The sequence below is a fragment of the Acidovorax sacchari genome (genome assembly GCF_042847045.1).
Lineage (GTDB): Bacteria > Pseudomonadota > Gammaproteobacteria > Burkholderiales > Burkholderiaceae_C > Paracidovorax > Paracidovorax sacchari.
The window spans coordinates 4480272-4536360 of the sequence record NZ_AP035783.1; the positions used below are offsets into that span (position 1 = coordinate 4480272).

Consider the following 56089-nt stretch of genomic DNA (forward strand, 5'->3'; position numbering starts at 1 on the left):
GCGGTTCAGAGCACGTAATGGTCCACCAACAGCGCGGCGAACAGCACGCTCAAGTGGATCAGGGAGAAGCGGAAGGTCTTGCGCGCGAGCGCGTCCGAGTAATTGCGCCAGAGACGGAACGCATAGGCACAGAAACCGGTGCAGAGCACCACGGCCGCGGCCAGGTAGATCCAGGAACTCATGCCGTACACGAAGGGCATCAGGCAGCCGGCGAACAGGATGAAGGTGTAGAGCAGCACCTGCAGGCGGGTGAACTCGTTGCCGTGGGTGACGGGCAGCATGGGCAGGCCGGACTTGCGGTAGTCCTCCACGCGATAGAGCGCGAGCGCCCAGAAATGCGGCGGCGTCCAGAGGAAGATGATGAGGAAGAGGATCAGCGGCTCCGGCCCCACGTCGCCCGTCATGGACGCCCAGCCGAGCACCGGCGGCATGGCGCCGGAGGCTCCGCCGATCACGATGTTCTGCGGCGTGCGCGGCTTGAGCACGACGGTGTAGATGATCGCGTAGCCCACGAAGGTGGCGAAGGTGAGCCACATGGTGAGCGCATTCACCCAGAAGAACAGCACGAGCGAGCCGGCCAGGCACAGCAGGGCCGAGAAGGTGAGCGTCTGGGCGTTGGAGAGTTCGCCCTTGGCCGTGGGGCGCCAGGCGGTGCGCTTCATCCTGGCATCGATGTGCTGCTCCACGAGGCAGTTGAAGGCGGCCGCCGCCCCGGCGACCAGCCAGATCCCGAAGCAGGCGATGGCCATGTGCAGCCACTGCGCCCCACTCGGCAGGCCGGGCACCGCGAGCACCATGCCGATGAATGCGCAGAAAACGATGAGCTGGACCACGCGCGGCTTGGTCAGCGCGTAGAACTGCGAGAAGCGGGACGGCACCGCGGAGGATGCGGTGGAAGCGGAAGCGGCACTCATGGCGAAGAAATTCTCGGGGCACCCGCGGCGGTTTCAACCGCGCGGGGGGTGGACATTTTGTCCCTGGCACCCACGGCCCGGCTGGCGGCCAGGGTCCAGGTGAGCGCGACGACGAGGGCGGCTGCGCCGCCGGTGTGGAGCACGGCGGCGACCAGCGGCCAGTCGAGCACGACGTTGGACAGGCCGGTGGCGAACTGCATCAGCGCCAGCCCCGCCAGCCAGCGGGCCTGGGGCCGCAGCGCCGGCACGGCGCGCAGGCGCCAGGCCAGCAGGGCGAGCGCGGCCAGCACGGCATAGGCCGCCAGCCGGTGTGCATAGTGGATGGCGGTGAGGCCGGCGAAGCTGATGTGGCTGCCGTCCTGCAGCAGGCCGAGGGGCCGCCAGATCTGGAAGCCCTCGGCGAAGGCCATGTCGGGCCACCAGCTGCCCTGGCAGGTGGGGAAGCTGGAGCAGGCGAGGACGGCGTAGTTGGTGCTCACCCAGCCGCCCAGCAGGATCTGCAGGCCCACCAGCACCGCCGTCAGCACGAGCAGCGCGCGCAGGCCCGGCGCCAGGGGGGCCGGCGCGATGCCGCGCGAGGCCTGGGTCTGCCGCACGGCCTGCACGCACAGCAGGGCCAGCAGCACGATGCCGCCGACGAGGTGCAGGGTGACGATGGCGGGAAAAAGCTTCATGGTCACCGTCCAGGCACCGAACGCCCCCTGCAGGCAGACCCACACGAGCGTGGCCGTCGGCCACCAGGGATGCACGGCCATGCGCTCATGCGCGGCATCCGGGCCGGCCCGGCGGTGGCGGCGCCATTGCCACCATGCGCCCACCGTGAGCGCGATGATGAGCACGCCCACGGCGGAGGCGAGGTAGCGGTGGACCATCTCCACCCAGGCCTTGCGGTGCGTGACCGGGCCCGTGGGCATGGCTTCCTGCGCGGCGGAGATTTCCGCGCGGGCACCCACCGGGCTCGCATTGCCGTAGCAGCCGGGCCAGTCGGGACAGCCCAGGCCGGAATCGGTGAGCCGGGTGAAGGCGCCGAACAGCACCAGGTCGAAGGTGAGGAACAGCGTGAGGATCGCCAGCGCCTGCCAGCGCCGCACGGGCGAGCCATGGCGGTTGCGCCACGCCACCCAGGCCAGCGGGCCGAGGGCGATCGCGAGGCCGAGCAGCATCAACTCGGCGAGCGGCGCGAAATCGTAGAGCGGCTGGGCGGCGTTCATTGCACGGCACCTCCGGCGGGTATCACCCCGCGCACACCCGGACGGGCCCGGCTCATGGCTGTGCCTCCGGGCGGCCCGGCTGGTCCCACGACGACGAGGCCCGCATGAGCCGTTCCAGGTCGCGCTTGGCCCGGGCGGCTCCCGCGGCGTCCATGCGCGCGGGAAAGCGCATCATCCAGTGTCCCATCGGATCCACGACGAAGAGATGGTCGGACAGCGCATGGCCCGGCGCCGGGGCCAGCCAGCCCGCGAGCGCCTGGGCGTCCACGCGGCGCACCACGGCATCGCGCAGGCCGGGGGCGATCTCGGCCGGGGCCGGCACCGCATCGGTCACGAGCCAGACCCAGTCCATGCGTTCCTTGTCCTTGCCGAGGCTCTCGCGCAGCTGGCGCTGCAGGTAGAGGTGGTTGCGGCACAGGTCGTCGCATGCGCCGGATGCCACGCTGACCAGCAGCCACTGCCCTTTCAGCGCCCCGAGCGGGCCGGACGCCGCGCCGTCGATGCCGCGGGTGGCCAGGGCATCGGGCAGCGGGCGTTGCGGATCGATGAGTTCGCCGTAGCTGCGGCGGGCCTCCGGGCGCACCACGTAATAGGCGGTGTAGGAGGCGATGACGGGGGCGGCGCAGACCAGCAGCACGCCCAGCATCTTCCAGCGGCCCTGCCGCGCGCGCGTTTCCAGCGCCGCCACGGCATCCGCCGTGGCCGGCAGGCCATGCACGCTCAGGCCCAGCGGATGGGAGGAACCCGGTCCGTCAGGCAGGGGGGGCCGGCTGGCGGCCTGGGCGAATGAAGCGTCGGACGATTTGGAACCAGACATAGAGGATTGCCACGAGGGCGCAGAGCCCGAACCACTGGAAGGCGTAGCCATGGTGCCTGGCGACCCCGGCATCGACCGCCGGCCAGTCGCGCTGCAGCGGACCTTCGGGCCCGCCCGTCTCGATCAGCGTGAGGGGGGCGAGCCGCTGCAGCCCCGTCTCGGCGCGGTAGGCCGCCAGGTCGAGATTCTGCCGGATGCGGGAAGACCCCTCGCCGCCTGCGGCGGAAGCCGGTCCGCCGGGTTCGTAGAGTCGCGAAGGCGCCGCCGCGATGCGGCCGCGCACTTCGACATCCTCCACAGGCGCGGGCACCTCGGGCAGGCGCGTGCGGTCCTGGAAGTCGCGCGGCACCCACCCACGCTGCACCAGCACCACGGCCCCCCCGGCTCCCGGCGAGGTGAGCTGCAGCGGCGTGAGAACGAAGAACCCGGGGCGGCCCTGCATCTGCCGGTTGTCGAGGAAGACCGTGTCCTGCGGCAACCAGCGCCCCTGGAGCACCGCCGTGCGGTGCACGAGGGGGTTGCCGCCGGGCATGCCGGAAGCGCCGTCCTCGGCGGGGGCCTGGGCGCCGCCCGCCCCTGGGCCGGAAACGGGCGGCAGCGACGCCAGGGCCGTGGCGGGCACGGGCGGCATCGCCTGCCGCGCATCGACCATGGCCTGCCAGGCCTGCTTCTCCGCGGCGCGCGCGAGCTGCCACCGGCCGAGCGCCGCGGTGGCGGCCATGGTGGCGACGGTGGCGGCGGTGATGCACCAGAAGCGCCAGTCCGGGCGAAGACCCCTGGCGCCATCGGTGCGCTTGCGGATAATGGGCTGCATGAAATACGTCGTGGTGCTGGCCTTCCTGGCCATTCTGGCGAGCCTCGCGTCGGCGCTTTTCTTCATGATGCGCACGGGGCGGGACGACGCCCGCCGCGGCAGGCACATGGCCCGGGCGCTCGCGGTACGGGTGGGGCTGTCCATTCTGCTCTTCCTGTGCCTGCTCGCGGCATGGAAGCTGGGCTACATCCAGCCCACGGGCCTGCCTGTCGGGCGCTGAGAGCAGCTGGCACGCCCCTTCTGGCGTCGTTGCTGCATCTTGTCGTACCACGTGTACTGCCTGCGATGCAGTGCCTTGCCAGAACCGCTTCGCTGGGTCGTGTCAGCCGCTCCAAAGCCCCCTTCCCCCCTGCCCCGGATGCAAAAAAAGCGCCCGGAGGCGCTTTCCTGCCGGGACGGGCGCCGGCTCAGAGCCAGTAGACCAGCACGTACAGGCCCAGCCACACCACGTCCACGAAGTGCCAGTACCAGGCGGCCCCCTCGAAGCCGAAGTGGCGCTCGGCGGTGAAATGCCCCTTCTGCAGCCGCAGGGTGATGAACAGCAGCATCAGCATGCCCACGAAGACGTGGAAGCCGTGGAAGCCCGTCAGCATGAAGAACGTGGAGCCGAAGACGCCGGAGCTGAGCTTGAGGTTCAGCTCGGTGTAGAGATGGAAGTACTCGTAGCCCTGCACGCACAGGAACACGAAGCCGAGGACCACGGTCACCCACATGAAGCCGATGGCGCGCGCGCGGTGGCTTTCGCGCAGGGCATGGTGGGCAATGGTGAGGGTAACGCCCGAGGTCAGCAGCAGCGCGGTGTTGATGGTGGGCAGCCAGAAGGGGCCCACGGTCTGGAAGGGCTCGACGATGCCGGCGGGCGAGGCCGTGGCACCTGCGGCCATGCTGGGCCACACGGCCTTGAAGTCGGGCCAGAGCAGCGCGTTGTCGAGGCTGCCCAGCGCCGGCACGGAATGCGAGCGTGCCCACCACAGGGCGGTGAAGAAGGCACCGAAGAACATCACTTCGGAGAAGATGAACCAGCTCATGCTCCAGCGGTACGAGAGGTCGATCTTGCGGCTGTAGAGGCCGCCCTCGCTCTCGCGGGCCGCGTCGCGGAACCACTGGTAGAGCACGAAGAGCCACCAGGCGAGGCCGAAGAACAGCGAATACTTGCCCCAGTCGTGGCCGTTGACCCACTGGCCGGCGCCGAGGATCACGAAGAAAAGGCCCGCGGCGGCCATGGCCGGATGGCGCGACTCGGCGGGAACATAGTAGTACGGCGTGGTGCCCTGGGGGGTGGATGCACTCATGGCAGGCTCCTGTCTCTTTCCTTCTTGTCGTCTTTCGTCTTCTCGGGATCGGACCGGGCGGCTACACCACCCAGTTCACGAGGGCGATGAGGCCGGCTACCAGCAGCACGATGGCCACGAGGCCCACCGCGATGATGTGCAGCGGGTTGATGCGCTCGGTATCCTGCTGGTACTCGGCGCCCTTGCGGATGCCCAGCAGCGACCATGCCACGGCACGCACCGTGCGCCACAGCGATCCGGGGCGCGCGGTCGGCGCGGCGTGGCGGGGTTCATGGCGCGATCCCGTCATGAGCCGGCCTCCGGGCGGGCCTGCGGCGCCGCGGACACGGTGGCGGGAGCCGGCGGCGTCTTGCCGCCGACCTCGAAGAACGTATAGGACAGCGTGATCGTGGTCACATCCTTCGGCAGGCGCGGATCCACCACGAAGGCCACCGGCCATTCGCGCTTCTCGCCGGGCTCGAGCGTGTACTGGTTGAAGCAGAAGCATTCGAGCTTGTTGAAGTGCGCCGCCGCCTGCCGGGGCGCATAGCTCGGGATCGCCTGGGCCGCCATGCGGCGGTTCTGCACGTTCTGGAATTCGTACATCACGGTGGTGAGCTCGCCCGGATGCACCTGGATCGAGGAGCGGGCGGGCTTGAAGTCCCAGGGGCCGCGCGCATTGGCATCGAACTCGACGGTGATCGTGCGGCTGGTGTCCACCTGCGTGTTCGCGGGCAGCTTCACGTCGCGGCCCGCCACGCCGTTGCCCGGCACTTGGCGCTCCGACAGCGAGAGGATGTTGATGCCCGTGACTTCGCAGATGTGCTTGTAGATGGGGATGAGCACGTAGCCGAACGCGAACATGCCGGCCGAGATCACGGCCAGCTTGCCCACCATCTTGAAGTTCTCGCGGCGGCGGCTCATGGTGATGCTTTCAGTGCAACCACGTCATCTTGACCATGAAACCCACGAAGAAGGCCACGGCGATGGAGGCCAGGATGAGGGCCATGCGCAGGTTGGCTTTCTTATGCTCGGGTGTCGCCATGTCGTGCGCTCCTTCCTGGCCTGTGCCGTCAGCCGATCACGCGGGTGGCGGATGCGTCGAGCCTGGGCGGGGTCTCGTAAGTATGGAAAGGTGCCGGGGACGGCACTTCCCACTCCAGCCCCTCGGCAGCCTCCCACGGGCGCTGGGGTGCAGGCTCGCCCTTGCCGCGCATGGCGGGCAGCACGACGGCGAGGAAGAAGTACACCTGCATCAGCCCGAAGCCGAAGGCGCCGATGGAGGCCACCATGTTGAAGTCGGCGAACTGCATGGGGTAGTCGGCATAGCGGCGCGGCATGCCGGCCAGGCCCAGGAAGTGCATCGGGAAGAAGGTGATGTTGAAGGTGATGAGCGAGCCCCAGAAGTGGATCTGGCCGCGGCGCTCCGAATACATCACGCCCGTCCACTTCGGGGCCCAGTAATAGTAGGCCGCGAACATGGAGAACAGCGAGCCGGCCACCAGCACGTAGTGGAAGTGGGCGACCACGTAGTAGGTGTCCTGCAGCTGGATGTCGATGGGCGCCATCGACAGGATGAGGCCGGTGAAGCCGCCCATGGTGAACACGAAGATGAAGCCCACGGCGAACAGCATGGGCGTCTCGAAGGTCATGGAGCCGCGCCACATGGTGGCGATCCAGTTGAAGATCTTCACGGCCGTGGGCACGGAGATCAGCATGGTGGCGTACATGAAGAACAGCTGGCCCGTGACCGGCATGCCCGTGGTGAACATGTGGTGCGCCCACACGATGAACGACAGGATGGCGATGGACGAGGTGGCATACACCATGGAGGCGTAGCCGAAGAGCTTCTTGCGGCTGAAGGCCGGCACGATCTGGCTGATGATGCCGAAGGCCGGCAGGATCATGATGTACACCTCGGGGTGGCCGAAGAACCAGAAGATGTGCTGGTACATCACCGGGTCGCCGCCGCCTGCCGGGTTGAAGAAACTGGTGCCGAAGTGGCGGTCGGTCAGCGTCATGGTGATGGCGCCGGCCAGCACGGGCATCACGGCGATCAGCAGGTAGGCGGTGATGAGCCAGGTCCAGCAGAACATGGGCATCTTCATGAGCGTCATGCCCGGCGCGCGCATGTTCAGGATGGTCACGATGATGTTGATCGAGCCCATGATGGACGAAGCGCCCAGGATGTGCATGGCGAAGATGCCGGCATCCATCGAGGGGCCCATCTGCAGCGTGAGCGGCGCGTAGAGCGTCCAGCCCGCGGCAGGCGCGCCGCCGGGCATGAAGAACGAGCTGACCAGCATGAGCGCGGCAGGGATCATCAGCCAGAAGCTGAAGTTGTTCATGCGCGCGAAGGCCATGTCGGATGCGCCGATCTGCAGCGGGATCATCCAGTTCGCGAAGCCCACGAAGGCCGGCATGATGGCCCCGAACACCATGATGAGGCCGTGCATGGTGGTGAGCTGGTTGAAGAGCTCGGGGTTCACGATCTGCAGTCCGGGCTGGAAGAGCTCGGCGCGAATCAGCAGCGCCAGGATGCCGCCGATCATCAGCATCGTGAACGAGAACAGCAGGTACAGCGTGCCGATGTCCTTGTGGTTGGTGGCGAACACCCAGCGGCGCCAGCCGGTCGGGCCGTGGTGGGCATGGTCGTGGTCGTGGCTGCCGTGGTCGTGGCCGGCGGCATGCCCGGTGGGGTCGAGAACTGCGCTCATGTCGGGTTCCTCAATGCTTTAGCTGTCTCACTTGCCACGCTGGGCCACGATTTCCGCGGGCTGGACGATCTGGCCGGTCTTGTTGGACCAGGCGTTCTTCGTGTAGCTGACCACGGCCGCGAGGTCGGTGTCGCTCAGCTGCGCCCAGGAGGGCATGGCGCCGCCGGCCGCGCCCTTGAGCACGATGTGGATCTGCCTGGTGTGGTCCTCGTCCTTCACGATGGCCGAGCCGTCGAGCGGCTTGATGGGGCCGGCGCCCTTGCCGTTGGGCTGGTGGCAGGCGGCGCAGTTGGCGGCATAGACCTTCTCGCCGCGGGCCACGATGTCGGTCAGCGTCCAGACCTTGTTGGGATCATCGGCCTTGGCGGCGGCCTTCTTCTTCTCGGCGGCGACCCACTGGGTGTAGTCGGCAGCGGAGAGCACCTTCACGTGGATGGGCATGTAGGCGTGCTCCTTGCCGCAGAGCTCGGCGCACTGCCCGTAGTAGTCGCCGACCTTGTCGGCGCGGAACCAGGTGTCGCGCACGAAGCCGGGGATGGCGTCCTGCTTGATGCCGAAGGCCGGCACCATGAACGAATGGATGACGTCGTTGGCGGTGGTGATCACGCGCACCTTCTTGCCCACGGGCACGACCAGGGGGTTGTCCACCTTGAGCAGGTAGTCCGGCGGCGCATCGGCGACCTTGCCGCTGTCGGAGAGCCGGCGGTGGCTGCTGTCGAGCGTGGAGACATAGGCCAGGCCCTGGCCCTCGCCGTTGATGTAGTCGTAGCCCCACTTCCACTGGTAGCCGGTGACCTTCACCGTGAGGTCTGCGTTGGTGGTGTCCTTCTGGGCGACCAGCACCTTCGTGGCCGGCAGCGCCATGAGGATCACGATGATGAAGGGAACGATGGTCCAGATGACCTCGACCGTGACGGACTCGTGGAAGTTGGCCGGCTTGGCGCCCTGCGACTTGCGGTGCTTCCAGATGGAATAGAACATCACCGAGAACACGCCCACGAAGATCAGCGTGCAGATGACGAGCATCATCCAGTGCAGGAAATGCTGCTCCTCGGCGATGCGCGTGACGGGAGGCGCAAGATTGAGCTGGCGCACGGCCGGGCCGCCGGGGAGGTCCTGCACCGCGTGCGCAGCGCCCCCCACCCATGCTCCGCACAGCAGCAGCAACGAAGGCAGCGGGTTGGAAATGCTTTTCTTCATAGTTCTCACTTCTCAGCCTCAATTAACCCTTTCCCCCAGGGCGCACCCGCGTGGGTCGGGTGGCGCCAGGGGGCATGCGGATTCCGACAGCCGGGGCGCGGCGGCCCCCGGCCGCGGTGCCCCGGGTTCCGCACGAACCCGGCGTGATCGAACGCGCGGAGCCGGCAGCGCCGCGCAGGTGTCTCTCTCCTGTTCCTGCATGCACCGGCCCGCTGCCCCGCAGGGCGGCCAGCCGTGCATGGCGCAGCATGCCGTCCCCGTGTCGCGATTGCAATAGCGCAGGCGCCATCCGCGGCCCGGCCCAGTACAAACCATGAGAAGGAAGGAGGCGGCCGTGCGACAGGTCGGCGGGGCCATGGCGCGCGAAGGCGCCACGCACTGGGGCAGGCGCGCGGCGCGGGGTGCTCAGGCCCGTGCATGCTGCGCACAGGCCGGCCAGCCCCATAGCCCGCAAATTGTAGCTTGCGGTGGATTCAGGTCACGGGCCGTATCCGACCGGGAAAACCCGCCGCGCGCCGCGGCGCAGGGACGGCGGTGGCCTCAGGGCCCGGGCGTGCGCCCCTGGCGCAGCATGGCGCGCATGTCCTGCAGGGACACCGCACTGCTTTCGCTCACCTTGAGCCGGGGCGTCGGCTTGAAGGCGTGGCCGTAGATGATCTCGAAGGTGAGCGCGAGCTGCCCCCCGTGGTCGGGGCTGGCGAGGCGTTCGGCCAGCGCCTGCTCGAGCCGGTCGCGCCAGGCGCGGCCCCGCAGCGCGGGAAAGCGCGCGGGATGGAAGTTGCGGCCGAGTTCGCGCAGTTCCTGCAGCACCCGTGCGGGCGTGGCGAAGGTCAGGGTGATGCGCTCCATGTCCATCACCGGCTCCGCGAAGCCCTGCTGGACCAGCATGTCGCCCCAGTCGTGCATGTCGGTCATGGCGTGCCCCGCGGGCGGCCATCCCAGGGCCGCGTGGAGCGCGTGCAGCTCGCGCACGGTGTCGGGCCCCAGGCAGGAGAACATCAGGTAGCCGTCCACGGCCAGAGCACGGTGCCAGCGGGCGATCAGCGACTGCGGATCGGCCGAGAGGTGCAGCGCCATGTTGGCCCAGAGCATCTGCACGCCGCCATCGGGCGGCAGGCCGAACCGCGGCGCGCCGGATGACCAGCGCCCCGGACTCCACCAGGGCCGCGCGAGCGCCTCGCGTGCCGCCGGCTGGTGCTGCGGCGCGGTCTCGGCGATCCACGCCACCGCCCCGGGGTAGCGGCGGGCCACCAGCCCGTGCCCCTGCAGGCCGCCGCGCACCGGGTCCCAGTCGGCCCAGGCCGCTGGCGCCTGCCGGATCCACTGCAGCCGGTCTTCCATGCGGCGTGCGACCTCCTCGTGCAGCCACGGGGAGGCAGCGGGCGCGGCGGCATGCCAGCGCGCGGCGGCGGCCGGGTCGATGGTGGGGGGAAGCTGGCGGTCGGGGGGCGCGGACATCGGGGCGGAGGGCGGAAAGCGGGTCGGGCAGTATATTGATGCCATGTGGAAGCAGTGGTTCTCGGGGATATCGGACGGACTCGCCGCCGCCGTCCGCGCGGTGCCCAGCCAGTGCGCGGTCTGCCATGCCTGGCCGGCGCGCCGCGTGTGCGATGCCTGCGCCGAACGCTTCGCCCAGCCCCGCTCCCGGTGCGCGACCTGCGCCCTGCCCGTGCCTGAGGGCGTGCGCCGCTGCGGGGACTGCCTGCGCGATCCCCCGCCCCTGTCGGCCTGCGTCGCCGCAGTGGACTATGGCTATCCGTGGTCGGACGCCCTGGCCGGGTTCAAATTCCACTCGGACCCTGGCTGGGCCGCCAGCCTGGCCCTGCTGGTGCGCGCGGCGCCCTGGGCCGAACCGCTGCTCGATGCGGCGGACGCAGTGCTGCCGGTCCCGCTCGCGCCGGAGCGCCTGCGCGAGCGCGGCTTCAACCAGTCGGCGCTGCTGGCGGCGGCGCTGTCGCCGGAGCGCTGCGACGCGCGCACCCTGGTGCGCCTGCGCGCCGCGCCGGCCCAGAGCAGCCTCTCGCGCGCCGGCCGGCTGCGCAACCTGGACGGCGTATTCGCCGTGGCGCCGGACCGCGCCGCCCGGGTGCAGGGCCAACGCATCGTGCTGGTGGACGACGTGATGACCACCGGTGCGACGCTGCATGCCGCCGCCCGCGTGCTGCTGCAGGCCGGTGCCACCCGGGTGGACGCCGTGGTGCTGGCGCGCACGGCCTGAAGAGCGGGAAGGGAGGGCCCATGGCCGAGCCGGGCAGGCTGCGCCACTCGATACATTTTTTTGCAATCTGCCGTCCACCACGCCGGGGTGCCCGCACGCGGCGGCACACAATAGGTCCATGTTCCACATCGTCCTCGTCGAACCCGAAATTCCGCCCAATACCGGCAACGTGATCCGGCTGGCCGCGAATACGGGCTGCACCCTGCACCTGGTGGAACCGCTGGGCTTCTCCATGGAAGACAAGCTCATGAAGCGCGCGGGCCTGGACTACCACGAATACGCGGAAGTCCGGCAACACGCAGGCTGGACGGCTTTCCTGCGCGACGCCCAGCCCAGCCCCGAGCGCGTGTTCGCCATGACCACGCACGGCGTGCATACGGTCTATGAGAGCCTGTTCCTGCCGGGCGACTGGTTCGTGTTCGGCGCGGAAAGCCGCGGATTGCCGCCCGAACTGCGGGACGCCTTCCCCCCCGCCCAGCGCCTGCGCCTGCCGATGCTCCCGGGCCAGCGCAGCCTCAACCTGTCGAATGCCGTCGCCGTGACGGTGTACGAGGCATGGCGGCAGAACGGGTTCGCACTGCCCGAACCGGCCTGAAGGGCCGCTCTTCGCCGCCCTACCCCTGCGCTCCCGGGGCCTGCATGGCCTCCTCGATGGAGCGGCGCGTGCGCTGGCTCAGGAAATCCAGGAAGGCCCGGGTGCGCGCGGGCATGAACTTGCGGCTCGGCAGTGCCGCATACAGCGTGAAGTGCCCCGTGGTCCAGGATTCCAGCACGCGCACGAGGCGGCCGCTGCGCAGATAGGGCGCCGTCAGGTCGAGTGGCTGCGAGCTGATGCCCGCACCGTCCAGCGTGGCGCGCAGCAGCGTGTCGATGTGGTTGGACACGCACACGGGCTGCACCGCGACCTCCACCACGCGCCCTTCGTCACCGCCTTCGAGCAGGCGCATCACGCCCGGCCGGGTCTCGGAGCGCCGGCGCAGCAGGCACTGGTGGTGCTTCAGGTCTTCGGGAACCTGCGGAACGCCGTGCGTGCGCAGGTATTCGGGCGAGGCGCAGACGATGCCGTCGAGCGAGACGATGGGCCGGGCGATGACGTTGGCATTGAAGCGCTCGTCGGCACCGAGCAGGGTGATGTCGTAATCGCCGATAGGCGGATCGAGGGAGGCATCGGCGTGGATCTCCAGCGTGACGCGCGGATGGGCCTGGCGAAAGCCGGCGACCAGCGGGGCAAGGATGTGCACGGCCAGCGCCGGGGGCGCCAGCAGGCGCAGCACGCCAGCGATCTCGGAGGTGTGCGCCTGGGCGACGGCGAAAGCCTCGTCCACGTCCGCCAGGATGCTGCGCACCCGCAGCAGGTAGGCCTCCCCGGCTTCGGTGAGCGAGACCCTGCGGGTGGTGCGCTGCAGCAGCCGCGTGCCGATGTGGTCCTCGAGGTCGGCCACCAGCCGGGTGACGGCCGCGGGAGAAAGATCCAGGGCCCGGGCGGCGGCGGCGAAGCCGCCCTCGTCCGCCACGGCCTGGAAGACGCGCATGGTAAGCAATCTATCCATGTTCGCAATGAAGGTGATCCATGAAATCAGATTATTTCAATTTCATGAATTAATCATTGCCGCCGATGCTGTTTTTCCCGGGGTTAACCCTGCGTACAGTCGGTTCCATCGATGAGCGACCCGTCGGGCTCACCGAGGCAGGACAAGACCGGCGCCGCGCCCTCGCGCAGCAAGCCGGCCTTGCCCGGACATTTCCCGACGCATGGAAAGACAAAGGAACACATCATGAACCGCAAGCCTCTCGCCATTGCCGCAGCCCTGCTCGCACTGACCGCCGTCTCCGCCCAGGCCGACAACCGCATCCAGGGCGACTGGAACAACTACCCGGCCGTGAACGACACCGCCCCCAGCACCCTGACGCGCGAAGCCGTGATCGCCGACCTGGTGGCTGCACGCCAGAACGGCACCATGCCGCGCAGCGGCGAATGGAGCGACGTCCCCGCTCCGCTGGCCGTGTCCAATGGCAACACCCAGGTGGTGACCCGCGACCAGGTGCGTGCAGAAGCCATCGCGGCAGCCCGCTCGCACGAGATCGTCAGCGGCGACCATTGAGACCGCGCCGCAGCGCCCTGCGCCCCGGCGACGGGACGTGCGAGCGCCGCACGCAGAACACAAGCCCGCCCATGGCTTCAGCCCGGCGGGCTTTTTCACGCCTGCACGGCGCCCGTGCGAGGCGAGCCGGCAGCCAGGCGATCAGGGTTTCGCGCCGTAGTTGCGGGTGAGGGATTCGGCCACGCACACGGGTTTGTCGGCACCCTCGCGCTCGATCGTGGCCTGCCAGGTCATCTGCACGCCGTCCGGCGGCGCGGGCTCGCAGGCCTGCAGCGTGAGCCGCGCCCGCAACCGGCTGCCCACGGGCACGGGCGACATGAAGCGCACGCGGTTGAGGCCGTAGTTGACGCCCATGCGCGCGCCCTCGATGTCGAAGGCGGCCTCGAAGAAGCGCGGCAGCAGCGACAGCGTCAGGAAGCCGTGGGCGATGGGGCCGCCGAAAGGCCCCTGCGCGGCACGCTCCGGATCGACGTGGATCCACTGGTGGTCGCCCGTGGCCTCGGCGAACCGGTTCACCTGCTCCTGCGTGACGGTGATCCATTCGGTGACGGCCACCTCGCTGCCGACGCAGGCCGCCAGCTCGGAATACGACTGAAAGGTCTTCTTCATGCCCTGCACTGTAGTGCGCGGGCCGCGCCGGGGCGTGTCGGCCCGGCGACAGCGCGTCAGCCGCCGGAGAGCCAGTCGCAGATGGGCTTCCACTGCTCCAGGTCGCGAGCGACCCGGCCGGGCGAGACGTCGAAGAGCGACAGCCCCTGCGCCGCGAGGTGGATGTAGTTCTGGGTATCGCGGAGCATGCCCAGGACGGGCAGCCCCAGTCCCTCCACGAACTCCTGCAGCTTGTCGGCGGCGATCGTGCGCGCGTCCACGCGCATGCCGACGATGCCGATCTGCGTGGACGCTGCCTGCCGGTGGGCCGCCAGTTCGTCGAGGAAGCTGCGGGTGGCGAAGATGTCGAAGACGCTGGGCTGCAGCGGCACCACCACCTTGTCGGCGAGCTTGAGCACCTCCTTGAGCGGCGCGCCGTGCAGGCCGGCCGGGGTGTCCAGCACCGCATGGGTGGCGTCGCGCGGAGGGCGCGGCACGGCGCCGGCGGGTGTCTCCCAGTCGGCGATGGGACGCGCGGCCGGCGGCCGCAGGCTGCGCCAGAGGCGGGACGACTGCTGGGGGTCCAGGTCGCCGAGGGCGACGGTGTGGCCCTGGCTCGCGAAATAGCCGGCCACGTTCATGGCTAGCGTGGACTTGCCGACACCCCCTTTGGGGTTTGCCACTGCGATCACGGGCATGTGCGACTCCTCGATGGCGGAACTCGTTCGGGTTGGGACGCCGATGGTAGCGCCACGGCGTGACGGCGCAAACCGTCCGCGGCCGCGGCGGGCCGGCGTCAGGCGTGCTGCCCGCCGCGCCGCACGAAGAACAGCCCGGCGCCCACGGCCATGAGCAGGCCGCCGAAGACGCGGTTCTGGTTGCGTACCGCCCGGGGGCTGCGCAGCAGCCGCCGCAGCGCGCTGGCGCTGGCGGCATAGCCGTGCATGACGGTGAGGTCCACCACGACCATGGTGGCGCCCAGCGCGAGCAGTTGCGTCCACAGGGGCCGCGATTCCGTCAGGAACTGCGGCAGCACCGCGACCATGAAGATGATGCCCTTGGGGTTGGTGGCGTTGGTGAGGAAGCCGGCGGCGCAGCGGCGGCGCCAGGAGACGGCGGGGGCGGCCCCTGTGTCGCCCAACACCGAGGCGCCGCCCGCGCGCCACTGGGTGAACCCGAGATAGATCAGGTAGCACGCGCCCATCACCTTCACCGCGCTGAACGCGCTCTCGGACGCCAGCAGCAGCGAGCCCACGCCGGCACCGGCGATCACCAGCACGAGCAGCAGGCCCAGTTGCAGGCCGAGGATGGTCGCGCCCGTGCGGCGCACGCCGTAGGCCAGCCCGTGGCTCATGGACAGCACGGCCCCGGAGCCGGGCGAGAGGGCGATGAGGCAGGCGGCGGCGGCGAAGGCGAGCCAGGTGTGGAAATCCATGGGAAGGCAGCAGGAGAAAATGGAACGGGGATGCCGTGCCGGCATGGCCGCCGACACGGTGGAGCATGTTAACGGGGCACAATGCCCCGGCGCTCCCTCTTCCGCCACCTCTTCTCGTCCCTGCCGCTGCCGACACCGCGTCCATGGCCCACGCACCCACCTGGCTCACCTACGGATTCCTCTACCTCGGCGCCGCCGTACTGGCGGTGCCCATCGCGCGCGCGCTCGGGCTCGGCGCCATCATCGGCTACCTCGCGGCCGGCATCGCCATCGGCCCGTGGGGCCTGGGCCTGGTGAGCAATGTGCAGGACATCCTGCATTTCGCCGAGTTCGGGGTCGTGCTGATGCTGTTTCTCGTGGGGCTCGAGCTGCAGCCGAGCCGGCTGTGGAGCATGCGCCGGCCGATCTTCGGGCTCGGCAGCGCGCAGGTGCTGGGCTGCGCGGCCCTGCTGTGGGCGGTGGCCTGGGCCTGCGGGCTGCCGTGGCGCGTCGCGCTGGTCGGGGCACTGGGGCTGGCGCTGTCGTCCACCGCGATCGCGCTGCAGGTGCTGGCCGAGCGCAACCTGATGCGCACGGACAGCGGGCAGAAGGCATTCTCGATCCTGCTCTTCCAGGACGTGGCGGCCATCCCCATCCTCGCGCTGCTGCCGCTGCTGGCCGCCGGCGCGGAGGGCGCGGGCGGCGCGGCGCAGCCCCACACGGCCGGCGGCCTGGCGCTGGAGGCCGCGAAGATCGTCGGCGTGGTGGGCGGGATCGTGCTGGGCGGGCGCCTGCTGCTGCGCCCGCTGCTGCGCTGGATCGCGCGCAGCCGCACGCCGGAGATCTTCACGGCCGCGGCGCTGCTGCTGGTGGTCGCCACGGCCATGCTGATGCTGGCCGTGGGCCTGTCGATGGCGCTGGGCGCCTTCCTCGCCGGCGTGCTGCTGGCCGAGAGCGAATACCGCCGCGAGCTGGAAACCGACCTGGAGCCGTTCAAGGGCCTGCTGCTGGGCCTGTTCTTCATGGCCGTGGGCATGACCATCGACTTCGGCGTGCTGATGCGCTCGCCCTGGACCATGCTGGCGCTGCTGTTCGGCTTCCTTGCCGTGAAGGCGGTGGTGATCCACACGCTCGCGCGCGCCACGGGCATGGCCTACCAGGAGCGGCCGGTGTTCACGCTGCTGCTGGCGCAGGGCGGTGAGTTCGCGTTCGTGGTGTTCCAGACCGGCGCGGGGGCGGGGGCGATCCCGGCGGAGACGGCATCGCTGCTGATCGGCGCCGTGGCGCTGTCGATGCTGCTCAGCCCGCTGCTGCTCACGGCGATGGACCGCGTGCTGCTGCGGCGCCATGCGCGCCTGGGCACCGAGCCACCGCCGGAGGTGGAAGAGATATCCGAGCCGCAGGAGGCCCCGGTGATCATCGCGGGCTTCGGCCGCTACGGGCAGATCGTGGCGCGCATGATGCTGGCGCAGGGCGTGCCGGCCACGGTGCTGGACCACAGCGTGGACATGCTGGAGGTGGCGCACACCTTCGGCTACCGCGTGTTCTACGGCGACGCCACGCGGCTGGACCTGCTGCGCATCGCGGGCGCGGCGCAGGCGCGCGTGCTGGTGGTGGCGGTGGACGACACCGAGCAGTCGCTCAAGATCGTGAAGCTCGCGCGCAAGCACTTCCCGCAGCTGGAGATCGTGGCCCGCGCGCGCGACGTGACGCACTGGAACGCGTTGCGCGACCTGGGCGTGACGCGGGTGGAGCGCGAGGTGTTCGAGTCCAGCCTGAAGACCGCGCGCACCGTGCTGGAGGTGATGGGCATGCCGGCCGATCAGGCCGAGGCGCTGGCGAACCGCTTCCGCCACCACAACATCGCCCTGGCCGACCGCATGTACCCGCACCACAAGGACCGCGCGAAAATGATCGCCGTGGCCCAGCAGGGCCGCCAGCAACTGGTGGAGCAGATGGCCAAGGAACGCCAGGAGCAGGCGGCCGCTGCCGCGGCACAGGGCGGCGGTCCGGCGCCCGCGGAGGGCGCGGGCCCGCCGGCCGCCAGCTCCTGATCCCGGCCGGCATCCGGCCGGCCCCGGCGGCCCTCTGGCCGCCGCCCCTTGAGGCTCTTTTTCCGAAAGGACTCACGACTTCATGCGCCGTTTCGAACTGATCGAAGGAAGCTCCAGCAAATTCTGGGAAGTGGAGCAGGCCGGCTCCGACCTGAACATCCGGTGGGGCCGTATCGGCACCGCCGGGCAGAGCCAGACCAAAGCCTTCGCCGACGCGAGCAAGGCCACGGCCGCAATGGCCAAGCTGGTCACCGAAAAGACGGGCAAGGGCTACGCGGAGGTCGGCGTGGCGGCCGGGGCGGCGATCGGCGCCACGCCGGTGGCTGCCGCGAAGCCGGCCTCCGCCAAGGCGCCCGCTCCGGTGCCCGCGGCCGGAAGTACCCCGGCGGTGGCTGCGGCGGCATCGGGACAGACCGCGGCATCCACCCAGCCCGTGGCAGCGGTCCCGGCTTCCGTGCAGGCACCGCCACCGGCCGAAGGCCTGGATGCGCAGTGCGAGCGCGCTGCCTTCGCCATCCGGTCGCAGATCGCCGACGGCACCCTGAAAGTGGGCGACGTGCTCTCGGCGGCCGTGATCAAACGCCAGCACGGCGTGAGCGACCAGGGCGCAGCCATGGCGTTCGAGCAGCTGAAATCCGAAGGCATGCTGCAGGGCTGGGGCACGACGGGGCAGGTCGCTCAGCAGGCCCAGGACCTCGCTCGCGCGCTGATCACCGAAGCTGCGGCACACGCCGCGCAGGAAAAGGCCACGCCCAGCGCACCGGCCGCGGTCGCGGGGGCCGCCGGCAGCGGCGAGGCGCAGGTGCCGCCCTGGCTCGCCGAAGGCGAGCCGGTGCGCCTGTCGCCGCAGATGAAGCGCGACGCGTACCCCTCGCGCCGGTTTCCGCGGCCACGGCCGGTGCTGCCGCTGGACCAGGCATGGCAGCGGGCGCGCACCGCGCTGACCGTGCGGGCGGACGTGCCCGGCACCGATGCCGCGCTGCGCGACACCCTGCAGCGCGCCATCGACCGCCTGGGTCAAGACGATGCATCGGCCGATGCAGAGGCCGATGCGGTGCTGCTGGCGCTGGCGCTCTCCACGTGCGGCTACCACGGCGAGTATGCCCGCGGTGCCGCGGCAGTGGACTACCTCGTGGCGCAGTACGGGCTGCCGGGCGCGGTGGACCTCCTGATCGCGGCGCAGCGGATCGCGGTCACGCCCACCTACGACCAGAATGCGAAACAGCGCGTTCTGCAACTCTCCAGCACCGTGACCCGCCCCTTGAGCGACAGCTGGCGCGGCCCCGTGGGCCGTGGCGAAGAGGCGTTCCGCGAGTATCTGGCGGCCGCGCCGCAAGCCGAGTGGGAGGCCTGCGCGGACCGGATCGAGGCGGCCCTGCCCTCGCTGCATCCCGTGCAGCAGCCCGTGCTGGCGCTGCTGCTGCCGGACCGGCCTGCCCTGTCGGATGCGCTCGCGCACCGGCTGTCCACGGAGAAGGACGCGCCCGACACGCTGCACTGGCTGCTGCTCACGGCGCAGGACCCTGCCGCGCTGGCGATCGCCGCCAAGACGCGTCCGACCCATTCCCACAGCTTCTGGACCCAGGAAGGCATGGTGGCCACCGCCGTGCGCGAGCGCGGCTGCGGCGCGGTGGCGGTGCTGGAGCGCGGGGCCGGCAACGAAGCCGCTGGCGAGGCGCTCGCCGCCATCGGCACTCCCGAGGCCGTGTCCGCACTGGCCCGGGTCGCGAGCGAATCCAAGAGCGAGCTCGCCCGGCTCTCGCTGGCGGTGGACCGCTGGCCGCTCGCGGGCATCGCCGCGCTGTCGCGGCTGGTGGCTGCCGACGGCAAGGAAGCCGGCCTGCTGACGCCGATGCTCTCGCGCCTGCTGCGCGCGCACGGCGACAGCCTGCCGCTGCTGCGGCCCTGGCTGGACGCCGCCGCGCAGGGCGCCATCGACCGGCGGCTGGCGCTGCTCGCAGGGCCCGCCGAAGTGGCGGCGCCGGACGAGCTGCCCGACGTGCTGGCCCGCCCGCCGTGGCTCGCCAAGACCGCCCGCAAGACGGCCGCGGTGCTGGCGCTGGAGCCGCTGCCGCTGGCGCCCGTGGAACAGTGGACACCGGGTGCCCGCGAGGAGGCAAAGCGCCTGAACTCCTGGCAGATGAACCGCTACGCCAAGTCCGCCCAGGATGTGGATGAAATGCTGAACCTGCTGGGCTTCGACGGCCGAAAGCAGCAGCAATTTGCCCCCATGCGCAAGGATGCGGGACAGGCCGTCCGCGCACGCGATGCCGAAGCGCTGATCGCGGCCTGGCGCGCCATGGTGGCCGAGCGCAAGCGCGAACGCTACTACTGGTACACGCTCGACACCACCGCCGTGGCGCACCTGCCGCCGGAGATGGCCGTGCCGTTCTGGAACGCCGTGGCCGGCCAGATGGAGGGTGGAGACATCGGATACGCGATCGCCACGCTGGGCCTGCCCGCGTTGCCGGCACTGGCCGCCATGGTGCGCCTGAAGCCGGCCGAGAACCTGGCCTGGGCGATGCACTACGGCGCGGTGGAGATCGCGCCCACGGCCGCGCGCGCCTTCGCCAAGCTCAAGACCGCACGGGCCGCGGGCCGTGCCTGGCTGCTCAAGTATCCCGAACATGCGGCCTGCGCGCTCATCGCGCCGGCACTGGGCAAGGCCGGCGAGGCGCGCGACTGCGCGGGTGCGGCCCTGCGCCTGCTGTGTGCCCAGGGCCACGAGGCCGTGCTGCTCGATGTGGCGGCACGCCATGGCGACGATGCCGTGGTGCAGGCACTGCGTGCGGTACTCGACGAAAGCCCGCTGGACCGCTTTCCCACCAGGCGTGCGAAGCTGCCGGAGTTCTGGCAGCCGCGCGGCTGGCGGCGGCCGGTGCTGCAGGGCGGTCCGGGCCAGGGCAAGGCGCTGCCGGACGATGCGCTGGACGCGCTCGGGCAGATGCTCACCTTCCCCACCAGCGAAGAGGTGTATGCCGGCATCGCGATGGTGCGCGAGGCCTGCACGCCCGAATCGCTGTCCGACTTCGCCTGGGATGCCTTCAGCGCCTGGCTGGGAGCGGGCGGCCCGTCGAAGGAGGGATGGGCGCTGACCTCGCTGGGGCTGCTCGGCACCGACGACACGGCCCGCCGGCTTACGCCGTTCATCCGTGCCTGGCCGGGCGAATCGGCGCATGCGCGCGCCGTCACGGGCCTGGACGTGCTCGCGCAGATCGGCACCGACGTCGCACTGATGCTGCTCAACGGCATCGCGCAGAAGATCAAGTTCAAGGGCCTGCAGGACAAGGCGCGCGAGAAGATCGCGGCGATCGCCGAGGCGCGCGGCCTCACGCCCGAGGAGCTGGAGGACCGGCTCGCGCCCGACCTGGGCCTGGACGCGCAGGGCACGCTGCGGCTGGACTTCGGACCGCGGGCGTTCAAGGTGGGCTTCGACGAGGCGCTCAAGCCCTATGTGCGCGAGATCTCGGCGGACGGCAGCGACGGCGCGCGCCTGCCGGACCTGCCCAAGCCCAAGAAGACCGACGACCCCGCGCTGTCGCAGGAGGCGGTGGAGCGCTTCAAGCTGCTGAAGAAGGATGCGCGCACCATCGCCAGCCAGCAGCTGCTGCGGCTGGAGGTGGCCATGTGCGCGCGCCGGCGGTGGACGCCGGAGGTGTTCCGCACCTTCCTGGCCGACCACCCGCTGGTGCGCCACATCGTGCAGCGCCTGGTCTGGGGCGTGTACGAGGTGGAGGACGGCGGCAGCTACGGCGGCCGGCTCGCGGCCTGCTTCCGCGTGGCGGAGGACGGCAGCGCCACCACCGCCGAGGACGATCCCTTCGACATTCCGGACGGCGCACAGGTGCGCATCGGCGTGCCGCATGCGCTGGAGATCACGCCCGCGGACGCGGCAGCCTTCGGGCGGGTCTTCGCGGACTACGAACTGCTGCAGCCCTTCCCGCAGATCGGCCGCGACACCTACACGCTGACCGAAGCCGAGAAGGCAGACATCAAGCTTTCGCGCTGGACGAAGGCCAAGGTGCCCACGGGCCGCGTGCTGGGCCTGGTGAACAAGGGCTGGCGCCGCGGCCAGGCGCAGGACGGCGGCGGTATCTGGTATTTCACCAAGCCGCTGGGCGCCGACCGCGTGATCGAGCTGCACCTGGACCCGGGCATCATCGTGGGCATGGTGGACGAATACCCCGAGCAAGAGCTGGGCGACGTGCAGGTCGGCAAGCCGACGGCCTGGGGCGAGATGCAGAATGCCGAGCCCATCGGGCGGCTGGACCCCATCTCCGCCAGCGAACTCGTGCGCGACATGGAGGGGCTGCGCGCCTGACCTGCCACAGGCTGGCAGCTCTCTTCCCTTTCCTGAATCCACCCCGACCGCACCATGGCCACTTCCCGCACCAAGACACCTTCCGGCGACGCCGCGAGCGCCGGGCCCCCGCTGCAGCGCCCGCCCGCAGAGATCCTCCATGCCGCAGAACTGGAGCGCCTGCGCGCCCAGGACACCGACCCGCGCCCGCCGGGCTGGTCGATGGGCCTGCGCGCCGCGCGCAGCTTCATCCTCGGCGATGCGGCGCTGGGCATCGCGCCCAAGATCGTGGCACCCGTGGCGGGCATCGAGCGCATGCTGGTGACTCTGGCCACCGGCCGCGGCCTGATGCTGGTGGGCGAGCCCGGCACGGCCAAGTCGCTGCTGTCCGAACTGCTCGCCACGGCGATCTCGGGCGTCTCCACCCTGACCATTCAGGGCGGAGCCTCGATCACGGAAGACCAGATCAAGTACGGGTGGAACTATGCGCTGCTGATCAACGAAGGGCCCAGCCCGCGTGCGCTCGTACCCGCACCGCTCTACCAGGGCATGCAGCAGGGGCGCATCGTGCGTTTCGAGGAGATCACGCGCGCGCCGCTGGAAGTGCAGGACTGCCTGCTGGGCATGCTGTCCGACCGGGTGATGGCGGTGCCCGAACTCGCGGGCGAGCACGCCATGCTCTACGCGCGCGAGGGCTTCAACATCATCGCCACGGCCAACACGCGCGACCGCGGCGTGAACGAGATGAGCGCGGCGCTCAAGCGCCGGTTCGACTTCGAGACCGTGTTCCCCATCCTCGACTTCGACAGGGAACTGTCGCTCGTGCAGGATGCCAGCGCGCGGCTGCTCGCGCAGAGCGGCATCCCCCATGCCGTGCCGCAGCCGGTGGTGGAATTGCTGGTCTCCACGTTCCGCGACCTGCGCGGCGCTCCGGCCGACGGCCGCGGCGGCGCGACCGCGGACGCGGCCATGGACCGCCTCTCGGCCGTGATGTCCACGGCGGAGGCCGTCAACGTCGCCCACGCCGTGGGCGTGCGGGCATGGTTCCTGGAGCAGCGCGAGGGTTCGCCCGCCGACCTCGTGGACTGCATCGCCGGGACGGTGGTCAAGGACAACGCCGACGACCGCGCCAAGCTGCGCCGCTACTTCGAGCAGAAGGCGGCCAAGCGCTCCGGCGCGCACTGGCGCGCGTACTACGAAGCACGCCACCGGCTGCCGTGAAGGACGCCGCGGTGCAGGGCGCCGAGCCCGTCATCCTCGGCGTGCGCCACCACAGCCCCGCCTGTGCGCGGCTGGTGGCGGAGCGCATCCGCGCGCTGCGGCCGGCCTTCGTGCTGATCGAGGGGCCGGCGGATTTCAACGGCCGGCTCCATGAACTCGCCCTGCCCCACCGGCTGCCGGTGGCGATCTATTCCTACCTGTCGCACGGCGACACCCACCGCGGATCGTGGACGCCCTTCGCCGAGCACTCGCCCGAATGGCAGGCGCTGCAGGTGGGGCGCGAGACCGGGGCGCAGGTGCGCTTCATCGACCTGCCCGCCTGGCATCCGGCCTTCGCGCAGCTGGAGAACCGCTACGCCGATGCGGCCGATGCGCAGCACCAGGCCCGCGCGGAGGCCTACGAACGCGCGCTCGCGGACAAGCTCGCGGTGCAGGGCCGGGATGCGCTGTGGGACCATCTCTTCGAGGACGAGGGGCCGGGGGACGGCGCAGGGAGCGGTGGAGACGACAGCCTTGCCCTGCGCCTGTCCACCTATTTCAGCCACTTGCGGGGGGATGGGGAAGCCGGCTCGCAGGGCAACCAGGCGCGCGAGCGGATGATGGCGCGCTGGATCGCCTGGGCGATGGCGCGCGGTGCCGGCCCGGTGCTCGTGGTCTGCGGCGGCTACCACGCTCCGGCGCTCGCGCGGCTCTGGCGCGGCCTGCCGGACATCGAGCCAGCGGTGCCGCAGCCTGGCGACGACGGCTCCGCAGAAGAGGCCGGCGCCTCCTCGACGGCACCGGAGGATGCGCCGCGCTTCGGCTCCTACCTCGTGCCCTACACCTTCCGCAGGCTCGATGCCTTTGCCGGTTATGCCTCCGGCATGCCGTCGCCGCAGTATTACCAGTGGCTGTGGGAGCACGGCCCCGGGGGCGCCGCGCGCGAGGCGCTGCGGCATGTGGTGCAGCGCCTGCGCGGCCGCAAGCTGCCGGCCTCCACGGCCGACCTGATGGCCGTGCATGCGCGGGCAAGCGGCCTGGCGCGGTTGCGCGGGCACCGGCAGCCACTGCGGTCGGACTGGCTGGACGCGCTCGCGGGCGCGCTGGTGAAGGATGCCCTGGATGCGCCGCTGCCCTGGACCTACCGCGGCCCGCTGCGCGCGGGGACCGATCCGGTGCTGGTGGAAGCCATGGACGTGCTCGCCGGGGACGCGGCAGGACACCTCGCGCCCGGCACGCCGCAGCCGCCGCTGGTGGCCGCAGTGCAGGCGGAGCTGGCCGCGCACGGGCTGGAGCTGCGCGGCACGGTCACGCTCGACCTGCTGCAGGACGGGGACCGCGCCCGCAGCCGTGTGCTGCACCGACTGGCCCTGCTGCAGCTGCCCGGCGTGGTGCGCACGCGCGGCCCGGCGCTGGCGATGTCGGGAGAGCGCGAGGAGGCCTGGCGCCTCGGCGAGCCGCTGGAGCAGCAGGCCGCCCTCATCGAGGCGGGTGCCTGGGGCGCCACGCTGGAAGATGCCGCCCGCGCCCGGCTCGAGGACGACCTGCGGCGCGCCCGCGGCCGTATCGTGCCGCTGGCCGAAGCACTGAACCGGGCCGCCTGGGCGGGCCTGCCCTCCGTGAGCGACGGATTGCTGCGCGAACTCGGCGAAGCCATCGGCCAGGAGCCGCGCTTCGAGGCACTGGCGCCGGCCCTGGGGCTGCTGCACACGCTGCTGCGGCACGGCCAGTGGTTGGGCATGGCGGGGGCACCCGCGCTGCGTGTGGCGGTGGAAGCCGGTGTCGACCGGGCGCTCTGGCTGCTGGAGGCCCCTGCCGCGGTGGCGCCCGCCGACGTCGAGGACCACCTGCGGGGCCACCGCGCCCTGCACCGCATCGTGGCGGACCACCTCGCCGACCTGCATGAAGGCGCTCCGGCACCGCTGGCCCTGGAGCCCGCGCGGGCGATCGCCGTCTGGCAGCGCAAGGCCGCCGATCCGCAGGCGGCCCCCGTCGCCCGGGGCGCGGCGCTCGGCGCGGTCCTGGCGCTGTCCGGGCGCCCCGGTACGGGCGACGCAGCGCCCCCCGAGGCCGTGGAGGAGGCACTGGCGCTGCTGGGCGCCATGACGGCATCCACGCTGGGCGACGCGCTGGCCGGCCTCCTCGCCCTGGCGCGCGAATCGCTGGCCACCCAGCCGGCCTTCGCTGCGGGCATGGACCGGCGGGTCCGGGCGCTGGACGATGCGGAGTTCATCCTCGCCCTGCCGGCGTTGCGCGCGGCCTTCGCCTGGCTGCCGCCGCGCGAGCGCGGCGACCTGGCCGGCCAGGTGCTCGCGCTGCACGGTGCTCGGCACCTGCCGCGCCGTACCCTCACCGCGGCGCAGGCCGGCGGCTTCGCGCCGGAAGACATCGCGGCCGCGCGTGCTGGCGAGGCCGCCGCCGCCGCCCGGCTGGCTGCCTGGGGCCTGCCCACGGATACCGAGATGGAGGCACTGGCATGACCCTGTCCATTCCAGATCCCCTGCAGCGCTGGCGCCTGCTGCTCGGCGAACCGGCCGAGCCCGCCTGCGGCGCGCTGGGCGAGGCCGCGCAGGCGGCCGATGCGGCACTCGAATGGCTCTATGGCCGCGACGGCGACCGCGCCGAACGCGGCGAGCGCAGCGCCGGCCTGGGCCCCTCCGCGCTGAGCACCCCGGACTGGATCAACGCCATCCACACGCTCTTCCCGAAGGAGGTGATCGAACGCCTGGAGCGCGACGCAGTGGAGCGCTACGGCATCGACGAGGTGGTGACCAACCTCGAAGTCCTGGAACGCATCGAGCCTTCCGAATCGCTGCTGCGCGCGGTGCTGCATACCAAGCACCTGATGAACCCCGAGGTGCTGGCGGCCGCGCGCCGGCTGGTCGCCGAGGTCGTGCGACGCATCATGGAGAAGCTTGCGACCGAAGTGCGGCAGGCCTTCGGCGGCAGCCGCGACCGGCGCAGGCGCTCACGCCTCAAGGTGGCGCGCAACTTCGACTTCCAGCGCACCCTGGCGGCCAACCTGCGCCGCTGGGACCCGGCGCGCGGCAGGCTCTACCTGGAACGGCCGGTGTTCTCGAGCCGCACGCGCCGGCATGCCGAGCCATGGGACATCGTGCTGCTGATCGACCAAAGCGGCTCCATGGTGGATTCCGTCATCCACAGCGCCGTGATGGCCGCGTGCCTCTGGCAGTTGCCGGGCATGCGCACGCGGCTGGTCGCTTTCGACACCCAGGTAGTGGACCTGACGGCCGACGTGTCCGATCCGGTGGAACTGCTCATGAAGGTGCAGCTGGGCGGCGGCACCGATATCGCCAAGGCCGTGGGATATGCGCAATCGCTGGTGGCGAATCCTTCGCGCACCATCGTCGTGCTGGTGAGCGATTTCTACGAGGGCGGCGACCCGGGCGAGCTGGTGCGCCGCGTGAAGGCGCTGACCGGCGCGGGCGCCAGGGTGCTGGGCCTGGCCGCGCTCGACGCGCAGGCCGAACCCGCCTACGACCGGGAGATGGCCGCGCGGCTCGTACGCGAGGGCGCTCAAGTGGGCGCCATGACGCCGGGGCAGCTCGCGGCATGGCTGGCCGAAAAGGTGCAGGCATGAACGACGCAGCGCACCGGACCGACCTGCTCGAACTCACCCCCGAGGCGCTCACCGCGCTTGCCAATGCGGGCTTCGTGAAGCGCGCGCAGAAGGACGTGGCCGCGGGCCTGCTGCCCCGCCTGGCGACGGAAGCCGACGGCACGGTGGTGGCGGAGTTCGCCGACGGCGTACGCACGCGCCTGCCGCCGGGCCGCACGCTGCGCGACGCGGCATGTACCTGCACGGCCGGCGGCATGTGCCGGCACCGCGTGATGCTGGTGCTGGCCTACCAGCAGGACCATGCACGCGGCGCAACGCCCGGGGCCGCTGGCGAAAATGCCTCTGACGGCGGTGCCCCCGCATCCGCCGCGGCCACTCCCGCATCCGCGGCCGAAGGCCCCTGGAGCCCCGCCCATTTCGACGACGCGACGGTGGCGGCCAGCATCGCGCCCTCGGTGCTGGAGCAGGCCGCGCGCCTGGCGGCATCGCGGCCGGTGGTGGCGGTACAGCCCTGGCACGGCCCCTCTGTGCCGCCCGCGGCGCGGCTGCCGATGTGCACGGTGCGCTTTTTCTCGCGCAGTTCGCTGGTGCACGCACGCTGCGACTGCCAGCAGGGCAGCGGCTGCGCCCACGTGGTGGTGGCCCTCTGGGCCTTCCGCGCCGCGGGGGAACTGACTCCCGGTGGCGACGAGACCATGGTGGAGGTCGCGCCGCGCGGCGAAGCCACGCTGGCCGCGCCGGAAGGCAGCGGCACGGCACCGGGACGCCTGCGCGCTCCGCAAGCCCTGCAGCTGCGCGACGCGCTGGACGAGCTGCTGCTGGCGCTGTGGCTCGAAGGCACGTCGCAGCCCCCCATGGCCCTGGCCGCGCGGTTCGGCGCGGTACGCGCCCGGGCGCAGGCGCTGGGCTGGCGCTGGGTGGACGACGGCCTGGCCGAGCTGTCGCTGCTGCTGCAGTCCCAGCAGGCGCGCAGCAGCCGCGATGACCCCGCGCGGACGCTGCAGGTGGCGGCAGAACTGTGGGCGCGGCCGCGCGCCGCCGCGCATGCCGAGGACGCCGCCGCCCAGCCGCCGGGCCCGTCGCGGCCGCCGCTGCATGCGAGCCAGATCCTGGGCATCGGGGTGAAGGGCGAGGTGGCGCTGGACCACCTCAAGCTCGTGTCGCTGGGCGCGGCGCTGTGGGCCGACGACGCGGCCGAGGGCGCCAGCCTGCTGTTCGCCGACCCGGACACGCAGACCGTGACGGTGCTGGAGCGCCAGTGGCCGCGCGGCGAAGGCGGCCCCGGGCAGGCGCTGTCCGGCCGGCGGGTGGCGGGTTTTCCGCTGCGGCAAATCGCCGCGGGGCAGGTCATCACCAAGACCGCGACCCGGCGCGCCAACGGCGCCATCGACATCGGCTCCGGCGCGCGCCAGACCGGCGTGATGCCGCTCTCGCCCACGGCCTGGGACGACCTGGCTGCCCCGCTGCGCCAGGGCAGCGTGGAGTCGCTGGTGGAGCGCCTGCGCAACATGCCGCCGGAGTTCGTGCAACCGCGCCAGGCCGCCACGGGCGCGGCCGGGGGGACATCCGGTCCGCTGCATGTGGTGGCCTTCCCGGGCATGCACACCGAGGAGTGCACCTGGGACGCCGCCGCCCAGGTGCTGCACGCACGCATCGCGTCTTCCTCCGCTGCCTTGCACCTCGCCTTGCCGCACCGTGCGGCAGCGCCAGGCGCGGTGGACGCGCTGGCACGCACGCTGTCGGGCGAATGGGGTGCCCTGCGCGCCGTCGCGGGGCCGGTGGCCCTGCACCAGGGCCGCGCCGTGATGCAACCGCTGGCCCTGCTCACGGACCAGCGCGCGGTGGTGCCGCAGATCGAGGCCCCCGCCGCACAGGCGCTCGCGCTGCGCACGGCCAGCGAAACGTCCACGGGCGCCCGGGTCCTCCTCGGCGCCACGTCGCAATGGCTGGCGCAGTGGCTGCGCCAGGGCCTGCGCCACCAGCCTGGCGGGCTGGAGGTGCGGGCACGGGACCAGGCGCGCCAGCTCCGGCACGCCGGCCTGGACCGCACGGCGGCGCTGCTGGAAACCGTTCCCGCGCGGTTGCGGTCCCCGGAGCGCGGAGCGCTGCTGCGCACTCTGTCCACCCTCGCCTTGCTGGTTCAGGCACAGGAAAGATGACCCACACAGCCCCTGCAACCCTCGTCCGCGCGCTGGAAGAGCGCGCCTTCAACGCCTGGCCTGCGCACCAGACGGTATTCCACGAAGGCTGGGTGTTCCGGCTATCGGGCGGGTACACCAAGCGCGCCAATTCGGTCAACGCGCTGGTGGCGGATGCGCCGTTCGATGGCGTGCGCGAGGCGGCGGCAGTGCTGTACGCGCGGCATGGATTGCCCGCCGTGTTCCGCATCTCGCCCCTCGCGCCGGCCGAAGCCGACCAGGCGCTGGCGGATGCGGGCTACCAGCACTTCGACCCCTCGCTGGTGCTGCAACGGCCCCTGCCGCCGGGCTCGCTGCCCAGGCCCGATGGCAACACCCTGGTCAGCACCTCGCCATCGTCCGCGTGGCTGGAAGGCTTCGCGGCGGCCAATGGCGTGGCCCTGCACCACCGCAACCTGCACCGCGGCATCCTGGACGCCATCGCCCACCCCGTGGGCTATGCACTGCAGCTCGGCGTCCATGGCCATGCCGTCGGTTTCGGGCTGGCGGTGCTGGAGCGCGGCGCCGTGGGCCTGTTCGACCTGGCCGTGGCCCCCGACCACCGGGGCAGCGGGCGCGGACGCGCCCTGGTGGAGGCACTGCTGCACTGGGGCAGCGAGGCCGGGGCGACCAGCGCCTACCTGCAGGTGCGGGCGCAGAACGCACCTGCACTGCGGCTGTATGAATCCATGGGGTTCAGGACGGCCTACGGGTACCACTACCGGGTTCCGGGCTGAGGCCGTGGATACCAGCGCGCGGAACGTGCAGGCCTGCTCTTCCCAAAAACATTGAATGCGAATTGTTTTTATTATAATTAATAAAACTTTTTGATACATCACTGCGTCTCCGCAGCTTTCCTTCCCGCATTCCCATGGTCCACTCCCGTTCCGCAACGGCGGCCGCGCATGGCGCAGCGCTCGCCTCCAACCGCGTTTCCCAGGCTGGCCGCCCGGCCCGCCGTCTGGGCCGGGGTGCCCTGACCCCGCTGGCGCTCTGCCTGTCGCAAGCCGCGTTCGCGCAGGCCACGGCCACCTCGGAGGCCGCCGGTGCAGCGAACACGGCGCAACTGCAGGAAGTGCGCATCAACGCCAGCACCGAGAAGGACGTGGGCTTCGCCCCGACCGAGGCCCAGACGGCCGGCAAGGCGCCGATGCGCCGGCTGGAGACGCCGCAGTCGGTAAGCGTGGTGACGCGCGAGCAGATGGAGTCTCGCCAGGTCACCAACATGCAGCAGGCACTGCAGACCGTGGCGGGCGTGAGCCCGGTGAACTTCGGGCGTCGCGGCTTCGACGACATCAACATCCGGGGCTTCCGCTCCACCGAGTCCATCCTCATCGACGGACTGGTGCAGAGCGCCGGCATGTGGACGCGCCTGAACCCCTATGGCTACGAGCGCTTCGAGGTGCTGAAAGGCGCGGCCTCGGTGCTGTACGGACAGGTGCAGCCCGGCGGCATCGTCAACGCGATCAGCAAGCGGCCCAAGCGCGAGGCGCTGGGCGAAGTGGGCGTCGAAGTGGGAAGCTACGGGTTGCGCACGCTGCAGGCCGACCTGAACCGGCCGCTGAACGAGTCGGGCAAGGCGGCACTCCGCATCAACGCGCAGGTGTCCAACAGCGACGATCCGACCGACTTCATCTACCGCCGCGACCGCTGGATCGCTCCCTCGCTCTCGCTGGACCTGGGCCCGCAGACCGACCTGGTGCTGTTCGCCACCTACAGCCAGGGCAACTGGATGCGCCAGCAGGGCGTCACGCCCTACGGTACGGTACTGCCCAACCGCAACGGCCCGGTGCGCACCACGCTCTATACCGGCGACCCCGGCTTCGGCGGCTACGACATCGAGACGAAGTCGGTCGGCTATGCACTGGAGCACCGCTTCTCGCCGGCCCTGACGCTGCGCCAGAGCGTGCGCTACGAAACCGAGGGCGGCACCGGCAACCTCGTCGCCAACGGCACGCTGCAGGCCAACCAGCGCCTGCAGAACCGCACGGCCACGCGCCAATACATGGACGACGACATGCTGGCCACCGACACTTCCCTGCTGGCGCAATTCGACGCCCTTGGCGTGAAGCACCGGCTGGTGGCCGGCCTGGACGCGCGCAGCGGCAAGACCTGGCTGGGCCGCCGGACCTGCACCATCGCCCCGATGGACCTGTTCAACCCGGTGTACGGCGTGCCGGCAACCTGCCCCGTGGGCTACACGGCCGATGCACCGGAGCGGCTCGACGTGGTGGGCCTCTATGCGCAGGAGCAGATCAAGTTCGATCCGCAGTGGACGGCGCTCTTCGGCCTGCGCCGCGACTGGTCGAGCAACACCATCGACGACCACATCGCCGGGCAGAAGACCAAGCAGAAGGACTCCGCCACCACGCTGTCCGCCGGCCTGGTCTATGAGTTCGTGCCCGGCTGGGCGGCCTATGCGAGCTACGGCGAATCGTTCCTGCCGATGGCGGGCACCACGTTCTCGGGCGTGCCGTTCGTCCCGGAGACGGGCAAGCAGTGGGAAACGGGCCTGAAATACGAGGCACCCGACCGCGGCGTGACCGGCTCGCTGGCGCTCTTCGACCTCAAGCGCCGCAACGTCACCACCTCCGATGCGGCGCACCCCACCTACAGCGTGCAGACCGGCGAGCAGCGCGCGCGCGGGCTGGAACTGGAAGTGGGCGCCGACCTGCGCCGGAACTGGAAGATCACCGGCGCCTATACGTACATCGACACGGAAGTCACGCGCGACAACAATGCCGCCATCGTCGGCAAGCCACTCAACCTGACGCCGCGTCACACGGTGTCCCTCTGGGCCACCTACAAGCTGCCGCAGGTGCCGCAGCTCACGCTGGGCGCCGGCGTGCGCCATGCCAGCGAGCAGATCGGCTCCTACCCCTTCACCCTGCCCGCCTACACGGTCGCCGACATTTCGGTGAGCTATGCCGGGCCCAGCTACCGCATCACGGCCGGCGTGAAGAACGTGTTCGACCGGGCCTACTACGACGGCGCGGTGAACGCCAACGTGGTCTCGCCGGCCATGCCGCGCAACTTCAGCCTGGGCCTGACCTACTTCTTCTGACCGCGCACGCGCCATGCCCGGACAGCGCACGCTGAACCGCCTGCTCACGCTGCACTCGTGGGCAGGCATCGTCACGGGCCTGCTGCTGTTCATCGTGTGCTTCTCGGGGTCGGTGGTGGTGTTCAAGCACGAGATCGACCTGTGGGCCAATCCATCGCTCGCGCGACTGCCACGGGCGGAGCACCCGGCCCCGCTCGACACGGTGCTGGCCCAGGTGCAGGCGCACTACCCCGGCGCCAACGTGGACGCGATCGCCCTGCCCGATGCGGTGAACCCCGCGTATTTCGCGTTCGTGCGCGAGGCCGGAGCGCCCGCGGCCCAGCGCACCAAGCTCGCACTGCGGCCCGACACGGGCGCACCGATCGGCCCGGTGGACAGCCAGCTGGGGCAGTACCTGCGCATGCTGCACGTGTTCCTGTTCTTCGGACCGCGCTGGATCGTGGGCTTCCTGGGCGTGGCCATGCTGGTGCTGATCGCCACCGGCATCGTCATCCACCGCAAGATCCTGGCCGAGCTGTTCACGCTGCGCTGGGGCCGCAGCCTGCGCGTGGTGATGTCGGACCTGCACAAGTCCGCGGGCATCTGGGGGCTGGGGTTTCACCTGCTGATCGCGGGCACGGGGGCCTGGCTGGGGCTGGCCCCGCTGTTCGAGCAGGGCTGGAAGTACCTGGCGGCGCCCGCTGCGCGCACCGCCCCCGCACCGGCCAGGGCTGCGAACGCACCCGCGGCCATGCAGTCGCTGGATGCGCTGCACGCGGCCGCCCGCGAGGCGGTCCCGGGGCTGGACGTGGCCTATGTCTCGCTGCGCCGCTGGGGCACGGCGGGCGCCGAGGCCGGCTTCACGGGCGGGCTGCAGGGGCATCTGGCCAGCACGGCCCGAGTGGAGTTCGATGCCGCGACCGGCCGCATCCGCCAAGCCCACGATCCGCGCACGGCGGGCTTCTGGTCGATGGTGAACGCGCTCATGGAACCGCTGCATTTCGGTGATTTCGGCGGGCTGCCGCTGAAATGGCTGTACTTCTTCCTGGGGCTCACGCCCGCCTTCCTTTCCATCAGCGGCACGCTGATCTGGCTCGACGGGCGGCGCCTGCGCGCCCACCCGGCAAGGCCCGCGGCCCATGCCTGAGCGCCGCAGTCCGTCCCCCCGCGACGGCATGGCGCGGTTCTATATCGCCCTGCATGCCGCACTGCCCGCCGCGCTGCTGGCGGCCGTGCTGCTGCACTGGTTCCCGCCCGCCGGCCTGGAGCCGCTGGCACGGCGGCCCGCCTGGACCGCCTGGGCCGCGATCGGCCTGTGGCTGCTGGCATCGGCCCTGCTCGGCGCACTCGCGCGGCAAGCCAGCCCGCTGTGGCGCATGGCGCTGTGCGCGGCTGCTGCATTGCTCCTGCTGGCCGGCGTGTCGGGCTGGATGCAGCGGGCGCCCCTGTCCCTGCCAGTGCTCGCGGCGCTATCGGCCCTGGCCCTGGCCTGCGCGGGACTGGCACGGTGCATCGGCCCGGGCCGCGTGCAGGCGGAGCGGGCGGGACGGAACGCGGGCAGCGGCCCGCGTGGCGGCTCCCCGGGAAACGCATGGCCGCGGCGGCACCGCCTGCGCGCGGCCCTGCATGCGATGGCGCGCCACCTGCCCTTCTGGCTGGCGGGCCTGTTGGCACTGGAGTCGTTCCGCATCGCCCATCTGGCCGCGCCTGGCCCGGACCGCCCGGCGGGCATGCTGGGATTGCTGCTGGCCTGCCTGGTCGTGCTGCCCGCCGCCACGCTGCGCACGTGGCTGCCGCGCACCAGCGCCACCCTGTGGGCGCTGGCCGCGGGCTGCCATGCAGGGCTGGCCGCCAAGGCCGGCCCGCTCCCCTGGGCTCTGGCCGCGGGCCTGTGCGCCCTCGCAGCCGTGCATGCGGCGTGGAAGACTCGCGCATGAACGCATTCCTGGTCGGCTGCGCCGTGCTGGCCTCGCTGGCCGGGCTCTGCCTGTGGGCCCGGGCGGTGCCCACGCGGGCCTGGGGCGACGGGGCTGGCAGTCATCGCCAGCGCCGCGGCACGCTGGCGGCGATCTGCCTGGTCCTGACCCTGCAGGGGATGGCGGCCGGCGTGGCGGCGGGTGCCGCGTCGGCCGCTGCCCTGGTGCCTGCCGCCTGGATGGTGGCCGGCTGGGGACTGACTCTGGCGATGAACCAGTGGCCGGAGCACTGCCTGCGCTGGGCGCGGCGGCTGGGAGCGGCCGGCCTGCTCGGGTGCGCCGGCGGCCTGGCGGTGCGGGCCATCGCATCCTGACATCCGGGCCGGCACCGCGCCGTGCCACGGCGGGGATTCCACGGCGCGGCATGGCACACTGCGCGCCATGGCGGGCCGTCCGCCCCCGCGCCCTCACGAGGAGCCCAGACGATGACCACGCCCTCCAAGTACTCGGCCACGCTGCGACTGCTGCACTGGTCCATGTTCGCGCTCGTTGCGCTGGCCTATGCCAGCATCAACCTGCGCCAGGCCTTCGAGCGCGGCAGCGACAGCCGCCTGCTGATGGTGGAGGCGCATTTCCTGCTGGGCATGCTGGTGCTGCTGCTCGTGCTGCCGCGGCTGGCCGCGCGCTGGCGCTCACCGCAGCCGCCGATCGAGCCGCCCCTGCCGGCGCCCCTGCGCATCGGCGCGCACCTGGGGCATGGCCTGCTCTACGCCTTTCTCATCGTGCAGCCCCTGCTGGGCATGGCCTGCCGCCTGGTGGGCGGCCGCGGCATCGGCCTGCCATTCACGGAGGCGTCCATCCGCTGGCCCTCGGCGTGGGTGGACAAGCAACTGGCCGGCACGCTGGAATCGGCCCACGAATGGCTGGGCACGGCCTTCTACTGGGTGATCGGCCTGCACGTCGCGGCGGCGCTGTGGCATGCCCTGGTGCGCAGGGACAACGCGCTGCGGCGGATGTGGTGATGCGTTCCCGGGTCTGATGAACAGACCGGTCCGGTCAACAGGAATGCAAGGCTGGCCAAGGATCGGTCATCTTCCCTATTGAGTCTGCGTGCGGCATCCTGCCGGTATCGCTTCGGGATGGGCGGGATGCGCTGTCGCTCGGCAGTTTCGGCAGTTTCGGCAGTTTCGGCAGCATGGTGTGCGTGCCGTCATCTTTCAGGCCGGCCACCTCCGTACGAGGCGGCACAGGCAGCCTGGCTATTCGCCCTCGCCACCCTCCAGCATCTTGCGCAGCAGGAAATCCAGCGCCAGCCGTTCCGCGGGATTGAGCCGGCCGTAGGTGCTCTGGGTGATCCTGCGCGCGAACGGCTGCATGGTGCGCACGAGGTCGCGGCCCTCGTCAGTGAGTTCGATCACCACCTTGCGCCGGTCCACGCGGTCGTGGTCCACGCTGATCAGGCCGCGCTGCTTCAGCCGGTCCACCACGCCCCGGATGGTGGCCTGGTCGATGACGGTGGCCTTCACCACCTCGGCCAGGGAACTGCTGCCCTGGTCGTGCAGCGAGCACAGCACCACGAACTGGGCGGCCGTCAGCTGGGAGTCCGGGATGTACTGCTGGAACAGCGCCGTGTGCCGCTGGTACACGCGGCGCAGCAGGTGCCCCACCTGTTCGGAGAACACATATCCCTCATCCTCGGTCGCGGTCTTGTCTGGCATGCGCGGATTGTAGGGAGCGCGCGCCGCGCGGCTAATGGGCGCCGCCGGTCCTGAACAGGGAGACGGAGTGGTCCAGCCTGCGGCTCTGGTCCGCCAGGGAAGCGGCGGCGGCCGCGGCCTGCTCCACCATCGCGGAGTTCTGCCGGACGGCATCGTCGATCTGCCCGATGACGTCGTTGATGCGCGTGATTTCCTCGTGCTGCCCCTGGGAGGCCTGGGACATCTCGCCCACGGTGGCCAGCACCTGGGAGGCGAGGCGCACGATCTCGTCGATGCTGCCGCCGGCGGCCTGGGCCAGCCGCTCCCCGCTGGCGACATGGCCCCGGGAGACATCCAGCAACTGGCTGATCTGCCGGACCGCTTCCGAGCTGCGCTGGGCCAGGCTGCGCACTTCGGCAGCCACCACCGCGAACCCGCGGCCGTGGGTGCCGGCGCGCGCCGCCTCGACGGCGGCGTTGAGCGCGAGGATGTTGGTCTGGAAGGCGATGCCCTCGATCATCGAGGAGATATCGGAAATGCCCGCGGTGCTGCGCGCGATGTCGCCCATGCCGTCGATCACCTGCCGCACCAGCTCGCGCCCCTGTTCGGCGGCGTCGCGGGACGAGGCGGCCAGCCGGTGCGTCTGGTCCGCGTGGGTGGCATTGCGGTGCACCGCGTCGCTCAGCTCATGCATGCGTCCCACCGCCTGCTCGATGGCGGAGGCGGTCTGTTCCGTGCGCGCCGCCAGGTCCATGTTGGCGTCGGAGATTTCGCTGGCCGCGCCATCGACCGTCCTCACGCCCTCGCGCAGGTCGCGCACCAGGCTGGCCAGGCTTTTCTGCATGACGTCCATGCTGGCGCCGAGGCGGGCCACCTCGTCGTCGGCGCGCGCGTCCGGCTGTGCCGGCCGGGTCAGGTCGCCCGCACCGATGCCGCGTGCATGCGACAGCAGGCGGCGCACGGGCGTGCGGATGCGCTGCCGGGTCATCTCCAGCGCAACGCCGAGCGCCAGCGAGACCACGAAGGTCGCGACGGCGGCAGGGGGCGCGGCATCCCGCGCGCCGAACCACTGCGCCGCGGCCAGGCAGACCACCACGGCATTGGCCGCCTGGGCGAGCGCCAGCCGCGACGCCAGCGTCGGTGCGGTCACGAGGCGCAGCAGGCCGCCGATGCCGCGCAGGGCGAGCCGCCCTTCCCGCAGCGTGTGGAGCGCGACCGCCCCGCCCTGCCGGGCGGCGTTGAAGCGGCGCATCCGCGCCACCTCATGTTCGCCGGCCCGGGTGCGCACGGTGGTGTGGCCCACATGCCGGCCGTCCTGCATCGTGCGCGTGATCGTGGCCTGCGCCCAGAAGCAGTTGCCGTCCTTGCAGCGGTGGCGCATCACGCCGGTCCAGGCGCCATGGGCCTTGACGGTGCGCCACAGGTCGGCGCTCAGTTCGGGCGGCGTGTCGGGCGCATACATCATGCTGGCGGGCTGCCCGAGCAGTTCCCCCGACTCGTAGCCACTGCGCTCGACGAAGGCGGGGTTCACGTACACCATGCGGCCTTCGATGTCGGTCCGCGTGATGAGGTATTCGTCATCGCGCAGGGCGGCATCCGCCCTGCCGGCAGGGACCAGGGCCGACATCAGTCGAGCGCGCGGTTGCGCGATTCCACGTCCACCGCCCAGATCGACAGCGCGCCCCCCGCCAGCATGGCGGACAGCACGGCCAGGGCCAGCGTGAAGTGCGTCGCCATGATGGGCGCGATGATGGCTGGGGCGAACAGGCCGCCGAAGCGCGCGACGGCGCCCGCCATGCCCATGCCGCTGGCGCGCAGGTCGGTCGGATAGACCTCGGGGGTGAAGGCGTAGAGCGCGCCCCAGGTGCCCAGCAGCGAGAAGCTCATGAGCAGGGTGGAGCCGATCACCACGAACGGCGACGATCCCAGGCTGTAGAGCATGCAGCCCACGGCGCTGAGCAGCAGGAAGCCGATCAGCGTGGGCTTGCGGCCCCAGCGCTCCACGCCGTAGGCCGAGAGGGCGAAGCCGGGCAGCTGCACCAGGGCCAGCACCACCAGGAAGACCTGGCCGCGCATGAAGGCGAAGCCCTCGCTGCTCAGCTTGACGGGCAGGTAGACGAAGACGCCGTAGTAGGCGATGGAGATCAGCGCCCAGGCCAGGAACAGCGCCAGGCTGCGGCGGCGCAGTTCGGCCGAGAACAGCGCGAACAGCGACTTGCGCTCCTGCTTCTCGGGCTGCAGCGGCGGAATGGGCGTGGTGTTGCCGTTGACCTTGGCCACGCGCTCGAGCACCTGGCGGGCCTGGTCGGACTTGCCGTTGCGGTTCAGGTACATGGGCGATTCGGGAATGTAGAACCGCAGCACCACGCCCACCAGCGCCGGAATGCCGGTCACGAAGAAGATCACGCGCCAGGCGTCGTTGCCCCAGGAGACAGCCACCAGGGCCAGGATGGCCAGGAAGATGGTGCCCACGGCCCAGAACGATTCCAGCAGCACCAGCCAGCGCCCGCGGCGGTCGCTGGGCAGGAACTCGGCCATCATGGTGTAGTCCACGGGCAGCGTGCCGCCCACGCCGATGCCCGTGATGAAGCGCAGCACCAGCAGCCAGGCGAACTCGGGCGCGAAGGCCGACGCCACGCCGGCGCAGGCATCGATGACCACTGCCATCATCAGCACCGGGCGGCGCCCGATGCGGTCGGCCAGGCGGCCGAAGACGAAGGCGCCGATCAGCATGCCGATGAAGAAGAAGGTGCCGGTCTGCAGCGCTTCGGGCACCGTCTTGCCGAAGGTCTTGGCGATGGATGGCGCGCTGAAGCCGATGGACAGCACCTGCATGGCGTCGGCCAGCCAGACCAGGCCGAAGATCACGAAGAGCCGGTACTGGAACCGGCCGACACCCGCTGTCTGGATGCCTTTTTCCACCGAAACGAATGAAGATGACATGGGAACTCCTGTGGTCGTCACCGCTAGCTGTTGATGTGCGATCGAACCCTCCGGCGCCACCCGAAGGGGCCGATCGCGAAAACCGTCCTCCCGCTTTTCCTCTTCTTGTCCGCGGCCCCGCATGCCGCGGGCCGCGCTTACCGGGTCATGCGGTCATGGCGCGCCCGCATGCGCCGTGGCACGCAGCCGGCGGATCGTGTCCGTGTCCTGCGGCCACGCTTTTTCCTCCGGCGCGAAGCGGGTGCGCAGGTAGCCGAGCAGGTCGGTGATCTGCCGGTCGTCCAGGCTGTCGCCGAAGCCCGGCATGTAGCCCAGGGCGTCGTTGGCGGGTTGCTGTATGCCGTGGAGGATGACCTGGACCAGGTTGTCCGGCGTGGCGGCATGCAGGTTGGTGTTGAGCCCCAGCAGCGGCCGGACGCCGAAGAGGGTCGGGCCGCTGCCGGCCTCGTGGCAGACGGCACAGGCGTTCTGGTAGATGCGCTCGCCGTTGGCGTGGCGGTCCAGGGTGCGCGCGGGCAGAGGCACCGCTGCGGCCGTGGCCGCAGCCGGCACGGAGACCGGCGCGGCATCGGGGGCCGGGGCGGCCTGCGGCGCCCGGCCGGGCAACTCCATCAGATAGGTGGCGATGGCGCGCACGTCGGCGTCGGGCAGTTCGGCCAGCCCGTGGATCACGGGTGCCATGGGGCCGGCGGCCACGCCGTGGCGCGCGGAGAAACCCGTGCGCAGGTACTGGTGGAGCGACTCGCGGCTCCAGGGAAGCGGGCCGTCGGCCAGCCGGTTGAGCGCGGGTGTGCTCCAGCCCTCGGCCTCGCCGCCGCCAAGGTAGTGGATGCCGCCCTTCTCGGCGCCGAGCGCATTGCGCGGGGAATGGCAAGCCGCGCAGTGGCCCGCGCCTTCCACCAGGTAGGCGCCGCGGTTCCATTCGGCGCTGCGGGCCGGATCGGCGCGGAAGGGCGTGGCATCGTGGAACAGCAGGTTCCAGCCGGCCATGGCCGGGCGCAGGCTGTAGGGGAAGGCCAGTTGCGTCTGGGGCGCGCGGGCCTGCACGGCGGGCCGGGACATCAGGTAGCCGTAGAGCGCCTGCAGGTCGCCGTCGCTGAGCTTGGCGAAGGCCGTATACGGGAAGGCCGGATAGAGCTGGCGCCCGTCCTGGTGGATGCCCTGGCGCATGGCGCGCTCGAAGGCCGCATACGACCAGCGGCCGATGCCGGTTGCTTTGTCGGGCGTGATGTTGGTGGAGTAGATAGTGCCGAACGGCGTCTCCAGGCCCAGGCCGCCCGCGTTCGGGGCGCCGCCCGGCGCGGTGTGGCAGACGACGCAATCGCCGGCCGCCGCGACCAGGCGGCCGCGCTCGATGGCCTGCGGAGAGTAGAGGGACGCATCGGGCCCGTCGGTGAGCGGCAGGGCCGGCTTCATCGGCCACGCCATGGCAGCCAGGCCCGCGATGCCGGCGGCACCGGCCGCGAGCCAGCCCAGGCCGCGGCGCAGCGCGCTGCGCCCAGGTGGACTGCCCGCCTTTGCCTCGCCGGCCAGCGCCAGGCGCAAAGGCTCCGTCTGGAACGGTACTTCGCGCAGGCGCACGCCCGTGGCGTGGCGTATGGCGTTGGCGATCGCCGCGGCGGCCGGCAAAGTGGCCACGCCGTCCAAACCCAACTGGCCGTGGCGCACCAGGGTGCCGTCACCCGCGGTGCCCGCCGTGAGCGCCCCGCCTGCGGCCGGCGCATCGCTGGCGGCAGCGCCTGCAGGACTGCTCCAGTCATCGAAGGCGGACGGCGCACCCAGCAGCCGGCGCGCGCTGGCCAGCCATTGCGCATCGTGCTCCACGGTGTGCGCGTGCATGCTGGCGCCCTGCGCTGCCTGCAGATGCTGGCTGTCGTGGCCCGCGACCACGCGGGTGACTTCGATCTCGCCGGTCTGCGGATGCACGGCCACCTCGGCGACCCAGGCGCTCCAGACCACGCGGTCCCGGCCCTCGGGGTCGAGGGTCTGCATGCAGGCGGTCGCGAAGCCCCGGCCGTGCAGGCGACCATCGCCATCCTTCGCGTCACCGGGCCACGGCGCGCTCTGCACCACGCGCGTGGCCAGGTCGCGCGCCGGACCCTCGGGCAGGTGCCGCAGGCGCCAGTCCAGCGGATCCTGCCCCTGCTCCAGGGCCCATTCGTGCCACAGGCTTTCGCTCGCGAACACCTGCGCGGCGTTGAGATCGTCCACACCGGCCTCAGAGAGACCCCGCGCATGGCGTCCACCCTGCACGGTGCCCGCATCCTGCACGCTGGGCAGGGCCGCCGCGCAGGCCGCATCGGACTGGCTCAGCAGGCGTGCGCAACTGGGCCGCACGGCCCAGGGCAGAGGGGAGGAAAAAGCAAAGGGGGCTGGCGCTTCATCAGCGCTTTCGGCCGGCCGCAACGCGGTGCCGGTGCCCGGGGAAGGCCGGGCCGCGGGTTGCAGTGCCAGCGCGCATGGCTCGGCGCCCGCGCACGCCACGCTGACAGGCCGGGCCACGGCCCGGGACAGCAGGGCCGCATCGGCCGCAGCGTCCACCCATGCCATCGCGGGCGGGGCAGCGCCGTCCAGCACGAACAGGCGCACGGCCTGCACGGGCAACTGCAGCAGCGCCGCGATTTCACCAGCGACCAGGGCCTGCATGTCCGGCGCGCAGGCGGGCAGCCACAGGCTGGCATGGCCCTCCATGCACCAGGCGATGGCGCGCGCGCCGGCGGGCACATCGGTGCGGGGCGGTTGCCAGACGAACGCATCGCCCGCCGGGGCATCGGACAGCGGTGCGCTCGCTCCGGCATCCATCCCGCGCCAGACCGGCGCCAGGGCCACTGCCGCCTGCTGCGCATGGACGGGCGCCATGGCGACCACGCCCAGGAAATTGCCAGTGCGCACCGCGGCCACGACGCCGGCCATGGCGCGGACATCGTCCAGCCGGGCACCGGCCAGTGCGTCGCCCTGGTAGCGCAGCCCGTCCCAGCCCATGCGGTCGGGCCGCACGGCCAGGCCGTGCAGCAGGTCCGCGGGCACGCCCCGGATCTCGGCCGCAGGAGGTGCGATGGAACGGGCCGGCAGGCTCATGGGCACTCCCCCACTTCGGTCGCCAGGCCACCCGCGCCCCTGCTGCCCGCACGCAGTCGCGCGGCGCGCAGCGCGGCCTGCAGGATCTCCACATGCGTGCCGCAGCGGCAGAGGTTGTGGTGCAGCTCGTTGCGAACCTCCTGCTCCGAGGGGTTTGGATTGCGGCGCAGCAGGGCCTCGACAGTCATGACCATGCCATTGAGGCAATAGCCGCACTGGGCCGCCTGGCAGTCGATGAAGGCCTGCTGCGTGGGGCCGGGGCATGCGCGCGAACCGAGCCCTTCGAGCGTGGTCACCTCGCGGCCCACGGCAGCCTGCACGGGGATCACGCAGGACCGCGCGGCCACGCCGTCGACCAGCACCGTGCAGGCGCCGCACTCGCCCAGGCCGCAGCCGTACTTCGGGCCATTCAGCTCCAGGTCGTTGCGCAGCACGTGCAGCAGCGCCGTGCCGGGCGCGGCGGGCACGTCGCAGGCGCGGCCGTTGACCCGCAGCCGGAGGCCGGGGGCCGGGCTGCTGGATTGGAGGGGGTTTCCCATGGGATGCGTTCGGCTGCGGCAGCGAGTATCAGGCCGTGGCGGCGACCTTCGGTTCCACCAGGGGGATACTGAACACGTCGTAGCCGAAGCACCACGACGGATCCTCGTTCGTGCGCAGCCAGGTGTTGTCGTGCGAGATGCGCTGCACCTTGCTGGCGCGCTCGGCACGGTTGGCCTCGTACAGCGCGAAGGCGAGCTCGTGGTTGTGCGCGCCGACTTCCTTCAGGCAGCGCGCCAGCATGGCGCCGTCCTCGATGGCCATCGCCGCGCCCTGCGCCATGTGCGGCTTCATGGGATGGCACGCATCGCCCAGCAGCACCAGGCGGCCACGGCTCCACAGGGGCAGCGGATCGCGCTCCAGCAGCGACCACTTCGTCACCTCCACCGTGGCGTCGATCAGCGCCTGCACCGTGGGGTGCCAGCCGGAGAAGGCCTCGCGCATCTCCTCCTTGCTGCTGGGCAGCCAGCGGTCGTTCAGGTCCCAGTGCTCGACGGGCACGCCGGTCACGTAGTAGAGCTCGTCCTGTTTGCCGGTGACGAAGTAGGTCATCATGTGGCGGTCGTCGCTCCACCACTTCACGCAGGCGTCGAAGGGCAGCATGCCGGCCTTGACCTCGGGCGTGGGGAACACGGCGCGGTGCGCCAGGTAGCCCGCGTACTTGGGCAGTTCGGGGCCGAGCAGTTCCTCGCGGATGCGGGAATTCACGCCATCGGCGCCGATGACGATGTCGGCCTCCTCGGTCGTGCCGTCGGCGAAGTGCATGACCACGACATCGCCGCGGTCCTCGACCTTCGTCAGGAACTTGCCGTAGGCCATCACGCTGTCCGGCAGCGCGTCGATCAGCAGCGCGTGGAAATCGCCGCGGTGCACGGTGAGGTAGCTGGCGCCGTACTCCTTGACGGCGTAGTCGCCCAGCGGGATCTGCGCCAGCACGTCGCCGGTCTGCCAGTGGCGGCTGTACCAGTAGTCGGGGTGCGAGCCCTGGGCGTTGAGCGCATCCTCGATGCCGATGCGGCGCAGGATCTTCATCACGTTGGGCCCGACATGGATGCCGGCCCCCAGGCGCGAGAAGCTGGGCGCCTGCTCATAAACGCGGACATCGAAGCCCTCCTGCAGCAGCAGCTTGGCGGCGGCGGCGCCGCCCAGGCCGGCGCCGACGACGGCGATACGGGGGGATTGGGACACGGTTCTCTCCTTGCGGGAATGGGGGTGAGTCGGGGCGGGCGGCCGTCGCTGCGGCAGGCTCTTGAAAGCTGAAAAGCACTATCCATGCCATGCAGGAAATCCACCTTATTTAGGTGTATGCACTTGATTTCTTGAGACATATCAAGAGCACCACGATGTGCAAGGATAAGCCTGCCATTGCATTTTTTGGTGCATTTCATGCACAACATAGGTGCAAACCCCGATGAAATTGCCGTTTGCCAGACGGCACGGGTTTTGCAAAAATGAAGCGTACACACCCATCTGATCTTTATCAAACGCGCATTCGCGAACAAGGCACGCCATGACCCAGACATACCGCATCGGCCAGATCGTTCCCAGCTCCAACACCACGATGGAGACCGAGGTGCCGGCCATGCTGCAGGCCCACTCCACGCTGCGGCCGCAGGACCGCTTCACCTTCCACTCCAGCCGCATGCGGATGAAGAAGGTGCAGAAGGAAGAGCTGGCCGCCATGGATGCCGAAAGCGACCGCTGCGCACTGGAGCTGAGCGACGCGCGGGTGGACGTGCTGGGCTATGCCTGCCTCGTGGCCATCATGGCCATGGGCAAGGGATACCACCGCGTGTCGCAGCAGCGCCTGACGGAACGCACGGCGAGCAACGGCGCAACGGCCCCGGTGATCACCAGCGCGGGCGCGCTGGTCGAGGCGCTGAAGGTCATGGGAGCGAAGAAGATCGCCCTGGTGGCGCCCTACATGGTTCCGCTCACCCAGCTGGTCATGGACTACATCGCCGCCGAGGGCTTCGAGATCGTGGACTGGCGCGCGCTGGAGATTCCGGACAACCTCGAGGTGGGCCGCCACGACCCCGCGAAGCTGCCCGGCATCGTTGCCGGCATGGACTATGCGGATGCCGACGTGATCGTGCTGTCGGCCTGCGTGCAGATGCCCTCGCTGCCCGCGGTGGCGCAGGTGGAAGCGGCCACGGGCAAGCCCGTGCTCACGGCCTCCATCGCCACCACCTATGCCATCCTCAAGGAACTGGGCCTGGACCCGGTGGTGCCGGGCGCGGGCGCGCTGCTGTCGGGCGCCTATCCGTACGACACTGCGGCCAAGGCCTGAGGAGCATTCCCATGAGCGACCGCGCCAGCACCTCCAGCACCCTCCTGTACGGCGGCCACGTCCACGCCAACGGCATCCGCCAGCATTACCTGCGCTATGGCGGCGCAGAGGGCGAGCGCGCAGGGCGCGATGCCGTCATCCTGATCCCCGGCATCACCAGCCCGGCCGTGACCTGGGGCTTCGTCGCCGAGCACCTGGGCCGCCAATTCGACACCTATGTGCTGGACGTGCGTGGGCGCGGGCTGTCTTCTTCCGGCCCGGGCCTGGACTACGGCCTCGATGCCCAGGCGGCCGACGTGGTCGCGCTGGCGCAGGCCCTGGGTTTGCAGCGCTGGGCCCTGGTCGGCCATTCCATGGGCGGCCGCATCGCCGTGCGCGCGGCCCGCGGCCAGCCGGCCGGCCTCACGCGCCTGGTCATCGTCGATCCGCCCGTCTCCGGCCCCGGCCGCCGCGCCTACCCGGCCGCCCTGCCCTGGTATGTGGACTCCATCCGCCAGGCCACGCAGGGCATGGATGCCGAAGCCATGCGCGCCTTCTGCCCCACCTGGACCGAAGAGCAGCGCCGGCTGCGCGCGCAGTGGCTGCACACCTGCCATGAACCCGCCATCGTGCAGAGCTTCGAGGACTTCGGCCGCGACGACATCCACGCCGACCTGCCGCGCATCCCGCAGCCGCTGCTGCTCATCACCGCCGAGCGCGGCGACGTGGTGCGCGACGCGGACGTGGCCGAGTGGCAGGGCCTGGCGCCCCAGACCATTCACGTGCGCGTGCCCGGCGCCGGTCACATGATCCCGTGGGACAACGAGGCCGGCTTCTACGCCGCCCTGGGAGACTTCCTCGGCGCAGAAGTCGACTGAATGCCTGAATGCCTGCCCGCAGACCCGCCATCACCACCACACCGCCAAGGAGCCCCGCATGTCCGTCAGCGACAACGATCTGATCCACGCCTGGAAGCAGGTGCTCACGCTGTCCCGGCTCGAAGCCGGGCAGACCGTCACGGTGCTCACGGGCGCCGACACGCATCCGCAGACGCTGCGCTGCGCCATCACGGCCGCCAGCGACCTGGGCGCGCGCGTCAACCGGCTGGACCTGCCGCCCGTCAACGCCGAAAAGTCGCTCAGCCGCGACTCGCTGGCCTACCTGGGCACCACGCCGCTGACGGGCAACCCGGCCGCCATCGCCGCGCTCAAGGCGAGCGACCTGGTGCTCGACCTGATGACCCTGCTGTTCTCGCCCGAGCAGCACGAGATCCTGCAGACCGGCACGAAGATCCTGCTGGCCGTGGAGCCGCCCGAGGTGCTGTGCCGCCTGGTGCCCACCGAGGCCGACCGCGCGCGCGTGCAGGCCGCATCGAAGCGCATCGAGGCGGCCAAGCAGATGCATATCACCTCCGCGGCCGGGACCGATCTGCACTGCGCTTTGGGCGAGTTCCCCGCCATCTGCGAATACGGCTTCGTGGACGAGCCGGGCCGGTGGGACCACTGGCCCAGCGGCTTCGTGCTGACCTGGCCCGACGAAGGCCAAAGTAACGGCCGCGTGGTACTGGACCGCGGCGACATCCTGCTGCCCATGAAGGACTACGTGACCGAGCCCATCGAGCTCACGATCGAGAAGGGCTACGTGACGCGCATCAGCGGCGGGCTGCAGGCCGAGATCCTCACGGAATACATGGCCTCCTACGAGGACCCGGAGGCCTACGCCGTCTCCCACGTGGGCTGGGGCCTGCAGCCGCGCGCCCACTGGTCCATGCTGGCCCACTACAACAAGGAGACCCACATCGGCATGGACGCGCGCGCCTTCGAGGGCAACTTCCTCTGGTCCATGGGCCCCAACAACGAGGCCGGCGGCAACCGCACCACCGCCTGCCACATCGACATTCCCATGCGCCACTGCACGGTGGCGCTGGACGGCACGCCCATGGTCATCGACGGCGTGGTGCAGGACGAACAAGGACTGGCGCGCGCCGCCGGAAAATCCCGGCAAGGCAAGGACATCGCATGACGAACACCACCCCCACCAGCGCCCAGGGCATCCCCGCCGGGGCCGTGCAGGGCGACATCTCCGCCTACGCGCGCCAGGGCTTCGGCACGCCGCTGCCGCTCAAGGCGCCCTTCGGCCTGCTCATCATCGACTTCGTCAACGGCTTCGCCGATCCGGCCGTGTTCGGCGGCGGCAACATCCCCGAGGCGATCGCCCGCACGCGCGGCCTGCTGGCCCATGCGCGCGAGCGCGGCTGGCCCGTGGCGCACAGCCGCATCGTGTTCTCGGACGACGATGCGGACAGCAATATCTTCTGCCTCAAGGTGCCCGGCATGCTGACCTTGAAGGAAGACAGCCCCGCCAGCGCCATCGTGCCCGAGCTGGCCCCCGCCCCCGGCGAATACGTGGTGCGCAAGAGCACGCCCTCGGCCTTCTTCGGCACCATGCTCGCGCCCTGGCTGGCCCAGCGCGGCGTGCAGACGCTGCTGGTGGCCGGCTGCGTCACCAGCGGCTGCGTGCGCGCCAGCGTGGTCGATGCGATGCAGTCGGGCTTCCGCCCGCTGGTGGTGGCCGACTGCTGCGGCGACCGCGCCCTGGGCCCGCACGAGGCCAACCTGTTCGACATGGCGCAGAAATACGCGGCCGTGATGCCCCTCGACCAGGCCCTGGCCGGCACCGACGCGCTCGCGCGTTGAGAGAACGCCGCTCCATGACGCTGCCCCAGCCCCACGACCTGCACGCCCAGTTGCTGGACCGCCCCGGCGCCCTGCTCGTCGTGCGCCAGCCTGTGGCGCCTCCGAAGCCCGCGCCGGGCCAGCCCGGTTCGGGCACCGACTACGTGCAGGCCACGCCCGAGATCTTCGTGGCCGTGCTCTCCGACCCGGGCACGGAGGCAGGCTGGCGCGCCCTGGCGTTCAACGGCCACGTGGACCTGGGCACGGGCATCCGCACCGCCCTGGCCCAGATCGTGGCGGAAGAACTGGAAGTGCCCCTGGACCGGCTGGAGATGGTGCTGGGCCACACGGCCGCAGCGCCCAACCAGGGGCCGACCATCGCCAGCGCGAGCATCCAGATTTCCGCCGTGCCGCTGCGCCGTGCCGCCGCCCAGGCGCGCGAGCAGTTGCTGGCGCTGGCCGCCGCGCACTGGGGCGTGGAGGCCGGACGCCTGCAGGCGCGCGATGGCCACGTGGCCTTTGCCGACGGCGGCGATGCGCGCGCGCTCCACTACGGACAGTTGCTGCAGGGGCAGCGCCTTCACCTGCCGCTGGCACCGCCCGAGCAGCCGGTGAAACTCAAGCCCGCCAGCGAGTACCGGCTGGTGGGCCGCGGCGCCGCGCGCGTGGACATTCCCGCCAAGGCCACCGGCGAGCTGAGCTTCGTGCACGACGTGCGCGTGCCCGGCATGCGCCATGGCCGCGTGGTGCGGCCGCCGCATCCGGGCCGCGACGGCGGGGATTTCATCGGCCACTGCCTCGTCGCGGTGGACCCTACCTCCGTCGCCCATCTGCCGGGCAACGTGCAGGTGGTCGCCGAGGGCGATTTCGTCGGCGTGGTCGCCGACCGCGAAGAGCAGGCCATCGCCGCCCTGCGCGCGCTGCGAGTGCAATGGCGGCCCGTTCCGCCCGCACCCGACCTGCGCGACGTGGCCAGCGCCATCCGCGCGAACCCGGCGCAGCGCCGCGCGCTGGTGGACGAGGGCGACGTGGACGCTGCCTTCGCGGGCGCTGAAACCGCCGCCGTGCTGGAGCGCAGCTACGTCTGGCCCTACCAGATGCACGCCTCCATCGGCCCTTCCTGCGCGGTCGCCGACTTCCAGGAAGGCCGGCTCACCGTGTGGTCCGGCACGCAGAACCCGCACATGCTGCGAACCGACCTGGACCGGCTGCTGCAACTGGGCGAGGACCGCATCGACATCGTGCGCCTGGAGGCTGCGGGCTGCTACGGTCGCAACTGCGCCGACGATGTCTGCGCCGATGCGGCCCTGCTCTCCATGGCCGTGGGCGCGCCGGTGCGCGTGCAGCTCACGCGCGAGCAGGAACACCAGTGGGAGCCCAAGGGCACGGGCCAGCTCATGGACGTGCGCGCGGCCATCGGCCGAGACGGTGAGCTGCTGGCCTGCGACTTCGCCGTGCGCTACCCCTCCAACGATGCGCCCCTGCTGGCCCTGCTGCTCACGGGCCGCGTGCCGGGCCAGCCGCGCACGCTGGAGATGGGCGACCGCACCGCCGTGCCGCCCTACCGCTATGCGAACCGGCGCATCGCCTGCCACGACATGGCGCCGCTGGTGCGCTCCTCCTGGCTGCGCGGCGTGTCGGCCCTGCCCAACTCCTTCGCCCACGACTGCATGATCGACGAGCTGGCCCAGGCGGCCGGCGCCGATCCCGTGGACTACCGCGTCCGCCACCTCGACGACCAGCGCGCCATCGAACTGATCGAGGCCACGGCACGCCACGCGGGCTGGCAGCGCGGCCAGCCGGGCAGCCGGGGCCTGCCGGGCGCCCATGGTCTGCTGCGCGGGCGCGGCGTGGCCTATGCGCGCTACGTCCACAGCCGGTTTCCCGGCTTCGGCGCGGCCTGGGCCGCCTGGGTCGTCGATATCGAGGTCGATCCGGCGAGCGGCCGCATCGCCGTGCGGCGCGTGGTGGTGGGCCAGGACACGGGCATGATGGTCAACCCCGATGGCGTGCGCCACCAGATCCACGGCAACGTCATCCAGACCCTGAGCCGCAGCCTGCTGGAACGCGTCGCCTTCGACGACCGGGGCGTGGCCAGCCGCGAATGGGGCGGCTATCCCATCATCGGCTTCCGCGACGTGCCGCCGATCGAGGTGGTGCTGATGCCGCGGCAGGACGAGCCGCCCATGGGCGCCGGCGAATCCGCCTCGGTGCCGGGCCCGGCCGCGCTGGCCAATGCGCTGTTCGACGCCACGGGACGGCGCTTCTACCAGGCGCCGTTCACCCCGGAGGTGATCCGGTCCGCGTTCGCCAGCTGACATGGAAGCGACCGACCTGGACAGCCTCGTGCTGCGCACGGCGAACGGCTGGCTGCAGGCGGGTGAGCGCGCATGGCTGGTGACCGTCGCACGCACCTGGGGATCGTCCCCGCGCCCTCCCGGATCGCTGATGGCGATGAATGCGCGCGGCGAGGTGGCCGGCTCCGTCTCGGGCGGCTGCATCGAGGACGACCTGGTGCGCCGCGTGCAGCAGGCCGCGGCGCAGGGACATGGCCCGACCGCACTCCCTGAAATCCTGCGCTACGGCATCTCCGCCGATGAGGCCCACCGCTTCGGCCTGCCCTGCGGCGGCACGGTGGAACTGGTGATGGAGCCTCTGCAGGGCCGCAGCCGGCTGCAGGACCTGATGGCCGCCCGCGGGCAGCGGCGCTGCGTGGAACGCACGCTGCACCTGGCCACCGGCGACGTGCGGTTGCGCGACTGCGCGCAAGCCACCGCGCCGGTGCTGGATGCGCAGCGCTTCGTGGCCTGCTTCGCGCCGGTCGCGCGCCTGGTCGTCATCGGCGCGGGCGACACCGCGTACTACGTGTGCCAGATGGCCGTGAGCGTGGGTTTCGACATCGTGCTGTGCGATCCGCGCCTGGAGCAGGCCCCCGCCTGGGCGCAGGGTCGCATCGCCTTCACGCGCGACATGCCCGACGACGTGGTGCTGGCCCTGCGCGACGACGACCGCACGGCCGTTCTCGCCCTGAGCCACGACCCCAAGCTGGACGACCTGGCCCTGATCGAGGCCCTGCGGTCCCGGGCGTTCTACGTCGGCGCCATCGGCTCGCGCAGCAACAGCACGCGACGGCGAGAGCGGCTGCGGCTGCACTTCGGCCTGGAGGATGCCGAACTGCGCCGCCTGCACGGCCCCGCGGGGCTCTTCATCGGCAGCAGGACGCCCGCCGAGATCGCCCTCTCGATGATGGCCGAGGTGGTGGCGGCGAAGAACGGCACTTTAGGGACAGCGTTCTAGAGCAGCCACGGAACCCTCAATCGACGCTGGCGCCGGACTCCTTCACCACCTTGCCCCACTTCACGCTCTCCTTCTGGATGAAGTCGGCGAACTGCGCCGGCGTCTCGCCGGCGGCCTCGGCGCCCTGCTCCGCGAGCTTCTTCTTGATGTCGGGCTGTGCGAGCACCTTCACGATGGTGGCGTTGAGCTGCGCGACCACGGGCGCGGGCGTGGCGGCCGGCGCGAACATTCCGAACCACGACGTGGCCTCGTAGCCGGGCACGCCGGCTTCGGCGATGGTCGGCACGTCGGGCAGCTCGGGCGAGCGCTTGGCGGTGGTGACGGCGATGGCGCGCAGCTTGCCCGAGCGCACGTGCTGGATGGCCGAGGGCATGTTGTCGAACATGATCGCGATCTGGTTGCCCAGCAGGTCCGTCACGGCCGGCGCGCTGCCCTTGTAGGGCACATGCTGCATGTCCACCTTGGCCATGCTCTTGAACAGCTCGCCCGACAGGTGGATGGAGCTGCCGCTGCCCGAGGAGCCGAAGTTGATCTTGCCCGGGTTCGCCTTGGCATAGGCGATCAGCTCCGGCACCGTCTTGAAGGGCTGCGCGGGGTTGGCGACCAGCAGGTTGGGCACGTTGGCCACGCGGGTGAGGGGCGCGAAATCCTTGATCGGATCGAAGGGCATCTTCTTGTAGAGCGACGCGTTGATGGCGTGCGTGCCCACCGTGCCCATGAAGAGCGTGTAGCCGTCGGCCGGTGCGCGTGCCGCCACCTGGCCGCCGATGTTGCCGCCCGCGCCGGCGCGGTTGTCCACCACGACCGACTGGCCCAGTTCGGCACCCATGCCCTGGGCGATGATGCGCGCCAGGATGTCGGTGGTGCCGCCGGCCGCGAAGGGCACGATGATGGTGATGGGTTTGCTCGGGAACGCCTGGGCGGCGGAGAGGCCGGGCAGCAGTGCGCAGGCGGCAGCGGCGGCGAGCAGGCCGCGGCGGAAGGTGGAGTGGGCGATGGTCATGGTTTGTTTCCTCGGATCTCTTCGTTGTATGGATGGGGATGCAGTGCTTACTCCTGCACGATGGACGACGGGTGGTTGGCCAGCGGCGTCACCTTGATCTCCATGTACGGGAACAGCGGCAGCCCGCTCAGGATCGCGTGCAGCTCGTCGTTGCCGGACACGTCGAAGATGCTCACGTTGGCGTATTCGCCGACCACGCGCCACAGGTGGCGCCACTTGCCGTCGCGCTGCAGCTGCTGCGAATACTCCTTCTCCTTGCGCTTGATCTCGTCGGCCACTTCGGGGGCCAGCGTGGACGGGATGCGGACGGTCATTTCAGCCATGAACAGCATGGGTTTCTCCTTGGGGGTTCGGGTGGGAATGTCGAAAGAAAGCGGGGGCCCGTAAGGCCATCACAGATGCGGCCAGACCAGCATGGTCACGGCGTAGATCGCGCCCACGAGCAGCATGGAGACCACCGTGTAGCCCATGATGTCCTTGAGCTTGAGCTTGGACAACGCCAGCGCCGGCAGGATCCAGAACGGCTGCACCAGGTCGTTCCATCCGTTGCCCAGCATCACCGACATGGCCGTCTGCGCCTGCGAGGCGCCGAGCGTGGTGGCCGCGTTGATCATGAACGGGCCCTGCAGCACCCAGTGGCCGCCGCCCGAGGGCGCGAAGAAGTTGATCACGAAGGAACTGACGAGGCCCCACAGCGGCAGCGTGGCGGCGGTGGAGATGCTCACGAACACGTGCGCGATCGACTCCACGAGGCCCGAGCCGTGCATGATGGCCATGATGCCGGCGTAGAACGGGAATTGCAGGATGATCCCGCCGATGGTGCGCACGCCCTCGTTGACCTTCTCCACGTACTTCATCGGCGTGCCCAGCAGCAGCACCCCGAGGAACAGGATGAAGAAATTGATCATGTTCAGGTCGAGGTTGCCGCCCTTCATGAAGTGCATGGCCACGTACGCCATGCCGCACAGGCCGATCAGCAGGCTCAGCACGCGGCTGTTGTTCAAGCGCCAAGCCAGCGTCTTCTCGTCGCCCAGCAGGCCCTCGGCGCCGCCGGCCGGTTTGGCGTCCGCCACGGTGGCCGGGTCCAGCTCGACGACTTTCTCGCCCTGCTTCGGGTGCATGGCGGCATTGAGCAGCGGCAGCGCGATCAGCACGGCCAGGCTGGTGAGCAGGATGGGCGCGGAGAAGATCGTCTGCGTGAGCGGGATCAGGCCCATGGTGCCCTCGAAGGCATGGCCCTTGGTGGAGATCAGCACGGGGATGGTCGCCGAGAAGCCCAGGCTGTACATCGTGAAGCCCGTGTAGGCCGCCGCGATGATCAGCGGATAGTGCACACCCTTCACCTTGAGCGCCAGCTTGCGTGCCATGATGCCGCCGATCACGAGGCCGAAACCCCAGTTCAGGTAGCTGCCCACGCCGCCCACGATGGTCGCGACGATGATGGCCTGCCGCGGCGTCTGCACGCGCGCGGCGATGCGATCGAGAAAGCGGTCCACGATGGGCGCGGCCGCCAGCACGTAGCCCATCACCAGGATCACCGCCATCTGCGTCGTGAAGGCCAGCAGGCTCCAGAAGCCCTTGCCCCAATCCTGTACCACGGCATCGATCGGGCGGCTCTCCACGCCGAAGGCCAGCGCCATGGTCAGCAGCGTGAGCAGGATCGCGAAAACGAACGGATCGGGCAGGTAGCGCCGCATCAGTTCGGTGAAGAAAGCAGTGATTTTCGACATGGAAAACTTGTCTCGCTGTTATGGGATGAATGAGAAAAGAGGAATTGCTTCAGCGCCTCATCGCGCGGCTTGCGGAACCGGCACGGCACCACCCGTCAGAAGGCCGCGGAGCAGGCCAAGCCAGCAGACGCCGTGGAACGGGCTTCGCCCGGCCACCGGCGTCGTCCCCTGCCCGCCGTGCACAGCACGTCGAGAGCGGGGCTGAGTGCCGCGGCTCCGAGCCTGCCTGCGCAGGCTTGGACGTGCACGAAGGGCAGCGGTCTCTGGCGGCGGCGCGGAGCGGCGCAGCCGCTCAGGGGGGTGTGGCCATCACACTCCAGCGACTCCCACGGTCATGCCGCCGCACACGTACAGCACCTGCCCCGTGACGAAGCCGCTGCGCGCATCGAGCAGGTACGACACGGCATGCGCCACGTCGTCCGGCGTGCCCACGCGCTTGACGGGCACCGCATCGATGATGGCCTGCGTGCGCGGTGCATCGGGCGGGTTGGCGCGGTCGAACAGTTCGGTGCGGATGGGCCCCGGCCCGATGGCGTTGGCCGTGATGCCGTGGCGCCCCAGCTCCAGCGCCCACACGCGCGTCATGCCGATCAGGCCGGCCTTGGTGGCCGAATACGCGGTGCGCAGTTCCTTGCCCAGGGCCGCTCGCGAGGACATGTTCACGATGCGCCCGAAGCCGGCCGCCTGCATGCCCGGCAGCAGCGCCTGCATGCACTGCAGGCTGCAGCGCAGGTTCAGCGCCACGGCCAGGTCGAACTGCTCCAGCGTCTGCTCGGCCGCCCCGGCCGGCACCACGATGCCGACGTTGTTGACCAGGCGCGTGATCGGGCCGCCAGCGAGCGCCTGCTGCAGCGCACGCGCCGTCTCCGCAGGGTTGGACAGGTCGGCCTGGATGCCGCCGGGCACATGGTCGACCACGCGGTCGATGACGACCGGCTCGTAGCCGTCGGCCCGGCAGCGTTCGGCCGTGGCCGCGCCGATGCCGGCACCGCCGCCGGTGATGAGGACACGCTCGCGCGTGGAGGAGGCAAGGGAGTTCGTCATGGGGAATCCTTCAGGGGGAACAGGTGGTGCCACGCCGCAGCGGAACGCTCAGAGGTAGCACCGCCCGTCCACATAGGCCTTGCGCCAGCGGGTGAACGTGACACGCTCGAACAGCCCGGCGGCATGGAAGGGATCGGCCTCGATGAAGCGCTGCGCCTCCTGCCGCGAATCCAGCGCCACCACGTAGAGGCCGCCGCCCAGGTCCTTGCCGTCGTCGTCCAGCTTGGCCCCGCAGGCCAGCAGCAGGTCCTTGTGGCGGTCCAGGAATTCCAGGTGCGCGGCGCGCGTGGCCTGGCGCACGTGCTGGTGGCCGGGCTTGTCGAAGGTCTCGATGATGAAAGGCATGGCGTGTTCTTTCGTGCGCGGCGGGCCGGCACATGGCGGATGCCGCGGTCCGGGGCCCGCGGCGTGTGGTCTCAGACCGTGGCGACGGGCGTCACGGGCGAGCCCACGGCGCCCGGCAGGTTCAGTGGCGGCGCCGTCAGCAGGAACCGGTGGCGGCCCTGCGCGCGCAGCCAGCGCGCCAGCGGCGTGAGGTGCCACAGCTCGCCCAGGTGGACGCCCAGCTTGAACAGGCAGTGCTCGTGCAGCGGCAGCGCCGCGCAGCAGGCGGGCCCCGGGCGCGCGGGCAGGCCCTCGACGGCGTAGTTGTCGGCCGCGATGGCGGCGAGCTGGCTGTCGGTGATCCACTGCAGCAGCTTCTCGTCCCGGCCGTCCAGCACCGCGCAGGCGTTGTGCAGCACCTGCGGATCGGGGTGCCGACGCATGCCCAGCACCACATCGGCGAAGCCCGTGTGCAGGCAGACGATGTCGCCCGTCTCCACCGCCACGCCGTCGGCTTCGAGCACGCGCATCAGCGTGTCGTAGCCGACCAGCGTGCGCGCGTCGCCCAGGTGGGCGCGCAGGTCGATCATCACGCCGCGGCCCTGCACGCCCGTGCGGGCCATGTTCTCGATGCCCAGCGCGTGCGCGGCCGAGGTGCTCGTGCCCGCAGCGCCCGGCGCGGCGGGTACGCCCGTGTCGCGCACGTCCCGTGGGCCGACGATGTGCCGCCCCGCCGAATAGCCGTTGTAGTAGAGCGCCTCGGGCAGGCCGTCGCCATTCGCGTCGAACATGGAACCCGCGTGCGCCAGGCTGTCCCACTGGGTCGAGTACTGCAGGTACAGGATGGCCAGGTCGTCGGACATCACGTCGGTGCGGCCCGGCTCCAGTTCGGCCATCAGGCAGTTGAAGTTGACCAGCCCCTTGCGCAGCGTGGGCCGCAGCACGGGCGGATGGCGTGCCGGATTGAGCGCACTGCCGCCCGGATAGTCCAGCGGCAGGCTGAGCGCGAAGCTCAGGCCTTCGCGCACTTCGGCCACGCCCTGGCGCACCTTCTCGGGCGTGAGCAGGTTCAGGCGGCCCAGCTGGTCATGGGGCCCGAAGTCGCCCCAGGTGGAGCCGGGTGGGCGCTGCTTCCAGCGGGGATTCACGGGCTGTGGCTGTTCCATGGCAGCGGTCCTAGTCCCTTTGCAGAAAATCCGCCAGCGCGGCATCGAAGGCCTGCGGCGCCTCGAGGTTGGACAGGTGCGAGGCCGGCAGTTCGGCCACGCGGGCACCGGCGATGGCCGCCTGCATGGCCTGCGCGTCCGCCACCGTGGTGACCGGGTCGCCCGTGCCCGCGATGAGCAGCGTGGGCACGGCGATGCCGCCGATGGCCGCGCGCAGGTCGGCCTGGGCCAGGGCTTCGCAGCAGCCGGCGTAGCCTTCCGGCGCGATACCGGCGATCCAGCCCTGGGCGCGGCGCACCACATCGGGCTGCGCAGCGGCGAAGGCGTCGGTGAACCAGCGCCCCGGCGAGGATGCGGCCAGCTCGGCCATGCCGGCCACGCCCTTGTCGCGCACCATGGCGGCGCGCGTGGTCCACCCTTCGGCCGTGCCGATCTTGGCGGCACTGTTGGCCACCACCAGGCGTTCGAGCCGCTGCGGCGCATGCACGCCGAGCCAGAGGCCGGTGAAGCCGCCCATCGAGATGCCGCAGAAGGCGGCCTTCTCGATGTCCAGGGCATCGAGCAGCGCGACCACGTCGCCGCCCAACTGGTCGAAGGTGTACGGCCCGGGAGACACCACGCTGCCGCCATGGCCGCGCGTGTCGTAGCGCACCACGCGGTGGGTGCGGGCGAACCGCCCGGCCTGCGCGTCCCACATCTCCAGCGTGGTGCCGAGGGAATTGGAGAACACCAGGGCCGGCGCATCGGCAGGCCCTTCCACCCGCACGCGGAAGCTGCCCGCGGCGGTCTT

Annotated in this window: 50 protein-coding genes (1 of these 50 running past the window's edge); 22 read left to right on the top strand and 28 right to left on the bottom strand. The window is 70.9% G+C overall.

Translation table 11 applies throughout. The annotated features are described in order from the left end of the window. Positions 1-5: 5 nt before the first annotated feature. From cyoE to ACGHC0_RS19865, 4 genes are read right to left on the bottom strand one after another with little or no spacing between them, the layout of a single operon-like run. Positions 6-914, bottom strand: coding sequence for a heme o synthase (gene cyoE / locus ACGHC0_RS19850; protein ID WP_415266528.1), 909 nt, complete (start codon positions 912-914; stop codon positions 6-8). Next, positions 911-2125: a COX15/CtaA family protein gene (locus ACGHC0_RS19855; RefSeq protein ID WP_368352594.1), complete on the bottom strand. Its 1215-nt coding sequence runs from the start codon at positions 2123-2125 to the stop codon at positions 911-913. Before ACGHC0_RS19855 ends, cyoE begins: the two co-directional genes overlap by 4 nt. Before the next feature lie 52 nt (positions 2126-2177). After that, positions 2178-2843 carry a hypothetical protein gene (locus ACGHC0_RS19860; RefSeq protein ID WP_415268440.1) on the bottom strand — a complete coding sequence of 222 codons (666 nt, stop codon included), beginning with the start codon at positions 2841-2843 and terminating at the stop codon, positions 2178-2180. 34 nt (positions 2844-2877) lie between these two features. Beyond that, positions 2878-3756 (bottom strand): SURF1 family protein, encoded by an 879-nt coding sequence (locus ACGHC0_RS19865; protein ID WP_415266529.1) that lies wholly within the window; start codon positions 3754-3756, stop codon positions 2878-2880. On the opposite strand from ACGHC0_RS19865, the gene ACGHC0_RS19870 reads away from it, so the two are divergent. Further along, positions 3755-3976, top strand: a complete 222-nt coding sequence (locus ACGHC0_RS19870; protein WP_026433067.1) for a twin transmembrane helix small protein — start codon at positions 3755-3757, stop codon at positions 3974-3976. The two genes, ACGHC0_RS19865 and ACGHC0_RS19870, sit on opposite strands and share 2 nt — an antisense overlap. Before the next feature lie 187 nt (positions 3977-4163). Here ACGHC0_RS19870 and ACGHC0_RS19875 read toward each other — a convergent pair whose 3' ends face one another. From ACGHC0_RS19875 to ACGHC0_RS19905, 7 genes are all read right to left on the bottom strand, one after another. Continuing rightward, positions 4164-5048: a cytochrome c oxidase subunit 3 gene (locus ACGHC0_RS19875; protein ID WP_013596166.1), complete on the bottom strand. Its 885-nt coding sequence runs from the start codon at positions 5046-5048 to the stop codon at positions 4164-4166. A gap of 61 nt (positions 5049-5109) precedes the next feature. Beyond that, on the bottom strand, positions 5110-5337 hold the full coding sequence (locus ACGHC0_RS19880; protein ID WP_368352596.1) for a DUF2970 domain-containing protein: 228 nt from the start codon (positions 5335-5337) through the stop codon (positions 5110-5112). Continuing rightward, positions 5334-5951: a cytochrome c oxidase assembly protein gene (locus tag ACGHC0_RS19885; RefSeq protein ID WP_368352597.1), complete on the bottom strand. Its 618-nt coding sequence runs from the start codon at positions 5949-5951 to the stop codon at positions 5334-5336. The genes ACGHC0_RS19880 and ACGHC0_RS19885 overlap by 4 nt, the downstream gene beginning before the upstream one ends. A 10-nt stretch (positions 5952-5961) precedes the next feature. Then, positions 5962-6072: a cytochrome oxidase small assembly protein gene (locus tag ACGHC0_RS19890; protein ID WP_415266530.1), complete on the bottom strand. Its 111-nt coding sequence runs from the start codon at positions 6070-6072 to the stop codon at positions 5962-5964. A 28-nt stretch (positions 6073-6100) separates the two neighbouring features. Beyond that, entirely contained in the window at positions 6101-7744 is a 1644-nt protein-coding gene (ctaD, locus tag ACGHC0_RS19895; RefSeq protein WP_415266531.1) for a cytochrome c oxidase subunit I, read from the bottom strand. A gap of 27 nt (positions 7745-7771) precedes the next feature. After that, the gene (coxB, locus tag ACGHC0_RS19900) at positions 7772-8944 is read right to left on the bottom strand and encodes a cytochrome c oxidase subunit II (protein ID WP_368352599.1); all 1173 of its coding nucleotides are present in this window, start codon (positions 8942-8944) and stop codon (positions 7772-7774) included. Positions 8945-9484: 540 nt separating this feature from the next. Continuing rightward, positions 9485-10402 carry a biotin synthase gene (locus ACGHC0_RS19905; protein WP_415266532.1) on the bottom strand — a complete coding sequence of 306 codons (918 nt, stop codon included), beginning with the start codon at positions 10400-10402 and terminating at the stop codon, positions 9485-9487. Between the two features lie 43 nt (positions 10403-10445). Here ACGHC0_RS19905 and ACGHC0_RS19910 point away from each other — a divergent pair, with 43 nt between their 5' ends. Both ACGHC0_RS19910 and ACGHC0_RS19915 read left to right on the top strand, forming a co-directional pair. Beyond that, complete coding sequence (locus ACGHC0_RS19910) at positions 10446-11162, top strand: phosphoribosyltransferase family protein (protein ID WP_415266533.1); 717 nt, start codon at positions 10446-10448, stop codon at positions 11160-11162. A gap of 118 nt (positions 11163-11280) precedes the next feature. Continuing rightward, entirely contained in the window at positions 11281-11757 is a 477-nt protein-coding gene (locus ACGHC0_RS19915; protein ID WP_019701915.1) for a tRNA (cytidine(34)-2'-O)-methyltransferase, read from the top strand. Between the two features lie 19 nt (positions 11758-11776). Here the strand turns inward: ACGHC0_RS19915 and ACGHC0_RS19920 are convergent, their stop codons facing one another. After that, positions 11777-12712: a LysR family transcriptional regulator gene (locus ACGHC0_RS19920; protein WP_368352602.1), complete on the bottom strand. Its 936-nt coding sequence runs from the start codon at positions 12710-12712 to the stop codon at positions 11777-11779. A 225-nt stretch (positions 12713-12937) separates the two neighbouring features. Here ACGHC0_RS19920 and ACGHC0_RS19925 point away from each other — a divergent pair, with 225 nt between their 5' ends. Next, positions 12938-13264 (top strand): DUF4148 domain-containing protein, encoded by a 327-nt coding sequence (locus tag ACGHC0_RS19925; RefSeq protein WP_368352603.1) that lies wholly within the window; start codon positions 12938-12940, stop codon positions 13262-13264. 141 nt (positions 13265-13405) lie between these two features. On the opposite strand, the gene ACGHC0_RS19930 is transcribed toward ACGHC0_RS19925, so the two are convergent. The 3 genes from ACGHC0_RS19930 to ACGHC0_RS19940 all read right to left on the bottom strand — a co-directional run bounded on the left by ACGHC0_RS19930 (position 13406) and on the right by ACGHC0_RS19940 (position 15287). Further along, a complete protein-coding gene (locus ACGHC0_RS19930; protein ID WP_415266534.1) occupies positions 13406-13873 on the bottom strand; it encodes a MaoC family dehydratase in 468 nt (155 codons plus the stop codon). A 56-nt stretch (positions 13874-13929) separates the two neighbouring features. Further along, positions 13930-14550, bottom strand: a complete 621-nt coding sequence (locus tag ACGHC0_RS19935; protein ID WP_368352604.1) for an AAA family ATPase — start codon at positions 14548-14550, stop codon at positions 13930-13932. A gap of 98 nt (positions 14551-14648) precedes the next feature. Continuing rightward, entirely contained in the window at positions 14649-15287 is a 639-nt protein-coding gene (locus tag ACGHC0_RS19940; RefSeq protein WP_415266535.1) for a LysE family transporter, read from the bottom strand. A gap of 143 nt (positions 15288-15430) precedes the next feature. On the opposite strand from ACGHC0_RS19940, the gene kefC reads away from it, so the two are divergent. The 12 genes from kefC to ACGHC0_RS20000 all read left to right on the top strand — a co-directional run bounded on the left by kefC (position 15431) and on the right by ACGHC0_RS20000 (position 34558). Then, the gene (kefC, locus tag ACGHC0_RS19945; protein WP_415266536.1) at positions 15431-17320 is read left to right on the top strand and encodes a glutathione-regulated potassium-efflux system protein KefC; all 1890 of its coding nucleotides are present in this window, start codon (positions 15431-15433) and stop codon (positions 17318-17320) included. 82 nt (positions 17321-17402) lie between these two features. Then, a complete protein-coding gene (locus ACGHC0_RS19950) occupies positions 17403-21641 on the top strand; it encodes a DUF4132 domain-containing protein (protein WP_415266537.1) in 4239 nt (1412 codons plus the stop codon). Between the two features lie 54 nt (positions 21642-21695). Next, the gene (locus ACGHC0_RS19955; RefSeq protein ID WP_415266538.1) at positions 21696-22841 is read left to right on the top strand and encodes an ATP-binding protein; all 1146 of its coding nucleotides are present in this window, start codon (positions 21696-21698) and stop codon (positions 22839-22841) included. After that, positions 22838-25300 carry a DUF5682 family protein gene (locus ACGHC0_RS19960; protein WP_415266539.1) on the top strand — a complete coding sequence of 821 codons (2463 nt, stop codon included), beginning with the start codon at positions 22838-22840 and terminating at the stop codon, positions 25298-25300. Before ACGHC0_RS19955 ends, ACGHC0_RS19960 begins: the two co-directional genes overlap by 4 nt. Continuing rightward, positions 25297-26421 (top strand): VWA domain-containing protein, encoded by a 1125-nt coding sequence (locus tag ACGHC0_RS19965; protein WP_415266540.1) that lies wholly within the window; start codon positions 25297-25299, stop codon positions 26419-26421. Before ACGHC0_RS19960 ends, ACGHC0_RS19965 begins: the two co-directional genes overlap by 4 nt. Beyond that, entirely contained in the window at positions 26418-28559 is a 2142-nt protein-coding gene (locus ACGHC0_RS19970) for an SWIM zinc finger family protein (RefSeq protein WP_415266541.1), read from the top strand. The genes ACGHC0_RS19965 and ACGHC0_RS19970 overlap by 4 nt, the downstream gene beginning before the upstream one ends. Further along, positions 28556-29314 (top strand): GNAT family N-acetyltransferase, encoded by a 759-nt coding sequence (locus ACGHC0_RS19975; RefSeq protein ID WP_415266542.1) that lies wholly within the window; start codon positions 28556-28558, stop codon positions 29312-29314. Before ACGHC0_RS19970 ends, ACGHC0_RS19975 begins: the two co-directional genes overlap by 4 nt. A gap of 134 nt (positions 29315-29448) precedes the next feature. After that, positions 29449-31641, top strand: coding sequence for a TonB-dependent siderophore receptor (locus ACGHC0_RS19980; RefSeq protein ID WP_415266543.1), 2193 nt, complete (start codon positions 29449-29451; stop codon positions 31639-31641). 13 nt (positions 31642-31654) lie between these two features. Then, on the top strand, positions 31655-32767 hold the full coding sequence (locus ACGHC0_RS19985) for a PepSY-associated TM helix domain-containing protein (protein ID WP_415266544.1): 1113 nt from the start codon (positions 31655-31657) through the stop codon (positions 32765-32767). Beyond that, positions 32760-33557, top strand: coding sequence for a hypothetical protein (locus ACGHC0_RS19990; protein WP_415266545.1), 798 nt, complete (start codon positions 32760-32762; stop codon positions 33555-33557). Before ACGHC0_RS19985 ends, ACGHC0_RS19990 begins: the two co-directional genes overlap by 8 nt. After that, positions 33554-33910, top strand: coding sequence for a hypothetical protein (locus tag ACGHC0_RS19995; protein WP_415266546.1), 357 nt, complete (start codon positions 33554-33556; stop codon positions 33908-33910). The genes ACGHC0_RS19990 and ACGHC0_RS19995 overlap by 4 nt, the downstream gene beginning before the upstream one ends. 111 nt (positions 33911-34021) lie before the next feature. Further along, positions 34022-34558, top strand: coding sequence for a cytochrome b (locus tag ACGHC0_RS20000; protein ID WP_415266547.1), 537 nt, complete (start codon positions 34022-34024; stop codon positions 34556-34558). 237 nt (positions 34559-34795) lie between these two features. Here the strand turns inward: ACGHC0_RS20000 and ACGHC0_RS20005 are convergent, their stop codons facing one another. From ACGHC0_RS20005 to ACGHC0_RS20030, 6 genes are all read right to left on the bottom strand, one after another. After that, entirely contained in the window at positions 34796-35254 is a 459-nt protein-coding gene (locus tag ACGHC0_RS20005) for a MarR family winged helix-turn-helix transcriptional regulator (RefSeq protein ID WP_271450754.1), read from the bottom strand. Positions 35255-35285: 31 nt separating this feature from the next. After that, the gene (locus ACGHC0_RS20010; RefSeq protein ID WP_415266548.1) at positions 35286-36860 is read right to left on the bottom strand and encodes a methyl-accepting chemotaxis protein; all 1575 of its coding nucleotides are present in this window, start codon (positions 36858-36860) and stop codon (positions 35286-35288) included. Next, positions 36860-38176, bottom strand: a complete 1317-nt coding sequence (locus tag ACGHC0_RS20015; RefSeq protein WP_368352616.1) for an MFS transporter — start codon at positions 38174-38176, stop codon at positions 36860-36862. Before ACGHC0_RS20015 ends, ACGHC0_RS20010 begins: the two co-directional genes overlap by 1 nt. A 153-nt stretch (positions 38177-38329) precedes the next feature. Then, positions 38330-41254, bottom strand: coding sequence for a c-type cytochrome (locus tag ACGHC0_RS20020; protein ID WP_415266549.1), 2925 nt, complete (start codon positions 41252-41254; stop codon positions 38330-38332). Then, positions 41251-41793: a (2Fe-2S)-binding protein gene (locus ACGHC0_RS20025; RefSeq protein WP_415266550.1), complete on the bottom strand. Its 543-nt coding sequence runs from the start codon at positions 41791-41793 to the stop codon at positions 41251-41253. The genes ACGHC0_RS20020 and ACGHC0_RS20025 overlap by 4 nt, the downstream gene beginning before the upstream one ends. Before the next feature lie 28 nt (positions 41794-41821). Beyond that, on the bottom strand, positions 41822-42979 hold the full coding sequence (locus ACGHC0_RS20030; RefSeq protein WP_415266551.1) for an FAD-dependent monooxygenase: 1158 nt from the start codon (positions 42977-42979) through the stop codon (positions 41822-41824). 322 nt (positions 42980-43301) lie between these two features. Here ACGHC0_RS20030 and ACGHC0_RS20035 point away from each other — a divergent pair, with 322 nt between their 5' ends. Genes ACGHC0_RS20035 through ACGHC0_RS20060 form a run of 6 tightly spaced genes read left to right on the top strand, consistent with a single transcriptional unit; the run spans position 43302 to position 50032 of the window. Beyond that, positions 43302-44081, top strand: a complete 780-nt coding sequence (locus ACGHC0_RS20035) for an Asp/Glu racemase (RefSeq protein ID WP_017439066.1) — start codon at positions 43302-43304, stop codon at positions 44079-44081. A gap of 11 nt (positions 44082-44092) precedes the next feature. Beyond that, the gene (locus tag ACGHC0_RS20040) at positions 44093-44938 is read left to right on the top strand and encodes an alpha/beta fold hydrolase (protein ID WP_415266552.1); all 846 of its coding nucleotides are present in this window, start codon (positions 44093-44095) and stop codon (positions 44936-44938) included. Positions 44939-44996: 58 nt separating this feature from the next. Beyond that, a complete protein-coding gene (locus ACGHC0_RS20045; protein ID WP_415266553.1) occupies positions 44997-46082 on the top strand; it encodes a 2,5-dihydroxypyridine 5,6-dioxygenase in 1086 nt (361 codons plus the stop codon). Next, complete coding sequence (locus ACGHC0_RS20050; RefSeq protein WP_415266554.1) at positions 46079-46756, top strand: N-carbamoylsarcosine amidohydrolase; 678 nt, start codon at positions 46079-46081, stop codon at positions 46754-46756. Before ACGHC0_RS20045 ends, ACGHC0_RS20050 begins: the two co-directional genes overlap by 4 nt. A gap of 14 nt (positions 46757-46770) precedes the next feature. After that, a complete protein-coding gene (locus ACGHC0_RS20055; protein WP_415266555.1) occupies positions 46771-49053 on the top strand; it encodes a xanthine dehydrogenase family protein molybdopterin-binding subunit in 2283 nt (760 codons plus the stop codon). Between the two features lies 1 nt (position 49054). Continuing rightward, on the top strand, positions 49055-50032 hold the full coding sequence (locus ACGHC0_RS20060) for an XdhC family protein (protein ID WP_415266556.1): 978 nt from the start codon (positions 49055-49057) through the stop codon (positions 50030-50032). Positions 50033-50048: 16 nt separating this feature from the next. On the opposite strand, the gene ACGHC0_RS20065 is transcribed toward ACGHC0_RS20060, so the two are convergent. From ACGHC0_RS20065 to pcaD, 7 genes are all read right to left on the bottom strand, one after another. Beyond that, a complete protein-coding gene (locus ACGHC0_RS20065) occupies positions 50049-51035 on the bottom strand; it encodes a tripartite tricarboxylate transporter substrate binding protein (protein WP_415266557.1) in 987 nt (328 codons plus the stop codon). Between the two features lie 47 nt (positions 51036-51082). Further along, a complete protein-coding gene (catC, locus tag ACGHC0_RS20070; protein ID WP_013596204.1) occupies positions 51083-51367 on the bottom strand; it encodes a muconolactone Delta-isomerase in 285 nt (94 codons plus the stop codon). 60 nt (positions 51368-51427) lie between these two features. Continuing rightward, positions 51428-52765 (bottom strand): short-chain fatty acid transporter, encoded by a 1338-nt coding sequence (locus tag ACGHC0_RS20075; protein ID WP_368352626.1) that lies wholly within the window; start codon positions 52763-52765, stop codon positions 51428-51430. A gap of 309 nt (positions 52766-53074) precedes the next feature. After that, positions 53075-53809, bottom strand: coding sequence for an SDR family NAD(P)-dependent oxidoreductase (locus ACGHC0_RS20080; RefSeq protein ID WP_368352627.1), 735 nt, complete (start codon positions 53807-53809; stop codon positions 53075-53077). A 48-nt stretch (positions 53810-53857) separates the two neighbouring features. After that, on the bottom strand, positions 53858-54154 hold the full coding sequence (locus ACGHC0_RS20085) for a YciI family protein (protein ID WP_368352628.1): 297 nt from the start codon (positions 54152-54154) through the stop codon (positions 53858-53860). Positions 54155-54225: 71 nt separating this feature from the next. Beyond that, positions 54226-55299: a cyclase family protein gene (locus ACGHC0_RS20090; RefSeq protein WP_368352629.1), complete on the bottom strand. Its 1074-nt coding sequence runs from the start codon at positions 55297-55299 to the stop codon at positions 54226-54228. A 10-nt stretch (positions 55300-55309) separates the two neighbouring features. Then, positions 55310-56089: the 3' portion of a 3-oxoadipate enol-lactonase gene (pcaD, locus tag ACGHC0_RS20095; RefSeq protein WP_368352630.1), read on the bottom strand. The gene runs 21 nt beyond the window's last position; the window shows 780 of its 801 coding nt (coding positions 22-801); its start codon lies beyond the right edge, outside the window; it ends in the stop codon at positions 55310-55312.

Coding starts and splice junctions, on each gene's coding strand:
- ACGHC0_RS19970 (WP_415266541.1), top strand. CDS start 26,418: ATGAACGACGCAGCGCACCGGACCGACCTGCTCGAACTCACCCCCGAG.
- ACGHC0_RS19950 (WP_415266537.1), top strand. CDS start 17,403: ATGCGCCGTTTCGAACTGATCGAAGGAAGCTCCAGCAAATTCTGGGAA.
- ACGHC0_RS19990 (WP_415266545.1), top strand. CDS start 32,760: ATGCCTGAGCGCCGCAGTCCGTCCCCCCGCGACGGCATGGCGCGGTTC.
- ACGHC0_RS19880 (WP_368352596.1), bottom strand. CDS start 5,337: ATGACGGGATCGCGCCATGAACCCCGCCACGCCGCGCCGACCGCGCGC.
- ACGHC0_RS19940 (WP_415266535.1), bottom strand. CDS start 15,287: ATGGATTTCCACACCTGGCTCGCCTTCGCCGCCGCCGCCTGCCTCATC.
- ACGHC0_RS20085 (WP_368352628.1), bottom strand. CDS start 54,154: ATGCCTTTCATCATCGAGACCTTCGACAAGCCCGGCCACCAGCACGTG.
- ACGHC0_RS19915 (WP_019701915.1), top strand. CDS start 11,281: ATGTTCCACATCGTCCTCGTCGAACCCGAAATTCCGCCCAATACCGGC.
- ACGHC0_RS20065 (WP_415266557.1), bottom strand. CDS start 51,035: ATGACCATCGCCCACTCCACCTTCCGCCGCGGCCTGCTCGCCGCCGCT.
- ACGHC0_RS19995 (WP_415266546.1), top strand. CDS start 33,554: ATGAACGCATTCCTGGTCGGCTGCGCCGTGCTGGCCTCGCTGGCCGGG.
- ACGHC0_RS19955 (WP_415266538.1), top strand. CDS start 21,696: ATGGCCACTTCCCGCACCAAGACACCTTCCGGCGACGCCGCGAGCGCC.
- ACGHC0_RS19920 (WP_368352602.1), bottom strand. CDS start 12,712: ATGGATAGATTGCTTACCATGCGCGTCTTCCAGGCCGTGGCGGACGAG.
- ACGHC0_RS19885 (WP_368352597.1), bottom strand. CDS start 5,951: ATGAGCCGCCGCCGCGAGAACTTCAAGATGGTGGGCAAGCTGGCCGTG.
- ACGHC0_RS19875 (WP_013596166.1), bottom strand. CDS start 5,048: ATGAGTGCATCCACCCCCCAGGGCACCACGCCGTACTACTATGTTCCC.
- ACGHC0_RS19855 (WP_368352594.1), bottom strand. CDS start 2,125: ATGAACGCCGCCCAGCCGCTCTACGATTTCGCGCCGCTCGCCGAGTTG.
- ACGHC0_RS20000 (WP_415266547.1), top strand. CDS start 34,022: ATGACCACGCCCTCCAAGTACTCGGCCACGCTGCGACTGCTGCACTGG.
- ACGHC0_RS19930 (WP_415266534.1), bottom strand. CDS start 13,873: ATGAAGAAGACCTTTCAGTCGTATTCCGAGCTGGCGGCCTGCGTCGGC.
- ACGHC0_RS19890 (WP_415266530.1), bottom strand. CDS start 6,072: ATGGCGACACCCGAGCATAAGAAAGCCAACCTGCGCATGGCCCTCATC.
- ACGHC0_RS19975 (WP_415266542.1), top strand. CDS start 28,556: ATGACCCACACAGCCCCTGCAACCCTCGTCCGCGCGCTGGAAGAGCGC.
- ACGHC0_RS20050 (WP_415266554.1), top strand. CDS start 46,079: ATGACGAACACCACCCCCACCAGCGCCCAGGGCATCCCCGCCGGGGCC.
- ACGHC0_RS19965 (WP_415266540.1), top strand. CDS start 25,297: ATGACCCTGTCCATTCCAGATCCCCTGCAGCGCTGGCGCCTGCTGCTC.
- ACGHC0_RS20035 (WP_017439066.1), top strand. CDS start 43,302: ATGACCCAGACATACCGCATCGGCCAGATCGTTCCCAGCTCCAACACC.
- ACGHC0_RS20055 (WP_415266555.1), top strand. CDS start 46,771: ATGACGCTGCCCCAGCCCCACGACCTGCACGCCCAGTTGCTGGACCGC.
- ACGHC0_RS20075 (WP_368352626.1), bottom strand. CDS start 52,765: ATGTCGAAAATCACTGCTTTCTTCACCGAACTGATGCGGCGCTACCTG.
- ACGHC0_RS20025 (WP_415266550.1), bottom strand. CDS start 41,793: ATGGGAAACCCCCTCCAATCCAGCAGCCCGGCCCCCGGCCTCCGGCTG.
- ACGHC0_RS19980 (WP_415266543.1), top strand. CDS start 29,449: ATGGTCCACTCCCGTTCCGCAACGGCGGCCGCGCATGGCGCAGCGCTC.
- ACGHC0_RS20020 (WP_415266549.1), bottom strand. CDS start 41,254: ATGAGCCTGCCGGCCCGTTCCATCGCACCTCCTGCGGCCGAGATCCGG.
- catC (WP_013596204.1), bottom strand. CDS start 51,367: ATGCTGTTCATGGCTGAAATGACCGTCCGCATCCCGTCCACGCTGGCC.
- ACGHC0_RS19905 (WP_415266532.1), bottom strand. CDS start 10,402: ATGTCCGCGCCCCCCGACCGCCAGCTTCCCCCCACCATCGACCCGGCC.
- cyoE (WP_415266528.1), bottom strand. CDS start 914: ATGAGTGCCGCTTCCGCTTCCACCGCATCCTCCGCGGTGCCGTCCCGC.
- ACGHC0_RS19870 (WP_026433067.1), top strand. CDS start 3,755: ATGAAATACGTCGTGGTGCTGGCCTTCCTGGCCATTCTGGCGAGCCTC.
- ACGHC0_RS20080 (WP_368352627.1), bottom strand. CDS start 53,809: ATGACGAACTCCCTTGCCTCCTCCACGCGCGAGCGTGTCCTCATCACC.
- ACGHC0_RS20060 (WP_415266556.1), top strand. CDS start 49,055: ATGGAAGCGACCGACCTGGACAGCCTCGTGCTGCGCACGGCGAACGGC.
- ACGHC0_RS19865 (WP_415266529.1), bottom strand. CDS start 3,756: ATGCAGCCCATTATCCGCAAGCGCACCGATGGCGCCAGGGGTCTTCGC.
- ACGHC0_RS20005 (WP_271450754.1), bottom strand. CDS start 35,254: ATGCCAGACAAGACCGCGACCGAGGATGAGGGATATGTGTTCTCCGAA.
- ACGHC0_RS20010 (WP_415266548.1), bottom strand. CDS start 36,860: ATGTCGGCCCTGGTCCCTGCCGGCAGGGCGGATGCCGCCCTGCGCGAT.
- ctaD (WP_415266531.1), bottom strand. CDS start 7,744: ATGAGCGCAGTTCTCGACCCCACCGGGCATGCCGCCGGCCACGACCAC.
- ACGHC0_RS19985 (WP_415266544.1), top strand. CDS start 31,655: ATGCCCGGACAGCGCACGCTGAACCGCCTGCTCACGCTGCACTCGTGG.
- ACGHC0_RS19910 (WP_415266533.1), top strand. CDS start 10,446: ATGTGGAAGCAGTGGTTCTCGGGGATATCGGACGGACTCGCCGCCGCC.
- kefC (WP_415266536.1), top strand. CDS start 15,431: ATGGCCCACGCACCCACCTGGCTCACCTACGGATTCCTCTACCTCGGC.
- ACGHC0_RS20045 (WP_415266553.1), top strand. CDS start 44,997: ATGTCCGTCAGCGACAACGATCTGATCCACGCCTGGAAGCAGGTGCTC.
- ACGHC0_RS20040 (WP_415266552.1), top strand. CDS start 44,093: ATGAGCGACCGCGCCAGCACCTCCAGCACCCTCCTGTACGGCGGCCAC.
- ACGHC0_RS20090 (WP_368352629.1), bottom strand. CDS start 55,299: ATGGAACAGCCACAGCCCGTGAATCCCCGCTGGAAGCAGCGCCCACCC.
- ACGHC0_RS19935 (WP_368352604.1), bottom strand. CDS start 14,550: ATGCCCGTGATCGCAGTGGCAAACCCCAAAGGGGGTGTCGGCAAGTCC.
- ACGHC0_RS20015 (WP_368352616.1), bottom strand. CDS start 38,176: ATGTCATCTTCATTCGTTTCGGTGGAAAAAGGCATCCAGACAGCGGGT.
- coxB (WP_368352599.1), bottom strand. CDS start 8,944: ATGAAGAAAAGCATTTCCAACCCGCTGCCTTCGTTGCTGCTGCTGTGC.
- ACGHC0_RS19925 (WP_368352603.1), top strand. CDS start 12,938: ATGAACCGCAAGCCTCTCGCCATTGCCGCAGCCCTGCTCGCACTGACC.